Below are 57,228 nucleotides of genomic sequence, written 5' to 3'. Positions count from 1 at the left end.
TGTAACCCTGCTGCACGAACGTGTCGAAACTCGCCCCGATGTTCACCGCCGGATCCACCGTCACCGGGAACACCGTCTTCGGATCCGCCAGAAACGCCGCGTCCGGCGTCAACGTCAGGTCCACCTTGGACCCCCGCTGCGACACCTTCAGCCCGACGTCCGCCCGCCGCAGGTGCTCACCCGACTTCGGATCGACGGACGCGTCCCACATCACCGGGGCCGGCAGCAGACCGACCTCCTTGCCCGACTTCCGGTCGAGGAACGTCACGGACCGGTCCGCGTTCGCCCGCGCCCTGATGCCCTTCGCGTCCAGCGTCAGCGTCACCGAACCGTTCGCCGCCACGGCGGAACGATTCTTCAGCTCCAGGAACTGCTCGAAACCCGTACGCGTCGACTCCACGACCAGATCCGTCGCCGTCAACGCGTCCACATACCGCGCCGTCGTCCCCGACACCACCGGCTCCGGCAGCACCCCACGCCACGACAGACCCAGCTCACGGCCCTCACCCGCCGCCAGCGTCACCAACGGCACCTCCGCCGTGGCCGCACCACCCGCCACACCCGACGCCCGGACCTCCGCCGCCCGCGCCGACGGCGTCCGCCCACCCAGCCGCAACCCCAGAGGATGCGACCGCGCCGCCACCACACCGTCCCGCTTCGTCAACTCGACGTCGACATCACGCCACTCACCGGACACCGCGTCACGGAAACGCACCGGCCCCGAAGAAGCGTCCGTCGTCACCGTCCCGTCCGGATTCGCCCACGTCGTCGACGACTCCGTACGCTCCGACCTCGCCTCCACCCGCCTGCCCGACAGACGCGCCGCGACCCGCGCCGACGCCAGATCCACCGCCTCCGTCACGGCCACGGGCCGCTCGGCGGCCGTCCCCCGCGAGGCCAGCGCCACCGCCTGCCCCGTCACCCCCACCACGACAGCCGCCTCGAAGGCCATCAAACCGGCCACGGACAGGGCGATCCCGGGCAGCGCGCTCCGGCGCGACCACCTCGGTCCCCTGCCCCGTCTGTCGGACAGATTCATACGATCACTCACTACGTGAGCCCTCCCTGGCAAAACGTGTTCAGGTTCCGTGCCGGGAAGGACGCGGCGGAGGGCGGACGGTCGGCGGCGGTCGCGCCCAGCCGGCACGCCCCTCCACCCCTCCGTCCGCAACCACCGCGTCATCGCGTCACCGTCCCGGCACCAAACGTGACGCTAGACCTCCGTGGATCTTCGGCACAGGTCCCGGCGCGCCACACACCGGACACCTCGCGCCACGCGGAGGAGACGGATCGCCGACCCCAGGAAAAACCGGCCACCCCGCTGGCATACAGTCGCCGCTCGTGTCATCGCTTACGCATCCCGGTACCACCTCCGCCGCCTTCACCCGCATCAACGCCAAGGCGGCCGGTCTTCTCGGCGTGTCCGAAGACGGCTACGCCCATCTGCTGGGCATGGATCCCGCGCATCTGACGGGCGACCGGTACCGGCCCCCCGCCGCCACGAACATCCGCATCTGGGAGCTGATGGTCGCCAAGGCCCCCTGGACCGAGGTCGCTCAGCTGATGATCGAGCAGACGGCGTTCGGGCAGCTCGGGGTCTGGGACTACCTGCTGACCTCCGCTCCGACGCCGGTCGAGGGGTTCCGCGACGCCATGGACTTCATCGCGGGCGTCGCGGACGCCGGCAGCGACACCATGTTCCTGACCGAGGACGACAGGGAGATCACCCTCAGCCACGTGAACGCCGCCGACCTCAGCTACACCGCCGCGTCGGCCATCCGGGCGTACGCGCTGGCTCTCCTCCGCCAACGGCTCAGCACGGCCCTGGGGAAGGAACTCGTTCCGGTCCGGGTCGCCCTCGCCACCCAGGCGCCCCGCCGTCACGACGCCCTGTACACCCTGTACGGCACCCGGAACATCGACTTCGAGCGCCCGGTCAGCTCCCTCACCTTCCGCGCCGACGACCTGCGGTGCCCGATGCCGAACTTCCAGCCGGGCCTGTCCACCGTGCTGCGCAGACACGCCGAACTGACCATCGCCGCCTCGATACCCCTGCACGACTGGCTCGACCTGTTCCGCGACGCGGTCAGGGACGCGGAGGAGGGCGACGACGACGGCGCGACGCTGACCGCGACGGCGGCCCGTCTGGCCGTCAGCCCGCGCACGCTCCAGCGCCGACTCGACGAGCACGGCACGACCTGGACGGCCGAGATCCAGGACCTGCGCCGCGAGCGGGTCACCCGGCTGCTCGGCGCGACGGACCTGCCCGTCGACGCGATCGCCGCGCGCAGCGGCTACGCCGACGCCCGCACCCTGCGCCGGGCGGTGCTCCGCTGGACCGGACACACGCCGGGGGCCCTGCGCGGGCGGACCGGACCCGGTTCGTAGGGGCACGAGGGAGCGAGCCCCCGTCGGGTACGCCCCCTCGTGCTCCTCCGCGCCGCTCCACGCCCCTCGTGTGCGGGCGGTCGCGGACGGCCGCGCCCCCTGTCCGCACGCGCCCTGGCGCCGATCTCCTGGCTGATCGCGTCAACTTGCGGCTGATTCCAGTCGGAAACCCGGGTTGTTCACCTGGTGTTACGCAGGGGACATCACCTGCCCGTATTACTGTTCGTTGACCCAGGCATGAACTTGCTTTGGTGAATCGTGTTGACGACGAGGACGACGAGGACAGAGGGAGGGAAGTGCGTACGACGTCCACCGGACGCGCCGGGACGGCGCCCGCGCTCCTGCCCGCGCTCGTACTCGCGCTCCTCCTCGTCGTGAGCTGCGGCGGCTGGAGCCCCGCGTCGGCGGCGGCCGGGCCACGCCCGGGCGAACCGCAGCCGCGGGTCCTCGCGGCCGCCCCCGCCCCGTACGAGACCGTGCCCGCGCAGCACTGCGAGAACAGCGCCACCCACGGCCGCACCACGGCCCGCCATCCAGGGCGCCGCTGCGCCCTGCCGCACCGCGCGGCCCCGTGTCCGGCGGACCACGCCGAACTCCGGCCCGTACCGCTCGCCCTGGAACCGCCGGCGACCGCCGACGACTCCGGGCGCACGAGACGGCACCGCCCCCACGGCCCCGACGTCGCACCCGCGCAGTCCCCCGCACCCTCCGCACTCCAGGTTTTCCGCTGCTGACAGGCAGGACCGCACACGAAGCCGTCCTGTCAGCCCGACGCGCCCCCACGCGCGCCAGGAGGAATACACATGCAGCCCCTCATCGACCACGCCCGCCGGTTCGGACAGCGCCCTGAGGAGTTCGCCCCGTTCGCCCAGGGCCAGTCCCCCGCCGCCCTCTTCATCACCTGCTCCGACTCCCGGGTCGTCCCGGCGCTCATCACCGGCGCGCGCCCCGGCGAACTGTTCGAACTGCGCACGGCGGGCAGCATCGTCCCCCCGTACGCGGGCGCCGCCCCCACGGGTGAGACCGCCACCATCGAGTACGCCGTCGAGGTCCTCGGCGTGCGCGACGTCGTGGTCTGCGGCCACTCCCACTGCGGCGCCGTCGGCGCCCTCGTCCGCGGCGACGACCTCAGTGCCGTGCCCGCCGTCCGGGACTGGCTCGCGCACGCCGTGCCCGACGGCACACCCGGGTGCCCCGACGACCCGGCCGTCGCCGACGCGGTGCGCGGCCACGTCCTCGCCCAGCTGCTCCGACTGCGCTCCTATCCGTGCGTGGAGCGGCGCCTGACGGCCGGTCAGCTTCGCCTGCACGGCTGGTTCTACGAGGTGCACACCGGTGCCGTCAGCGCGTACCGGCCCGAGTCCGACTCCTTCGAGTCCCTGTGAAGGGGGAGCTCCACATGCTGTCTTCCCTCTCCCGTCTCCCCCATCTGCGGCAGGACTTCGCCGCCTCCCTCGTCGTCTTCCTCGTCGCGCTCCCGCTGTGCGTGGGCGTGGCCGTCGCGTCCGGTGTGCCCGCCGAACTCGGCCTGATCACCGGCATCGTCGGCGGCATCGTCACCGGTCTGATGCGCGGCAGCAGCCTCCAGGTCTCCGGGCCGGCCGCCGGTCTGACCGTGCTCGTCTTCGAGGCGGTCCGCGCCTTCGGCCTGCCCGCGCTCGGCGTCATCGTGCTCCTGGCCGGGCTCCTTCAGGTCGTCATGGGCGTCCTGAAGTGGGGCCGCTGGTTCCGGGCCATCTCCCTGTCCGTGGTGGAGGGGATGCTGGCCGGCATCGGGCTCGTCATCATCGCGGGGCAGCTGTACGCCGCGGCCGGCCTCGCCGCCCCCGCCTCCGGGCTCGCCAAGCTGGCCGGGCTGCCGGCCGCCCTGGTCGAGGCCCTGGGCAGCGCGACCGCCCTGGCGTCCCTGGCCGTCGCCGCCGGCACCGTGCTGGTCATGGTGGCCTGGCGGCGGCTGCCCCGCGCCGGGCGCGCCGTCCCCGGCGCGCTGGTGGCCGTCGCGCTGGCGTCGGGCGTGACCTGGCTGTTCGACCTGCCGATCGCCACCGTGCGGGTCGGCGACGTCTTCGACGCCGTACGCCTGCCCGGTGCGGACGCGCTCTCCGGGCTCGCCGACCCGGCGCTCCTCGGCACCGTCCTGGCGTTCGCGCTGATCGCCTCGGCCGAGTCGCTGTTCAGCGCCGCGGCCGTCGACCGGCTGCACGCGGGCCCGCGCACCCAGTACGACCGGGAGCTCGTCGCGCAGGGCGTCGGCAACACGCTCTGCGGCCTGCTCGGCGCGCTGCCCATGACCGCGGTCATCGTGCGCAGCTCGGCCAACGTCCAGGCCGGGGCCCGCACCAAGGCGTCGCGGGTGCTGCACGGGGTGTGGCTGCTGCTGTTCGCGGCCCTGCTGCCCGCGACGCTCGCGTACGTGCCGCTCGCCGCGCTCGCCGGCATCCTGGTCCACGCGGGGTGGAAGCTGATCCCGTTCCGGGCGGTCGCCTCCCTGTGGCGCGCCCAGCGCGGCGAGGCGCTGATCCTGGTGGTGACGGCGGTGTCGATCGTGGCGGTCAACATGTTCGAGGGCGTGCTGATCGGCCTGGTCCTGTCCGTGGCCAAGGCCGCCTGGGACGCCTCCCAGCTGCGCATCGACCGCAAGGACGGGGCCGCGGGTGGACCGGTCAGGGTCCGTCTCTCGGGCACCATCACGTTCCTGCGCCTGCCGAAGATACTCGACGCCCTGGAGGCGCTGCCCCACGACCGTCCCGTCGAACTGGACCTCTCCCAGGTCCACCACCTGGACCACGCCTGCCGCACCGCCCTGGAGGCCTGGGCTGCCCGCCACAGCCCCCAGCACCCGGACGCCGTCCGCCTCCACGCCCTGCCCGCCCGCGGCCGGCCCGCCGAGACGGCCGACTCGCCCCGCTGAGGTGCGCGTCCGCCGGAAGGTGAACAAGGACTTGTGGGACCGCGACAAGGAACACCGCGCCCGCATGACAGCATTGGAGGCGCAGCAGAAGACCCAGGGACATCCGTAGGACGGCCGACCCGTGCTGATCGACATCCCAGCCGACCAGGTGCTCGCGACGTTCGGGGCGACCGGGGTCGCCTACTTCCCCCGGTACGCGGGCAGCCGTCTGCACGCCCCCACCCCCGCCTTCCTCGCGACGGTGGGCCTCAGCACCCGGCCAGCCGCGCCAGGTTCCCCGCCGACTCCGTGACGATCCTGCTCACGTTGCCGATCGCCGTCCGCCGGTCCACCGGGCTCTTCCCCTCCGCCTGCGACGGTGCGCTGACCGTGACCGTGACGTACGGCGCCGTCGAGCCCATCCGGGCCGCGCAGCCCGGCGGGAGCTGGGCTTCGCCGGCGTCGGGGAGGGCCCAGCCGGTGGTGCCGGCGGGGAGGGGGGTGGCGCCCGCGCGGGTGGTCACCGGGGTCCTGGTGTCCTGGACGATCAGGGAGTAGACCTGTCTCGGCGTGCCGTCGCTCGCCGCGGTGGCGCGCTGGAGCAGGCACATCCTGAAGACGGCGTGGTCGCCCTCGCCCTTCTTCTCCCGTTCCGCCGCGCTCACCGCGCCGCCCTGGCCGTCGTCGATCAGTGCCGCCGTCGCCGGGGACAGGGAGCCGAAGCAGAGGGCCTGCCCCGGCTGCTCCGGGGAGGGGGCCGGCCAGAGGAGGTAGGCCGCCAGGGCCGCCGCTGCCGCCGTGGCCGTGGCGGCGGGGATGACGAAGCGTTTCGGCGGCATCAGTAGCGCTCCCCCATGTGCAGGTCCGCCGCCTTGATGCCCATCTGGTACCACTCCTGCGCGGTCCGCTGGAGGCCGTGCTCGAACTCCTTCGGGCCGTCGTCGAACAGCGCGGGGTCGAGGCCCCGTTGCGTCGCCGTCTCCCGGAGCATGGTGAGCATCTGCCGCTGGCCGTTGTCGTAGTGGTTGATCATGTTGTTGCGGGTGTCGGCGTCCACCTTCGCGTTGAGGCCGTTCATGTAGTCGGCCGTCGACACGTCGATCGAGCGCTGGATCGCGTCACCGGCCCAGGGGATGCCCGTGAAGGGGGCCCCGATGATGTGGTAGTTCATCATCTTGTTCCAGGCGTTGGCGTCCTTCTTCGCCTGCCCGATGTCGAAGATGACGTCCCCGCGTACGCCGTCGAGGGTGCCGAGGACCGACGAGGACTGGGTGACCCAGGCCCGCATCGCCGGGTCCTCCGTGCGGTACGACTCGACCGGGAAGCGGTCCAGGCCCTGCGCGATCACCGCGGTCTGCGAGGCGTGGATCGCGCCGAAGGCCTGGGGGTCCTCGGCGGCCGAGCGGATGATCCGGGTCAGGTCGCCGCGCGAGACGGTCAGGCCGTTGAAGGCGGTGGGGTTGTCCATGTTCTTGCCGAGGATCTCGTTCACGTCCGAGCCGTAGGAGCCGATCATCTCGCCCATGGCCATGCGCAGGGAGACGGGAACGGCGCTCTGGTTCTTCCTGGTCTCCTCGGCGTACTCGGCGAGCATCCGCTCGAAGATCGCCTTCTCGGCGCCGTCGTGACGGGTGCCCACGGGGCTCATGTCCGTACCCGGCGCCCGGCCCGTGGCCGCGGCGTCGACGGCGGCGGCGAACTCGGCGCGGGCCGAGCTCCGCTGGGTGTCCTCGGGCATCCTGTCCTGGACCTCGGCGCCCGGCCACTTCCGGTCCTCCAGGAAGTACTTCAGGTTGTCCGTGGCGTTCGGGTCGAAGTAGTGCGTGGCGGCGCCCGGGTTGCGGCTCATCGCGTTCAGCAGGCCCTTCATCGGGTCCTGCTGGGTGCCCTGCCAGTGCTCCATGACGCCGTCGTAGGCGTTCTCGTGGTTCGTCTCCCACTCGCGGATGCCGTTGCCGACCTGCGTCAGGAACGCCTCGCTGTAGACCGGGTCGTCCTTGTCCTTGCGGAACTGGCTGTCCTTGGGGTCCTTCGGGTCGTACGGGGGGTCACCGGCGTCCGCGGCCATGAGGCCGGTGAGCTCGTTCCAGCCCGTCGCGCCGCCCGGCAGCGCCCCGGGATGCCGGTCGGGCAGGCCGTTGCCGTTCCGGGCCATGGCGAGGAGCCGCTCGGTCCAGTTCGCGGGGACGCCGCCGGGGGTGCCGAGCGGGGAGTCCGGTCCGGTGGCGGTGGCCAGGCTGGCGGACAGCGCCTTGTACAGGCGGGCGTCGGTGGCGGACACCTGCCCGTCGCGGCCGCCGTTCTCCAGGCTGCCGGCGAGCAGCAGCAGCGCCTCCTGGTCCTCGCGGCCGAAGTAGCTGAGGTTCGTCATCAGTTCGGTCGTGAACGCCGGGACGTCCTTGCCGCCCTCGACGAGCTCCAGGAGCCGGGCGCGCTCCTTGTCGTCCAGGTAGTCCCAGCGGGCGTAGAGCCCCGCCGCCTCGCGGCCGTTCTCGCCCTGCCGCTTCTCGTCCTCGCGCTGCCGCTTGGCCCCGGCGATGTCGTGGGGGCCCTTCTCGGCGAAGTCGTTCGGGTGGTTCCTGACGAGTGCGCGCAGGCCCCACGCGCACAGCTCGTCGGCTTCGGTGGCGCGCTGGAGAATGCCTTCGATCTTGCCGCGCAGCGCGTCGAACTGTGCCTGGGTGGCCAGGGGTTCGGTGCTTCCGGCGGGCCGCCGGTCGGGGTGGACGCGGTGGCTGAGGACCCCGTTCGGGTAGATGGTGATGCCGGGCGGCGGGTTCTCGTAGGTGGCCTTGAGGTCGTCCTGGGCGGTCTTCAGGAGCGTGTGGGCGTCCTTGAGGAGGTCGCGTACGGACTCGGCCTCGGCGACGGCGTCGCCGAACTCCTTCGCGGTCTTGCCGACTAAGGCCTTGGTGACGGTGGCGTTCTCGCCCCGCCAGGTGGACGCGTCGGCCTTGGACTTCATCGCCCCCGCGTCGGTCCGGAGCGCCGTGAGCTTGGCGATCATCTCGGTCCACTGGGTGGCGGCGGCGTCCATCGGGCCGAGCCGCGCGTTCAGGAGCTGCTCGAAGGTGGGCATGGCGGGATCGGCTCCTTACCGGAAGTACCTGTCGATCTGGGAGGCGGGCACCGAGCCGTCCGCGCCCTCGGCGGGCGGGCCGACGCTGCGCAGCTGCGCCGCGATCCAGACGTCCTCGGCCTTGTTCGAGCGCTTGGTGTGGGCGAGGTGGTTGGAGATGTGGGCGCAGGCCTGGAGGAGGGTCTTCACCTGGGTGTCCCAGGTCGTGGTCAGCTCCGTGAGCGCGGCGCCGGAGGCGAGGCCGTCGCCCGTGAGGCTGCTCCCCGCGCTCTCGCTGGCGGCGGTGGCGTGCTTGCCGGCCGGTTCGAGTCCGCTGAAGAGGCCGTACGCGGCGTGCCCGACGTCGCCGAGGTCCTCGTCCTCGACCACGTAGTCGGCGGAGCCCTTGGCCGGCGTCCCGCCGCCGGTGTTGTCGACCTGGTTCAGCCGCATCGCCACGGTCGCCTTCTCCGTGGCCCATTCCCTGTCGAACGACATCGTCGACACCCCCGTGTCCCTGATGGTCTTTTGGCCCTGGTGGCACTGACGCACCATCGGTGACGCTAGCCGGGTGACCTTCGTCCCGCCAGGGGTGATCGTCCCGCTGGCGAATTCCTGACGGGTCAAGGGGAGTTCCGGCTTCTTTCCTGACCCTCGAAACTGGGTGCGTATGTCCAGTTTTAAGGACTTTAGTCCTCGTTAGGGCCCTAGGTCCTTAAGTTGATGAAGATCAAGTAACGCCCCTTCCAGTCGTAATAAGCATCTTGTGAGTATTTGGTGCCCCATAGGGGCACCTCCTGCCCGCGATACGAACGAATGGATGGACAGGCCTCATGACCTTGGGTCACCCGCTGGATCGCGCGACCGAGCGCCACAGACCATGGACGGGGCGGAGCCTCAAGCACCTCGCGGGCACGCTCGCGCTGCTGATGACCGCCGGCCTGATGGAGGGCGGCGCCGCCTTCGCCGCCGAGCGCGACCCCTCGGCCACCGCCGTCACCGAGGCGGCCGACCTCGCCTCCGCGCGGACCGCCGCCAAGCTGTCCGGCAAGAAGGTCGAGGCGCTGTCCGAGCGCTCGGAGACGTCCACCACCTGGGCGAACCCCGACGGCAGCCTCACCTCCGAACTCTTCGGCGGCCCCGTCCGGTTCGAGCGCGACGGCGCCTGGACCGACGTGGACGTACGGCTGCGCAAGGCGCCCGACGGCGACATCGAGCCCGTCGCCCACCCCCACGGCCTGGAACTCTCGGCCGGCGGCACAGGCGCCAAGCCCCGCTCGCTGAGCGCCGCCCAGCAGGCCCCCGCGCACGACCTGGTCACCCTCGGCGAGGGCGACCAGCAGATCACCCTCCAGTGGAAGGGCGCCCTGCCCGCCCCTCGGCTCAACGGCACCCGCGCCCGCTACCCCGAGGCCGTCCCCGGCGCCGACGTCATCGTCGACGCCACCCGCACCGGCTTCGAGCAGTTCGTCGAGATCAAGCGGCGGCCGGACACGGACGCCTACACGTACACCCTGCCGCTGCGCACCCAGGGCCTCGACGTCCAGGAACAGCCCGACGGCAGCCTCCTCTTCGTCGACGGCGAGAAGAAGCGCCAGGCGGTGATGCCGGCCCCGCTGATGTGGGACGCCTCCACCGACCCGGTCTCCGGCGAGCACACCCGCCGCGCCCCCGTCGCCATGAAGGTCGTCAGGACCGACGACGGCGTGGACCTCGTCCTCACCCCCGACGCGGCGTTCCTGGCCGACCCGGCCACCACGTACCCGGTCACCGTGGACCCCTCCACCGGCAGCCTCGGCAACGTCTTCGACACGTACGTGCAGCAGGGCGAGACCCGCGACTGGTCCACCGACACCGAGCTCGACCTCGGCAACCCGGGCACCAAGAACGCCAACGGCACGCCGCGCACCGCGCGTTCCTTCATCACCTGGAACACCGCGCCGATCGCCGACTCCCTCATCTCCTCGGCCACACTGTCCCTGTGGAACTTCCACTCGGCCAACACCGACTGCAAGGCCCACCCGTGGGAGGTCTGGGCGACCGGCAAGGCGTCCACCGCCTCCCGCTGGACCGCCCAGCCGGCCTGGACGGCCAAGCGGGCCACCTCCACCCAGACCACCGGCAACCCCGGCTGCTCCACCCAGCCCGACGGCTGGATCACCGCCGACGTGAAGACGCTGGTGCAGGAGTGGGCCTCGGCCAGGGAGGCCACCTCCGGGATGGGCCTGCGGGCCACGTCGGAGACCGAGGTCGCGCAGTGGAAGCGGGTCAACTCCGCGAACGCCGCGCAGAACCCGCCGAAGCTCTCCGTCACGTACAACTACCGGCCCGGCATCGGCACCAAGCAGGAAGCCGGTCCGCCGTACTTCTCGTACGGCGGCGCCTACATGGTCAACACGGTGCGGCCGGTGCTGCGCGACACCATCACCGACAAGAACGGTGACAAGGTCAACGCCACCTTCCAGATCTTCGACTCCGTCACCGACCAGCAGGTCGGCGGCCTGCTGGTCTCCCCGTACGTGGCCTCCGGGCAGCCCGCCGCGGTGACCGTCCCGGCGGGCGTGCTCACCGACGGGCGCACGTACAAGTTCCGCAGCAACTCCTACGACGGCACGCACTACAACACGTCGTGGTCCGCGTGGAAGACCTTCACCGTCGACACCCGGGCCCCCTCCGCGCCCGTCTCGATCACGTCCAAGGACTACCCGGCGGACCGCTGGGCCGGCGGCGCGGGCAAGGCCGGCACCTTCGCCGTGACCCCCGCCTCGGCCGACGTCAACTGGCTGGAATGGTCCCTCGACGGCACCACCTGGACCAAGGTCTCGCACACGAGCGCCTCGGCGGCGAACCTCTCCGTCACCCCCGCCACCGACGGCACCCTCACCCTGCGCGTCCGGGCCGTCGACAAGGCCGACAACCGCTCCGAGGCCGCCGAGTACACCTTCGACGCGGGCCCCGGCGGCGTCGCCCAGCCCTCCGAGGGCACCCGGATCGTCCGCCGCGTGCCGCTCGTCGCCCACGCCGACGGCCGCGTCTTCGACCAGGTCTCGTTCTCCTGGCGCCGCTCCGAGGCCGACCCCTGGCAGCCGATACCCCCGGCCCACGTCAGCGGTGCCGAGTCCGGCGGCGTGACCTGGCCCGTGCCGCTGACCGGCGGCAAGAACAGGCAGCTCTCCTGGGAGGCCACCCGGACCGTCGACCCCGACGGCACCATCCAGCTCAAGGCCGACCTCACCGGACCCGGCGGCGCCAAGGGCAGCACCGCGCCCCGTACGGTCGTCGTCGACCGCAACGCCAGCGGCGCCGCCACCACCGACGTCGGCCCCGGCAGCGTCAACCTGCTCACCGGCGACTACGCGCTCTCCGCGAGCGACGTCTCCGCGTTCGACCTGTCCGTCAACCGCTCCGCCTCCTCCCGGCGCCCCGACGCGGGCGCCAAGCAGGCGGGCCAGGCGCCCATCTTCGGCAAGGAATGGGTGGCCGGCACCGCGGCCGAGACGACCGACTCCGACTACGCCTACCTGCGCCGCCTGTCCGACACCGCCGTGGACGTCGTGGACGCCGAGGGCGACCCGATCCACTTCACCGCCAACGCGGCCCGCGACGGCTGGGTCGCCGAACCGGGTGCCGAGGACCTCGTCCTGCGGGGCGCGGTGACCGGCACCTTCACGCTCTCCGACCCGGAGGGCACCGTCACCACCTTCACCCGGGCCGACGCCACCGCGCCGACCTGGCAGGTGTCGTCCACGCTGCTCAACGGGCTCGCCGCCTCCGCGACCACCGTGGTCTCCGAGACCGTGACCGTCGACGGCGTCAAGCTCGCCCGCCCCAGGCGGGTCGTCGCGCCCAGCTCCGCCACCACCGCCGCCGCCTGCACCTCGACGCCGGGCACCCGGGGCTGCCGCGCCCTGGAGTACGTGTACGCGACGGGCACCACCGCCGCCGGCGACACCCTCGGCGACGTCAAGGACCAGGTCAAGGAGATCAGGCTCTGGTCGACCGAGCCCGGCGCCGCCGCGGCGACCGCGAAGACGGTCCAGACCTACCGCTACGACACCCGCGGCCGGCTCCGCGAGACCTGGAACCCGCTGGTCTCGCCCGCCCTCAAGACCGCGTACGACTACGACGACGCGGGCCGGGTCACCGGTCTCACCCCGCCCGGTGAGCAGCCCTGGACCTTCGCCTACGGCAGCGGCGGCCAGGACGCCACCGCCGGCGACGGCAAGCTGCTCCGCGCCTCCCGCCCGGCCCTCGCGCCCGGCAGCGCCGACCGGGTCGACGGCACCGCCGCGACCAGCGTCGTCTACGGCGTGCCGCTGACCGGGGACCGCGCCCCGTACCCGATGGGCGCACGGGACGTCGCCGCCTGGGGGCAGCTGTCCGCGCCCACCGACGCGACCGCCGTGCTGCCCGCCGACGCCGTGCCGTCCGCGCACGCCGGCGGCGAGCTCGCCAAGGCCGCCTACCACCGCGCCACCGTCCGCTACCTGGACGTGTCGGGCCGCGAGGTGAACACCGCCGAGCCGGGCGGCCACATCAGCGCCGCCGACCACGACGAGAACGGCAACGCCGTCCGCGAGCTGTCCGCGGCCAACCGGGCACTCGCGCTCGGCGCCGACGCGGCGGACCGGGAGCAGCTGGCGGACCTCGGCATCGCCGGGCTGCCCGGCCCGGAGCGCGCCGAGCTGCTCGCCACCCGCTCCGTCTACGACCGGGCGGGCACCCGGGAGCTGGAGGAGCTCGGGCCGCTGCACCGGGTGGACCTGACGACGGACCTGAAGTCCGGCGGCACCGTCCACACCGCGGCCGGCGAGTCGGTCACGGCACGGAGCTGGACGGTCAAGGAGTACGACGCGGGCCGTCCGACCGACGGGTCCGCGAGCATCCGCGACCAGGTCACCCGCAGCACCAGCGGCGCGCAGGTCCGCGCGCACCCGGAGGTCCTCGCGGACACGAGGGTCACGGAGACCGCGTACGACTGGACGAAGGGCCTGCCCACGCGGTCGGTCCAGGACCCGGGCGGCCTCGCGCTGGCCACCGGTACCGAGTACGACGAGCAGGGCCGCAAGACCAAGGAGGTCCCGCCGGGTTCGTCGGGCTCCGACGCGGCGGCGCGGGTCACCTCGTACTGGTCCGCCGCCGGCTCGGGCGCCTGCGCGGGCCGGCCGGAGTGGGCCGACCAGCTCTGCTCGGTCGGACCGGCGGGCACGGCGGGCACCAGCCATCCGGCGGAGCTGCCGACGACCACCACCGAGTACAACTGGTGGGGCCAGCCGGCGAAGGTCACCGAGACGGCGAACGGCGTCACCCGCACCACGACGACCACGTTCGACGCGGCGGGCCGCCCGGTGACCAGCAAGGTCACCGGCGGCGTGGGCCAGGCGGTGCCGGAGTCGACCACCGTCTACGACCCGGCGTCCGGCCGGGAGGTCAAGACGGTGTCGCCGACCGGCGGCACGATCACCAAGGCGTACGACACGCTCGGCCGCCTCGTCTCGTACACCGACGCCGACGGCGGCGCGACGACGACCTCGTACGACCGGCTCGGCCGGCCCGTGGAGGTCCGCGACTCGGTCCCGTCGACGGTCACGTACGCCTACGACACCTCCGTCGAGCCGCGCGGCCTGGCCACGTCCACGACGGACTCGGTGGCGGGCACCTTCTCCGCGCGCTACGACGCCGACGGCGGGGTCACCAGCGAGCGGCTGCCCGGCGGCTACACCCTCACCCAGAAGGAGGATCCCACCGGGACGGCGAGCAGCCGGGTCTACACCCGGGACCGGGACGGCCTGGAGCTCGTCTCCGACACCGTCAGCGAGTCGATCCACGGCCAGGTCACCCAGCACTCCGGCTGGTCGCAGCAGAGCTACGGCTATGACACGACGGGCCGGCTGACCCGGGTCGAGGACACGGTCGAGTCGGTGTGCACCACGCGCGCCTACGGCTTCGACAAGCGCACCCACCGGACCTCGCTGACCTCCGCCGCCGCGGCCAAGGGCGCGGACTGCACCACGGCGGGCGGCACGACGACCCGGACGGGCTACGACGGCGCCAGCCGGATCACCGAGCCCGGGTACGTCTACGACGCCTTCGGGCGCACCACGTCGGTGCCGGGTCACGGCACGGTCGGCTACTACGCGAACGACCTGGCGTACCAGCAGACCTCGGGCGGCAGGCGGCAGACCTGGCTGCTCGACGCGGCGCACCGGTTCCGCTCCTTCACGGTGGACCGGGACGCGGCGGGCACCTGGCTGCGCGAGAAGTCCAAGCGGAACCACTACGACTCGGACGGCGACAACCCGCGCTGGATCGTCGAGGACACCGCGTCCGGCGCCCTGACCAGGAACGTCGACTCGGCGTCGGGCGACCTCGCCGCGACCACCGGCAAGTCCGGCGACACGGTGCTCCAGCTGACGGACATCCACGGCGACGTGGCGCTCCAGCTCCCGCTGGACGGTTCGGTGGCGCCGGTGGCGCTGGACACCGACGAGTACGGCGTGCCGCGCGCCGGGCAGGAGCAGCGGCCGAGGTACGGCTGGCTCGGCGGGAAGCAGCGCTCGGGCGAGACCCTGACGGGTCTGAGCCTGATGGGCGTCCGCCTGTACGACCCGTCCACCGGACGCTTCCTGTCCACGGACCCGGTCTACGGCGGCAACGCGAACCCCTACGACTACGTCAACGCCGACCCGGTCAACATGTTCGACCTGGACGGCAAGTGGGGGATGCCGAAGTGGGCCAAGAAGGCCGGCGGCTTCGTCAAGCGGAACATCGGTACCATCGCGACGGTGGCCTCCGTCGCGTCGATGTTCGTCCCCGGTCTCGGGATGGTCGCGCTCGGGCTGAACGCGTACAGCGCGTACCGCTCGATCCGTTCCCGTGACTACGTGGGAGCCGCGATGACGCTGCCCGGCATCGGCATCGCGGGCAAGTCGCTGCGGATGGCGTCGAAGGCGAAGAAGGCGAAGCGGGCGTACGGCGCGGCCAAGAAGGCGCGCGTCCGCACGACCAGCTCGACGAAGCGCGCGGTCGCCAAGGCCGGCAACCGCTACCGCTCGGCGGCGGGCAAGGCGACCCGCTGGGGCCGCTACGACGCCCGGTACACCGCGTTCGGCACGTACTACGCCGCGGGCCAGACCCTGTGGAACAACCGGCGCCGCCGCTAGGCGCCACCCGGGGCGGGCCGCCGCGCACCCGCGGCGGCCGCCCCACCCCCTCCCCCCGACCCTCGTCACGAAAGCCCGGTCCGTGGATCCCAACTGGTACGTCGTGGGCAGGCTGCTCCCCCTGGGGCGCCTGATCGGCCACAACCCCCCGCCCGAGGAGTGCGCGGAGGAGCGCGAGCTGTGCCGTCGCCTGGCCCGGCACGAGCGCCTGGAGAAGACCGAGCTCGACGTCTGCCTGCCGGCCGCGAACTGGGCCTGGATCGGCGCGGGCATGACCTCGATCGCCCTGGTGGCCGGCGCGGGCCTGGCCGAGGACGCGACGGGCTGGCCGGCGCTCACCGTCGCCCGCGTGGCGGCGACCGCCCTCCTCGGCCTGTCCTGGGCGCTGGCCTTCCTGGGCCTGTTCCGCAACGCGATGCTCGACCGCTCCTTCGAGGAGACCGGCTCCCCCGCCTGGCTCCGTCGCCTGGCCCAGCGGCTCTACCGTCCCCGCCGCTACGACTTCTGGCTCGCGGCGGCGGTCTCGGTCCCGCCGACCCTGTGGGCGAGCGGGGTGCTGGGCTGAGGAGGCGGCCTCCGGGTGGCCCCACCGGCCCTGTGCGAGGATGCCGCGGTGGACGGATTACGCGCGGACGACCCGGAGTTCATAGGCCCCTACCGGCTCGTGGGGCGGCTCGGGGCGGGGGGTATGGGGGTGGTCTACCGGGCCGAGGGCCCCGACGCGCGGCCCCTGGCCGTGAAGCTCGTGCGGCCCGAGGCGGCGGCGGACGAGCGGTTCCGCCGCCGTTTCGCGCGTGAGGTCCGGGCGGCGCGGCTCGTCGGCGACGAGTGGACCGCGCGGGTCCTCGACGCCGACACCGACGCCGACGTGCCCTGGGTCGCCACCGAGTACGTACCCGGCCCCTCGCTGCGGGCGGCCGTCGAGGGCAGCCTCGGGCCGCTGCCCGCCGCCTCGGTCCTCGTGCTCGCCCATCGCCTGGGGCTCGCGCTCCGCGCCATCCACGCCGCCGGGCTGATCCACCGCGACCTCAAGCCCTCCAACATCCTCCTCACCGTCGACGGCCCCCGGGTCATCGACTTCGGCATCGCCCGCCGCTCGGCCCTGTCGTCCGAGAGCGACCTCACCCGGACCGGGATGCTGATCGGCTCGCCCGAGTTCATGTCGCCCGAGCAGGCGCGCGGCGGGGCGGTCACCACCGCGAGCGACGTGTTCGCCCTCGGCTCCGTCCTCGCGTACGCGTCCACCGGCCGCGCCCCCTTCAGCACCGGCGACCCCGGCGTCCACGGGCTGCTGTTCCGCGTGGCGTACGAGGACCCGGACATCGACGGCGTCCCGGAATCGGTCGCGGAGCTGGTCCACGAGTGCCTGGCGAAGGATCCGGACGAGCGTCCATCGGTGGACGCCGTGCTCGCCAGGACCAGAAAGGCGCTGGGCGGCGCCTGGCTGCCCCGGGAGCTGCTGGCGCGCCTGGACGAGGACGCGGCGACGATCCTGCGGGCGAGCCCGGGCACCGGCTCGGCCGACCGCTTCCGCCCCCTGCCCGTGCACGTCGTCCGGCGGCGCGGGCCCGCCCCGGACGTGCTGCCGCGCCGGGGACGCCGGGTGCTCCGGGCCGCCCTCGCGTTCGCGTGCGTGGTCGGCTACGCGGCGGTCGGGACCGGCCCTTCGTATCTGCGGGGGCCGTCGGACGGGACGACGGATCCGCATCCCTTCGCCGGGGTGTGGACCTCTCGGACGGCGCCCCTCATGCTGCACCTGGAGATCGGGAACGCGACGGAGGTCGGGGACCGGGCCGGCACGTTCGTGTCATCGACCCTCACCGCGATCTGCACGGGCGAGGCCGCGCTGGCCGGCCGCACCCGGGACGAGCTGGGCATGGGACGGTTCACCGTGACCCGCAGCACGCCGACCGGGCTGACCCCCGAGGAGTGCGGTCTGCCGGACTACCTCCTGCTCTCCCGGGAGACGGAACGGGTCCTCGGCTGGTGGCAGGGTGACGGCAACCCCCTGCTGTTCGACCGGAGCACGGACGCGTCCCAGGAGGTGCCCCCGCGTCTTTCGAACGTCTGGAGTTCGGGGGACGGGCTCGTCGTCGTCATCCGGCGGGGACGGCCGGGTGACGCCGTCGTCCGGGTCATCGACTCCACGCGCGGCCGGCACTGCGAGACCACCGCCACCCTTCTCTCGGTCCAGGACGGGCGCCTGGTCACCGCCCCCTCCCGGCTCGACGAGAAGGCGTCCCACGAGGCGTGCGGGTCCGACTTCGTCGCCTGGCGCTACGGCACGACCGGCGGTGCCTCCCCCGACCTCGTGCGTGAGTCCCAGTACACCCCGAAACGGCGTCTGCGCCCCGTCCGCTGAGCGGTCCGACCTCACCCGTTCGGCCACGGCGGGCGGCCAGGGATCGGCCGGGCGCGCGGTTAGGCTCGGGCCGTGGAGAGTTCACCGCGTGACAACGTCCTGCTGCTGACGTTCCAGGACCCGGAGCGCTGCGCCGACGCGTTCCGGGAGGCGCAGCATCTGCCGGGGTACCGGCAGGAGGTGAGTGTCGCCCGGCAGGCCGACGGGGAGCTGGAGGTGCTCGACGCGCATGTGCGCGGGACGGGGGCCGCCACGGTCGGCGGGGGTGCGGCCGGGCTCGCGCTCGGGCTGCTCGGCGGGCCGGTCGGGGCGCTGCTGGGGTTCACCGCCGGGGCGCTGCTGGGCAACGCGGCCGAGCAGCACAATCTGGAGGCCGGCGGCGAGGCGGTGATCGCTCTCAACGCCCGTGTCCCCGACAGCGGTGCCGTCCTGATCCTCTCTCTGCACGAGAGGCACCCGGAGCCCGCCGACGAGTTCGCGGCCCGTCACGGCGCCTCCGTCGAGCGGCTGAGCGCCGAGGAACTGGACGCCGAGATCGAGGACTTGAAGCGCCGGTCGGACGCCGACGGGCCCGGGGACGAGTAGCGCGGCGCGGCCGACGCCCGGGGGGGGTGGGCGTCGGCCGCTGGGGGGGGTGGCCGGGTGGCCGGGCGGGGCTACTGCCAGGCGCAGTGCACGTGGTTGCCCTCGTCCAGGGCCTCGGTCGCGCCGTACGCGCGGCAGGCGCTGACGAAGGTGGCGTTGCTGACGGACATGTTGTCCGCGTCGAACGCGATGCCCTTGTAGTGGTTGGAGTTCGAGGAGTGGTCGCCGCCCGCGATCTCGGTGACGAGGAAGGTGTAGCCCCGCTCCGTGGCCAGCTTCAGCATCCCGTTGAGCATGGCCGTGGAGAGCCAGACCTCGCGCTCGCCGACGTCGCTGTAGTTGCTGGTCTCGGCGGTGGTGCCGTTCTTCGTGTCGGTGATGTTCGCCTGGGCCGTGGAGTCGGCGTCGACGACCCCGCTCACGTGGTAGGTGAGCAGCGAGATACGGGAGTTGCTGTCGATCGACGCAGCCAGCTGGGCGCGGTTGGTGCCGCCCCCGCCGCTGCCGGAGCCGCCGACCAGGGCGTTCCAGGTGTTCGGGCCGACGATGCCGTCCGCCGTCAGGCCGTGCTTGGACTGGAAGTCCTTGGCGGCGTTGGTCGACGCGGTGCCGAAGTCGCCGTCGACGGCGAGCCCGTACCCGTAGCGGTTCAGCTGGGTCTGGGCGGCCTTGGCGGCGTTGCCGGTGCTGCCGCTCTGCACCGTGGCGACGAGCTTGGGCCAGGTCAGCGGGCCCACCGAGCCGTCGGCGGTGAGGCCGTTGGCGCTCTGGAAGGCCGAGACCTTCGTCTCGGTGGCGGGGCCGAACTGGCCGTCGGCCGTGGTCGTGTACCCGCGGTGGTTGAGCAGGTGCTGGACCGTCGTCACCTGCGCCCCGCTGTCGCCGTTGGCGATGACGGGCCAGGTGGCGGCCGACGCGGTGGTCGGCCCGAGCAGGACGGCGACCATCGCGGCGACGACCGCGGCGATCAGCGCCGGGAGGCGTCTGCGCATGTCTCTCCTTCGCGTGCTGTGCCGGTCCGCGTCAGCGGTAGCGGACGTGCAGGTGGTTGTCGTGGTTCGGGTACTGCGTGGTCAGGCCCTCGGAGATCAGCGTCGGGTCGTTGAAGTAGACGACCTCGATGTGGCCCGGGGCCGCCGCGCGGATGGCCTGCACGAGCTGGCGGGTGGCCGACCGGTCGTAGGTCCCTGACTGCCAGGTGATCCGGCCCGCCGAGCACTGCGCCGAGTCGGTGCGGATCGGCCAGATGTCGATGTCCAGGCCGACCTCGTGGCTCGCGTGGCCCGGGATGTCGCCGCCGTGCTCGAAGCCCGCGTCGCCCATCGGCACCTTGCCCTGGCCCGTCGCGGCGAACGACGCCGCCGCGGCCTCCAGTTGGCCGACGGCGGCGGCGGTGGCCCAGTTCGCGGTGGCGTTGCCGTCCGGGTTCTGGTCGCAGATGTGGGTGAAGTTGACGAGTTCGTAGTGCCAGACCAGGTTCCGCCAGGTGTCGGGGCCGACGACGCCGTCGGCGGACAGCCCGGCGTGGCTCTGGAAGGTCTTCACCGCCGTGGCGGTCGCCGGGCCGAAGGCGCCGTCGACCGTCAGGCCCGCCGAACGCTTGGCGTTGAGCAGGTACTGCACGGCCTTCACGGCCGAGCCGTTGTCGCCCTCGCGCACCGTGGAGACGAGCTTGCCCCAGGTGTTCGGGCCGACGACGCCGTCCGCCGTCAGGCCCTGGGAGCTCTGGAAGGACTTGACGGCGGTCGCCGTTCCGGAGCCGAAGACCCCGTCGGCGGTCACGGACTGGCCGTGCGCCCCCAGCAGGTACTGGAGGGCGACGACGTCGCTGCCTCGGTTGCCCGAGCTCTGCAGGTGGTACGCCGCCCCCGCGAACGCCTGCGCCGGCGTGCCCGTCTGGACGAACAGGGCCATGGTCAGGGCGAGGAACAGGGCGATCCGGGCGCTCTGCTCGCGCAGACCGGACGATCGGAGCATGGTGCGATCCCTCTCGTTTCGAGTCGTTTCTGGTGTGTTGCGGGTGGTGCGGGCGGTGCGTTCTCCTCGCGCCTCACGGGACCGGGTACCCGAAGGTCAGGCCGTGCCGCCGCTCCAGCTCCCGGATGCGCGGCACCAACCGGCCTTCCAGCGATCCGAGTTCCTCCCGGTGCGCCGCCGCGAAGGCGGTGCGGCGTGCGGCGCGCAGGGGTTCGCGGACCGCTTCCACCGGGGCCATGCAGCGGGCGTACGCCGCCCCGAGGCCCCGGTCGGCGCGGGCCGCCTCCGCCCCGTCCTCGATGCCCTGGACGGTGCGGTCGACGAGGGCGAAGAAGCCGTCCTCGTCCTCGACCTCGACCCCGTAGCGCGCGAGGCAGCCGGGCAGCGTCCGCAGGGCCCCGCGGGCGCGCGGGTCGTCGCGGACGGCCGAGACCTCGGGCCACCACAGCGACTGGAGCGGCGAGTAGATCTCCTTGAACTCCCTCGTCGCGGCGCGGCCCTCCGCCTCGCAGCGCTGCTGCGCCGCCCGGTCCGTCCGGCCCGTCGCCGCCCGCTCGGACGGACCCGGCTCCGGCAGGGCGGGGACGCTCATGGTGAGGCCGTGCCGTCCGATGAAGCCCAGGTCGGGAAGGTCGGACCAGCCGATGTACGCCGGGGGCGGCACCTCCGGGGGCCGCACGCCCGCCTGCCGCGCGCACTCCTGGAGCCGCGCTTCGCCCACCAGTTGGGCGAAGCCGTCGAGTCCCTGGGCCAGCCTGCTGTCCGGGCCGGTGGCGGGCAGCAGCATGGCCGTGACGTCCCTCGGCAGCCCCTCCTCCACCGTCGGCGGCCGTACGGGCCCCGCCGGTGTGGGAAGGGACGCCGAGGCGAGGCCCGGCGAGCCGCCCCCGCAGCCCGTCAGGGCGCCCGCCGCGAGGACGGCGCCCAGGATCGCCGACGTGACCGGCCTCTTCTTCACGGCGTCTCGTGTCCTCTTCTCGGTGGTCCGGTCGCCGCGGGGCCGTCCTGCCGGCGGCCCCGCGGCGTACTGCCGATCCGCTGGGGAGCGGGTCAGTGGATCAGTGGGTGATCCGCACCGTGTCGCCGCCGTCGAGCAGGCTGGAGACGCTGAACTGGGTGCCGGCGGAGAGGCCGGTGATCAGCCAGTAGGTGGAGTCGTTGACGCTGTGGTTGCCGTCGTAGGCCTGGACGTACCGCTTCGAGCCGGTGACCCAGCCGGAGGACTTCTTGTAGCGGCCCGCGTAGTGGTCGTAGGTGCGGCTGCCAGAGTTGTACGAGTAGGTCAGGTTCAGGTCACCGCAGCCGCTGGAGGCCTTCGTGACGATGGTGCCCTGCGCCTCGTACTCACCGGTCGTGAGGGTGGAGACGGTGCACGCCTGGGCCGAGGCGGACGCGGCCGGGGCCAGCGCCACACAGGTGGCGGCGACACCGGCGAGGGCGAGGGCGCCCGCGGTGAGGGTGGTGCTGCGGATGCGACGCATGTCGTGACTCCCTTGGTCGGGTGGCTGGTTCTGATGGGTGGCACCGCCGGCTGGCTCTGCCGGGTGGCTCTTCCGGATGGCTCTGCCGGGTGGTGCGAACGGTGGAACGGGTGGAGCTCGGTGGGCTCGTTCGGCCGCCGCCGTTTTCGGCCCAGCGGAATCCTGACCATGCCGCCTGGCGAATGCGTAGGTCCCAGCGCCCACTCGGGACACTTCCGGGACGCGTACCCAGGGACGGGACGGGTTCAGGCCAGCAGCCGGCTCCAGGTGCGGGCGTCCGCCACTCCGTCGGCCGTCAGGCTCGCCGAGGTCTGGAACGCCCGCACCGCCGTCTCGGTCCCCGCACCGAAACCGCCGTCGACGACGAGCGACTGGCCGCGCGCGTTGAGCTGGCCCTGGAGTGCCTTCACCGGGTCGCCCTGCGCGCCGCGCGCGAGCGGGGTGGCGAGTTGGTGCCAGGTCTGGTTGCCGGCCACGCCGTCGACTCCGGCCCGGTTGGTCGTCTGGAAGGCCCGTACCGCGCTCTCCGTCGCCGGCCCGAAGGAGCCGTCGGCCACGATCGCGGCGCCCCGCGAGTTCAGCAGGTGCTGGAGCGACTTCACCCGCTCCCCGGTGTCGCCGAGCCGCGCCACCGGCCAGCCGGGCCACGCCGGGCTGCCGCCGATCCGGGCGGCGACGTCGGCCCTGAGCTGCGGCAGCAGCGCGTACAGCCGGTCGCCGGGGCACTCGGTGTTGTTGAAGTCCCGGTGCCCGAAGATCTGGTAGGCGCGCAGCCCGTACTGCTCGCAGATGTGCGCGCAGAGGTCGACCAGCTTCGCGTACTGGGCCGACCGGGGGTCCACCGTCGTGTAGGTGCCCTCGTTCTCGATGCCGACGGCGACGGTGTTCTGGCCGGTGCAGTGCGCCGACTCGACCTGCTGGGTCCCGGCGGCCAGCGCGGCGGCGCTGGAGTGCCGCCCCTCGGTGATCCAGCCGCCCCGGCTGATCGTGAAGTGCTGGCCGGAGTCGATCCAGCCGCGCGCGTCCATGTGGTCGGCCTGGATCGACCGGGACAGCTCGAAGGCGTGCGCCTGGGAGTAGTCGGTGCTGTTCGGGCTCGCGGTGTGATGGACGATGATCTTCTGCGGGCCGGTGGCCAGCAGCTTGACGGGGGTGCTCGGCTCCCTGGCCCCCCAGGCCACGCACCCGGAGATCACCGGCCCGGCGAGCGCCGCCCTCTCGGCGGCCCGCGCGGTCCCCGGCAGGGCGGTCCCCAGAACCGCTCCCGCACCGAGCGCGAAGGCTCCGGACAGCAGTGCGCGCCGCCGCGGACGCGGCATCGGAAGGTCGCTCATCGTCTTCTCCCCATCGGTTCGGCCGCCGCTCCGCACGGCGCGGAGCGGCGGCCGAATGCTATGAGCAACCCCCCGTCCCCTCTGCGGATCCCGCACCTCAGGCTTGGGCGCGCCGCCGTCTCGGGACGCCGGGGGCCCGGGCCGGGACGCCGCCGCGCCGGGGCCGTGCCGGGGCCGGGTCAGGGCCGCGTCAGGGCTGCGGGGCGTCCTGGGAGGGGTCGCACTCCTGCTCCTTGACCTTCGGGATGGTCCCGCAGATGGAGATGCTCGACAGGGGGTACTCGGCCACCGAGAGCATCCGCGTATAGGTGTCGCGGTCCACCCGGATGGTGGACTCCTCCGTCCGGCTTCCCTTGTCGGTGATGATCACACCGTCGCCGATCGCCCCGTTCTCCAGCCTCCCCCAGACCGCCTGGCAGGCGGCGCTGTGCCGGAGCTGGATCCGCAGCCCGCGCAGATAGAGGAGGCGGACGGTCGTCGCGTCCCACTGGCAGTTCATGGTCTGCGGCTCGCGGCCCAGGCACGATTCGCCGGAGCAGCCCGGGAGGGGGTGATCGGACTCGGCGCCGGGGGTCCGCTCGGCCGCGCCCTGCGCCGCCACCCCCGCCTTCTCGCCGCTCGCGGTCGGCTTGCCCGCGTCCGACCGCGAGCCCTCGGGGCTGGACTTCACCCCGAGGACGGCGATCACGACCAGGGCGCCGACGACCGCGCCGATCGCCATGTGGACGAGCGGGCGGGCCCGTCCGGTGGGGCGGGTCGCGGAGCGGTCGGGTCCGATGGGCTCCTGGGGCGACGTCATCGCCATGGCCGTCGCCGCTGCCGGCGCCGCCGCCGGCGCGGCGCTGGGCAGGGGCGGGGCGTCGCGGGCGGGGTTTCCGTCCCGGTCAGCGCCGTCCCGCCCCTGAGCCTCTCCGCGACCTTCCGCCCTCCCCTGCTCCCCCTGTTCCCTCCGCTCCCCCTGCTCCTCCTGGCCCTTCTGCTCCCCCAGTCCCTCCCGGCCCCCCTGTTCCTCCTGCTCTCCGCCTTCCCCTTGCCTTCCCGACTCCCCCGTCCCCTTCTGCTCCCCCGTCCCCTTCTGCCCCTCCGGCTCCCCCGGCTCCTCCGGCCCTCCCTGCTCTTCCGGCCCCTCCGGCTCCCCCCGCCCCTCGACCCCCACGCCCTCGCGTCTGCTCCTGCGGGCCAGTTCCTCGGCGCGCTCCCAGAGGGCGATCAGGGGTCTGGGGTCCTCCCCGACCACGTCCGCGAGTTGCTGGATCGCCGCGCGGCTCGGCCACTGCTTCCCGTTGAGGAAGCGCTCCCAGGACGAGCGGCTGTAGTGCGTCTTCTCCGCGAGCCGTCCGTAGCTCAGGCCGAACTCCTCCTTGATCCGGCGCATCCCGGCCAGGACCCGCTCGCGGACGGCCCTGAGCTCGGCGTCCCGCCGACGCCGCTCGTCCCGGGCCTGCTTCTCGACAGCAGTCATTCGAAGCCTCTCCCCGTGTTGAACCCCCTTTGCATGCAAGGGAGTTCATGAACAACTTGCCGCTACCTGCGGCAGGACTTTGTCACACCGGCACACCGGCGACACAGCGGACTCACGGACCCCCAGGCCCCACGGAAGTGATCTGCGCCACAAACGGCCGCGTGACACGAGTCGTCTCGCCCCGTCCCGTCCCGGGCGCCCCCGACGCCCCTCCCGTCCCGGCGTCGTCCCGGCCCCGTCCCGTATCGCGCGCGAGACGCTCCGAACCACCCGGCCCGGCAGCACCATGACGTGGGCCGCCCCCCGCCCCCCGTCGAACCCCGAAGACAAGGACACCGCGTGATACCCACCCGAACGCCGGCCCTCCGGCGCCGCCTGCCGCTCGCCCAGGTGGCGCTCGTGCTCGCCGCCGCGCTGCTGGCCGTGCTGGCGCCCTCCGTGCCCGCGCACGCCCTGGACTCCACCACCTGGATCCAGCGCAACCTCGCGGGCATCGGCTATCTGCCCGCCGGCGGGATCGACGGCGTCTACGGCGCGCAGACCAGCGCCGCCGTCCGCTCGTTCCAGCAGGACAACGGGCTCGCCGAGGACGGCGACTACGGCAGCCGTACCGAACTCGCCCTGCACAACAAGGTGAAGGAGGTCCAGCGCAAGGCGGGCGCCACCGCCGACGGCGCCTACGGCGACGGCACCAAGTCCAAGGTGACCTCCTGGCAGCAGGCGAACGGCCTGTCCGCCGACGGCGTCTCCGGCCCGGCGACCATGAACGCGATGCGGGTCGCCCGCACCGTGAGGATCACCGCACAGTGGAAGATCACCGAGCACGGCTGGTCCGTGAGCGGCCAGTTCGGCTGCCTGGACAACCTCTGGATCCGCGAGAGCACGTGGAAGGTGTACGCGACGAACCCCTCGTCCGGCGCCTACGGCATCCCGCAGTCCCTCCCCGGCGACAAGATGGCCGCGGCCGGCGCCGACTGGCAGACCAATCCGGCCACCCAGATCGAATGGGGCCTCGACTACATCAAGTCGCGGTACAGCACCCCGTGCGGGGCATGGTCCTTCTGGCAGTCCCACAACTGGTACTAGGAAACCCGGGAAACCCAAGAAACAAGGAGTCCACCATGGCATCCGACCTCTCCCGCCGCTCGCTGTTGCGCTTCGGCGCCGGAGCGGCTGCGGCCACCGGTCTGGCCGTCGGCGGCGGTCTGGTCCTCGCCACCCCGGCAGCCGCGTACGGCTGGCCCTCCCAGCTCGCCCAGGGCGCGAGCGGCGCGGCCGTCACCGAGCTCCAGATCCGGATCGCGGGCTGGGCGGCGAGCTCGGCCCAGCAGACGTACGTCGGCGTCGACGGCCAGTTCGGCCCCGGCACCGGCGCGGCGCTGCGCCGCTTCCAGGCGGCGTACGGGCTCACCGCCGACGGGGTGGCCGGGCCGCAGACCTTCAGCCAGCTCAACGCGCTGGAGAGCGCCGACGGTTCGACGGCGCACTTCGAGTTCTCCGAGTTCCAGAGCAAGGACGGCTCCGGCTTCTCGGGCGGCAAGGTGGGCGCGGCGACCGTGAAGGAGAACGTGCGCCGCAACATGTACAAGCTGGAGGCGCTGCGCAAGAAGTGCGGGGACCGGGCCGTCACGATCAACTCCGGTTTCCGCAGCATCTCCCACAACTCCTCGGTGGGCGGCGCCTCGAACTCCATGCACCTGTACGGCGTCGCCGCGGACGTCGCCATCTCGGGGCTGTCCACGAAGAGCATCTACCAGAAGGCCGAGACCTGCGGATACTCGGGCCTGGAGACCTACTCGGTGTCGTGGCAGCACGTGGACTCCCGGGTCGAGTACGCCTACGGCTCGCAGTCGTGGTGGTGGGAGGACGGCGTGGCCTGAGGCCGGGCCCGGCAGGGCGGGCGGAACCGTCGAATGTGAGGTGGATCACATCGACGAGCGGTGCGGGAGGGAACCGGTTACGCACGCTTCCCCTCTCTATGTCCGGTAATGCCGCGCGGGCTCTCCCCGGGCCCGCGCGGCTCCTCCGCCCCGCCCCTCGCGCCACCTGGAGTACCCGTGAAACGCCGGTCGACGCCCCTGCTCGCGTGCGCCGCCGTCGGCGCCGCCCTGTTCGTCACGTCCTGCTCCCAGGGCGACGAGCACGTCCGCTTCGGCGACAAGCCGGGCACCACCTCGGCGCGGCCGAGCTCGGCGCCGACGACGGTCCGTCCGAGCAACGTGCAGTTCCCGACGAATCCACGGGACTGGACCACGCAGCGCACCCTGGACAACGGCACCAAGGTCGTGTGGACCGAGCTCAAGGGGCCCAAGTCGGGCTTCACCGGCCGGGTGTGGGCATGGGTGCCGAAGCAGTACGAGGACGAGAAGTACCGCGACAGCGCGTTCCCCGTGCTGATCGCGCTGCCGGGCAGCAACGGCTACCCGACGAACTACTGGTTCGGCGCCGACCTGGGGCTCCAGGAGTCCGTCCAGCAGATGGCGGACGACGGCCGGGGCCTCCCCTTCATCCTCGTGATGCCGGTCCTCAACGCCTCCGACAACGCGTACTGGGACGGCTCGGACATCCCCGGGCAGCCCAAGATGGGCACCTGGATGTCGGACGACGTCCCGAACCTGGCCCGGGAGAACTTCCGCACCTACAAGGACCCGCGCGGCTGGGGCTTCTTCGGCTCGTCCTCGGGCGGCTACGTGGGGATGAAGATGGTCCTCCAGTACCCGGACCGCTTCGGCTCCGCGATCGCGGGCGGCCCGGACACCGCGCCCACCTCCCCCTTCTGGGCGGGGCACGACAAGGAGAAGCGGGCGAACGACCCGAACTACCTGGCCACCCGCCTGATCGAGAAGGGCGGGCCCAAGGTGAACATCTCGATCATGCTGGGCACCAAGGAGAGCGGGCAGGCCGCCACGAAGGCATTCGTCAAGAAGTACGACAAGGGCCCGATCTCGATGTGGCTGCACGTGATCCAGAACGGGCGGCACAGCGGGCGGCAGTACGCCAAGTCCCTCGGCGACGGCCCGCTGGAGTGGATCAGCGAGCGGATGCTGGGACCCGTGGCCGCGAACTGACCCCGGGGCCGGCGCGACCCGCGACGAGGGGCCGGACGCCCGGTCGGACGTCCGGCCCCTCACGCGCTCCCCCGGCGCGTCAGAAGCGGTCGGTGCCGCCGATCGGAAGGCGCTGCGGGATCCCCGGGAGCGTCCGGCCGTCGGAGCGCTGGGCCTGGCCGGCCGGGGTGCGGCAGGTCAGGTCCTTCGCGGGCAGCCGACCGGTGACCAGGTAGGAGGTCGCGGTCGCGTCGGCGCAGGAGCCGAACCCGTACACGCCGTGGCCCTGGCCGCCGAGGACGGTGAGCATCGTGGCGCCCTTGAGGGCCCGGCGCAGGCCCTGGCCGCTGGCCAGCGGGGTCTGGGAGTCCCACTCGTTCTGGAGGACCAGGGCGCGGACCGAGTTGTTGACGACGGTGGCCGGCTCGGCGCCGGGGCTCCAGAACGCGCAGGGCTTGATGTTCGACGCGAAGTCCCCGTACAGCGGGTAGCGGGCCTTGTCGCGGACCGCGTCGCGGCGGTACCGCTCCGGGTCCTTCGGCCAGGCGCGGGTGTCGGAGCAGACCACGGACCAGAAGACCGCGTCCATGTTGTCGGCGGGCACCTCGGGCGGCGTGGCCGGGGCCGACGGGGCCGCGCGGCGGGCCGGGGCCGGGGTGCGGCCCTCGGCGGCCGCCTTGAGCCGGGCGGTCTCCTGGGAGGCGTACTCCACGTCGAAGACGAGGCCCCGGGCGGCGAGCCGGATGTCGTCACCCGTCATCGGGATGCCGTCGAGCTCGATCGGCTTCCGGTCCGCCTGGGCGACCAGGCCCCAGAAGGTGGCGCCGACCTGGGCGGGGGTGGCGCCGAGCCCGTAGGCGGCGTTCCGCTCGGCGGCCCAGGCGGTCCAGCGGGTGAACGCGGGCTCCGCGCCCTCGGCCCATATCTGGATCATGCCGCGCCAGATCCGCTGCGGGTCCACGGCGCTGTCGAGGACGAAGCGGTCGGCGCGCTTCGGGAAGAGCTGGGTGTAGACGGCGCCCAGGTAGGTGCCGTAGGAGTAGCCGAGGTACGAGATCTTCCGCTCGCCGAGCACGGCGCGGATGACGTCCATGTCGCGGGCCGTGTTGCGGGTGTCCATGTGCGCCAGGGCCGAGCCGTTGCGCGCCCGGCACTTCTCCGCGACGGTACGCGCCCACTGGACGTCCTTCGCGAACTCCGCCGCCTTGTACGGGCGCTGCCAGTTGCTCTCCTGCTGGTTGAGGCCGCAGGTCAGCGGGGTGCTGCGGCCGACGCCGCGCGGGTCGAAGCCGATCAGGTCGTACCGCTTCCTCACGTCGTCCGCGAGCATCGGGCCCATCCAGACGGGCATGTCGAGGCCCGGTCCTCCGGGTCCGCCCGGGTTGAGGAGCAGCACCCCGCGCCGCTCCTTGGCGCTGGTCGCCTTGACCCGGGAGACGGCGAGGTCGAGGGTGCGGCCGCCGGGGCGGGCGTAGTCGAGGGGCACCTTGATCGTGGCGCACTCGTACGTGGCCGGCCCCTCGGCCTCGCAGCGGGTCCAGCGCGGCTTCTGGCGCTCGTAGCGGGTGAGCGGGGCGGCGGCGGTCGCGGCCGCGGCCGCCGCTAAGGGGGTGGCGGGCGCCGGCCCGGCCGCCGCCGAGGCGACGGCCGGGGTGAGCGCGGGCAGGAGCGTCGCGATGGCGCCGAGGGCCACGGCGGACGCGGTGCGTCGGTTTCGCATGATGAGGGAGATCCTTGTGGGAGGTGGACATCCGGTCCCAAGAACCCTGACGCACAGGCGACTTGCCCGAATCCCCCCGAAGGAGGGCGTCTTCTCCACCTGAAGGAGGATTCGCCGCGTCGGGGGTGTCGGGGTCGGCCGATGCCGTGCTCACACGACCGGCCCCTCGGAGCCCCCCGGACCGGGTGGATCTCCTTAGCCGCCGTCGTGGTGGAGCCGGCTGCCGGGCCGACGACACGTACGCTGCTGCACCGCACCCCCTCCGCCTCGGAAGGAGCGTCCACCGATGCGCGCACTGCTGGCTGACGTCGCCCGCACGCTGGTGCCGCCGAAGGGCGACCCACACGGGCCGCTGCCGCCGCTGATACTGGCCCTCACGGTCGTGACGGGCCTGGTGGACGCGGTCAGCTTTCTGGGCCTCGGTCATGTCTTCGTCGCCAACATGACGGGCAACGTGGTGTTCCTCGGCTTCGCGCTCGCGGGTGCCGAGGGGCTGTCCGCGCTCGCGTCGACGGTGTCGCTGGCGTCCTTCCTCGTCGGCGCGCTGGCGGGGGGCCGCTTCGGCGTCCGGTTCGCCGCGCACCGGGGACGGCTGCTCGCCTCGGCGATGGGCGTCCAGGTGGTGCTGTTGGCCGGAGCGTTCGGCGCGGCCCTCGCGGGCGGCGCCGAGCCGGGCGCCGCCGTCCGGTACACCCTGATCGTGCTCCTCGGCCTCGCGATGGGGGTGCAGAACGCGGCCGTGCGGCGGCTCGGGGTGCCGGACCTGACGACGACCGTGCTCACCCGGACGCTGACCGGGCTCGCCGCCGACTCCGGCGCGGCGGGCGGCGCCGCGCCGCGTCCGGGGCGGCGGATCGTGTCCGTGCTCGCGATGTTCCTCGGCGCCCTGATCGGGGCCGCGCTCCTGAAGACCGGGCCCGCCCTGGTCCTCGGGGTGGCGCTGGTGCTGCTGGCGGCGGGCGCGGTGCTGCTCCGGCGGCTCTCCGTGCCGGAGGCGGGCTGGGCGACGGCGGCATCCTAGATGAGTGCCTCCAAGGGGTTCGGTGGTCGTAGGCGGTCAGGGCACGCGTGACGGGCTGGCCGGTCTGGTCGTTGTGCCGGCTCGCGCCGGCCGGCGCGAGGATGCGCTGCGGGGTGCGGCCGCTGGCGGCGGCGGGCGGCCGTCAGGTGACGGTCAGTTCGTTCAGGGCGATGTTGCCCCACTGGCGGTTGGCCGCCTTGACGACGATCCTCAGCAGCGCGGTGTCCACCGGCGCGGGCAGCGTGAGGGTGCGCCGCTCCACGGTGGAGGTGTTGCTGTTCCACGTGACGGCGGCGTCGGTGAGCCGGGTGCTCCATGTCGAGCCGTCCCAGGTCTGGACGTCGACCCGGGTGAAGCCCTGCCCCTGCCCGAAGTGGGTGGCCAGGGTCACCGCGCCGATCCGGCGGACGGAACGGAGGTCGAGCGTGATGCTGCCCGGGAGGGTCACGCCGACCGGACTCGCCCAGCTCGTCGCCTCGTTCCCGTCGACCAGGGCGGCGACGGTCCCCTGGCCGGTGCCCAGGGTGGTCGAGGCGAGGGGCGCCCCGTAGCTGCCCGGCGCGCCCTGGACGGCTCCGACGGCGACGGTGGCGGGGAGCGGGGCGCCGAGGATGTCCCGGCCGCCGTTGCCCGCGACGGCCAGGCCCGCGTCGATGGCGGCGGATCCGGCGAGCGGCCGGTAGCCGGTCAGGTCGGTGCGGGAGGTGGCGGTGCCGGGCGCGGTGAGCTTGGGGTCGCCGGTGATCGCGGCGGTGTCCGGCGGGACGGGTCCGCCGCGGTAGAGGTTGTTCCGGTAGGTGATGCCGGCGGTGTCGTACGGCAGGTTGGCCTGGTTGACGAAGAGGTTGTTCCGGAAGGTGACGTTCTTCGGGTTGTGGTAGACCTGCGCGATCTTGTACAGGGGCCGGCTCGGCGAGGACGAGACGTAGACGGTGTTGTTGTAGATGTCGACGCCGTCGGTGTTGGTGGAGAAGGTGAAGATCTCGTTGCCGTCGTTCTGGCTGATGTTGTAGCGGACGACGGCGCTGGCGGGGGCGGAGCCCAGGGACACGGAGATGAAGAAGCCGCCGCCGTTGTCGTGGCTGTAGTTGTACTGGACCAGGCTGTCGTGGGTGGAGGCGTCCGCGTCGAAGGCGGTGCAGTCGAGTCCCCGGCCGCCGAAGCGGGCGCCGTACACCTCGTTGTACTGCACGGTGGTGCGGTCCGCGCCGGACCACCAGATGCCGACGTTGGTGGTGGTGGAGGTGGGCCGGGCCACGGTGTTGTACTCGATGAGGGTGTCGGCGACCTGGTTGGGGTTGATGCCGCCGGAGCCGACGTCGTGGACGTGGTTGCCGCGGATCACCAGGCCGGTGCTGGGGGTGAACGGGCCGTACTCGGTGGAGGGGATGTTCAGTTCCCCCCACAGCGAGGTCCAGCCCTCGCGCCGCATCCAGGTGGACCAGGTGGTGATGCCGTAGGCGCGGGTGTCGGCGATCTCGTTGTTCTCGATCAGCATGCCGGTGTAGTACGTCGGGACGGTGTTGCCCCGGACGTCGACGAGGATGCCGGCCGAACCGATGTTGCCCTTGCCGACCTGGGCGACGCCGTCGATGCCGTGGACGTACAGGTTGCGCAGCGTGATGCCGGGGACGGCGCCGATGTCCTTGGCCCGGACCTCGACGCCCACCCGCCAGGTGGTGGAGCCCGTCCCGTTGGTGATCTCCAGGCCGTCGAGCGTCCAGTGCCTCAGGTTCTCCAGGAGGACGGCCGACGGCACGGTGTTGGCCCCGGCGATGACCGGTTTGGCGCCGGTGCCGTAGGAGGTGGCGGTGACCGGGGCGCCCGCGGAGCCCGACCCCTTGGGGGCGAACTGGCCGGTCCAGGTGCGTCCGGCGAGGAAGCGGACGGTGTCGCCCGGCTGGAAGACCTGCTGGTTCACCCGGGCCAGGGTCCGCCAGGGGGTGCCGGTGGAGGTGCCGTCCGCGGAGTCGTCACCGCCCGTGGAGTCCACGTGGTACGTGGTGCCCGCCGCCGCCCGGGCGGCGGCGGGCGGTACGGCGACGGCCGCGGCCGCGCCGAGCACCGCCGAGAGAAGGGTGCGCCTGCTGTGCATGAAGCCTCCTGGAGAAGTGCCTGCATCACAAAGGGACTTTCACTGCTCGGCATCGCCCCCTACTTGCCGATCCCCGCGGTCATGCCCTCGACGATGCGCCGTCCGCACCACAGGTAGAGGACGATCATCGGGAAGACGAGGATGGCGATCCCGGCGAACATGCCGCCCCAGTCGGACGAGTACTGCATCGTCCCGTAGAGGTGGAGCAGGGCGACCGGAAGCGTGCGCTCGTCCTCGCCGGGGGCGATCACCATGACGAGCAGGGTGGAGTTCCACAGTCCGATCACGTTGAGGACGAGCACGGTGACGATGCCGGGGCGGGCCAGCGGGACGATCACCTGGACGAAGGTCCGCAGCGGTCCCGCCCCGTCGAGCTCCGCCGCCTCCTCGACCTCCTGCGGGAGCGAGCGGAGGTAGCCGCTGAGCACGAACACGGCGAAGGGCAGCGAGAGGGCGACCTCGAAGATCAGCAGGGTGATCCGGTCGTCCCACCAGCCGGTCACCCAGTCCACCATGAAGGTGCTGAGCGACAGCTTGACGACCACGACGGGGATGATCAGGGTCTGCAGCGGAATGCTCATGCCCATCGCGAAGTAGCCGGTGAGAGCGCCCGCCGCGCGCCGTGCCGAACGGGCGAGGACGTAGGCCGCCGGGGCCGCGATGCCGACGATCAGGAACGAGCCGACCGCCGTCAGCAGGACGCTGTTCAGGGCGGCCCTGGAGAACTGCGCGGCCTGCCACGCCCTCGACCAGTTCTGCCACTCCGGCGCGGACGGCAGGGAGAAGGGGTGGAGCCACACGTCGCCCGGCGACTTGAGCGACTGGAGACCGACCCAGGCCACCAGCGCCAGGTTGAAGACGACCCACAGCCAGAGCACGGTCGACGTCAGCCTGGTGACGAGGACGTCGCCGGCGAACCGGACCGCCGGACGGATGCCACGGACGGACTTCACGAGAGCTCCACTCGGTCGCGGCGTGTGACGCGGCGGATCAGCACGATCAGGACCGCGGTGACCAGGACGACGAACACGCCCATGGCCGCGCCCTGGCCCAGGTCGGGCACCGTGTTGCCGCCGGAGACGGTGACGTACTGCTGGACGGCGACCGTGCGGGCCTCCAGCGGAGGACTGCCGGGCGTGCCGCCCGTCGTGAACGCGAGGACGATCTCGAACACCTTGAGGCTGTTGACGACCCACAGCACGGCGGCCACCGAGAAGACGTCCCAGGTCAGCGGCAGCGTGATGTGCCGGAACTGCTGCCAGGTGGTGGCCCCGCCCAGGTGGGCGTCCTCGTAGAGGTGCGGGGGGATCGCGTCCACGGCCGACATCATCAGGGCGATGTAGAAGCCGGTCGACGACCAGACGAGACCGGCGATGACACAGCGGAACACCAGGTCGGGGCCGAGCCAGGGCGGCCCCTCGACGCCCACCGCCCCGAGGAGGTCGTTGACCGCCCCGTCGGGGTTGAGCAGGAAGCCGACGGCCGCGCCGACGGCGATCGCCGAGATGATCATGGGCAGGAACACCACGGAACGGATGAACGCCCGGCCCTTCGCCTGCCGCAGCACGGTCATCGCCAGGAACGTGACCGCGAAGACGGCGGCGCCGCCGCCCACGGCGAGGACCAGGGTGTTCCGGAACGAGGAGAGGAACGCCTCGTTCCGGAGCAGGGAGGTGTAGTTCCGCAGCCCCCGCCAGGACATCTCGGAGCCGGGGCCCGCCCAGCGGTGCAGGCTGACCCAGGCACCGTAGAGCGCGGGCCCGACGAACAGCGCGGAGTAGAGGACGAGCGCCGGGAGCAGGAACGGCCAGAAGGCCCGTTCCCGCGCCGGCCGTCTGCCGCGCCGCCTGCGCCGCTCGCGCTCCCGCGCCGGGGCGTCGGGACGGGGTTCGCGCGAGATCCGGACCGCTGTCGCGCTCATGGTCACCTGCTTCGGGGACGTCGGGGCGGGAAGGTGGGTCAGCCATTGGAGGCGATGAAGGCGGCGCTCTTCTGCCGGCCCTGTGCCACGAACTCCTCGGCGGAGATCTTTCCGCCGATCAGCCGGTCGTCGAGGGGCAGGAAGACGTCGGTCCACCAGGCGTTCAGCCCGGGGGCGCCGTCGTACGGCTTGTGGACCGCCGTGGCCCCGGTGATGGCCTTCTGCAGGCCGATCAGGTTCGCGGGCGCGGGCACGTCGGAACGGGCGGGGATGTTGAGCGCCTCGGTGCCGATGCGCGAGGTGTACTTCTTCTGCTGGAAGAACGCGAGGAACCGCTTCGCGGCCTCCGGGTGCCTGCCCTTGGCGTTGACGCCCCAGCCGAGGGTCCCCGCCTCGACGGAGTCCTTCCCGTCGGCCGGGTACTGGAAGGACTCGATCCGTGCGCCGGCGGGCAGCTTGGGCTTGATCTCGCTGGTCAGCCAGGTGCCGTTGATGTTCAGGTCGTACCCGCCGCCGGCGAACCGGTCCTGCGCGGCGGGGAACTTGGTGGCCGTGAACGCCTTCTGGAAGTAGCCGCCCCCGGCGAGCTTCTCCACCTGCCGTGCGGCGGCGAGGACTTCCGGGCGGTCCCAGGCCGCGGGGTCGGTGCCGAGCGCGTACAGGCTGCCCGCGCCGTGGGCGCGGACCAGCGCCGAGTAGAACCAGTACGCGTTGTAGAAGGGGACGGTGCCGTCCTGGCCCAGCGGGGTGCGGCCCGCCTTCCTGGCCTTGTCCAGGTACGCGACGAACTCGGCCCAGGTGCGCGGGGGCCGGGTGGCCAGCTCGGGATGCCGGCTCGCGTCGAACCACACGCCGGTGGAGATGACGGTGTGCGGGATGAGGGCGAGGCCCTTCTCGTCGGAGGAGGCCTGCTCGGCGGCGGCCGACAGGGCGTCGCCGACGGTGCCGCCCTCCCCCGGGATCTTCGCCTTCAGAACGTCGTCGACGGGGGCCAGCAGGTTCTGGGCACGGAACTTGCCCATGTTGTCGGTGGCGGTGTCGAACAGGTCGGGTCCCCGGCCGGCCGCCATCTCGGTGGCGAGGCTGTCCGTGCCGTTGCGTCCCATCCACTTCACGTCGACGGCTATGCCGGTCTGTGCGGTGAAGTCGGCGAGGGCCGCCTGGAAGATCTTCGCCTGCGGCTCGTCCCTGCCCCAGGTAGAGGTGTAGGAGAAGGACTTCGCCGTCTCCCCCGCGGCGGAGTCGCCGCCGTTCCGCTTGCCGCAGGCCGTGGTGGCGAGGGCCAGTGCGCCGAGCAGGGCGAGCGCGGTCACCCGAGTGCTGCGCTGCTTCATCGCGTCTCCTCCGGGAGGGATGGGGCCTGGGGGGAAAGGGTGGTGACGGTGTGGGTGCGGCGGGCGGTCTCGGCGGCCCAGACCACGCGGTGGGTGGCCAGGCTCTCGCGCCCGGTGGACCGGATCTGGCCGGGATCCCCGCTGCGCACGGCCTCGACGAAGGCGTCGAGCAGTGCCTCGTCGCCGCCGCCGTGGCCCTCCGCCGCGGAGGCGTCGGCGCCCGTGTCGGTGACGATCGTGGTGTGGCTGTCGGTGACGAAGTCATGGACGTGGAGCCGTACGCCGTCACCCTCGACAGAGCCGTGGGTGCCGAAGATCCGGGTCTTGCGGTGTTCCAGGGCGGCGAAGGCCGTCATGGTGAAGCTGGCGGTCGTGCCGTCGGCGAACTCCATGTCCACGACCTGGCTGTCGACGACGTCGTTCCCGGCGCCGTACACGCAGCGGCCGTACGGTCCGTCCCGCAGGGCCGTCAGGACGCCCCGCTCGGTGTGGTCGTCGGTGACGGCGGACAGCGGCCACCACTCCTTGACCGGATCGCCGAGGCAGTCGAGGTAGCTCCGCTTGGCGGAGTACGGGCAGCCGGCCTCCACCGGGCAGTCCAGGCAGTTGGCGGTGGCGCCCTCGGGCCGGTTCTCCGGGCGGAAGTGCACGAGGTTCCCGAAGGAGGAGATCCGCTCCGGCAGGGCCCCCTTGACGTGGACCATCCAGTCCAGGTCGTGGCAGGCCTTGGCCAGGAGCATCGACGCCGACTCGGCCTCGTTGCTCCAGTTCCCCCGCACGAAGGAGTGCGCCTGGTGCCACCAGCCGACCTGCTCCAGGTGCTGGATGTTCATGATCTCGCCGATGGTCCCCTCGGCCAGGAGCTCCTTGAGGGCCTCGGTGTAGCGCGTGTACCGCATGACGTGGCAGACGGCGAGCAGGACGCCGTGGCGCTCGGCGGCCTCGGTGATCAGGACGGCCTCCGCCTCGGTCGGCGCCATCGGCTTCTCCAGGAGGAGGTGGTAGCCGCGTTCGGCCGCGAGGACCGCGGGTCCGACGTGCATGCGGTCCTGGGTCGAGATGATCGCGGCGTCGGCGAGCCGGTCCCGGTCGAGCAGCTCGCGCCAGTCGGCGAAGACGTTCTCGCCGGGGATGCCGTGCTCGGCGGCGAACCGCGTGCGGCGTTCCTCGTCGGGTTCGGCCACGGCCACCACCCGCGCCCGTCCCGTGGTCCGGGCGCGGCGGGCGTACCCCGTACCGCGTAATCCCGCCCCGATGACGGCAAGTCGTACTTCGGAACCCCGCATCGACGTCCTCCGTGGCTTGCGACTTATTAATGAAGGATGTTTTTATTTGTGGAGAGGGATCCTGTCAACACCTGCGGAGGAGTGCGTAGTTGAAGATCCGGGGAAGCGACGGCTCGCGCTTGAGAAGGATCAACCTGGTCGCCACCCTGCGCGCGCTGCGGGGAGAGTCACCCATCGGGCTCACCGGACTCGCCGCTCGGGCGGGGCTCTCACGCCCCACCGTCGAGGGGCTCGTCGAGGATCTGCTCGGCCTGGGGTGGCTGGGCGAGATGCCCCGGGAGAGCGGGCAGATGGGCCGGCCACGCAGGCTCTTCCGCTTCCGCGCCGAGGCCGGGCACGTCCTCGGCATCGACGTGGGCTCCTCCAGCGTCCGCGCCACGGTGTGCGACCTGGACGGCGCGACGGCGGGCCGGTTCGCCGTCCGCGCCGACGCGTCGTCCGGGCGCGCGGAGCGGCTGGCCGCCATGCGGTCCGCCGCCGCCGGGGCGCTCGCCGCCGCCGGGGTGTCCGCCGACGCGGTGATGGCGGTGTGTGTGGGCACGACGGGAGTGGTGACCGCAACGGGAACGGTGAAGCTCTCCGTCAGCCTGCCCGAGTGGACCGGCCTCGACCTCGCGGCCGAGGTGGGCCGGGACTTCGACGCCCCGGTCCTCGTGGAGAACGACTGCAACCTGGCCGCCCTCGCCGAGCGCTGGGCCGGGGTGGCCCAGCAGGTCGACGACGTGGTCTTCGTCCTGTCCGGCACGCGCACCGGCTGCGGCATGCTCATCCGGGGCGAGCTGCACCGCGGCCGCCGGGGCGCGGCCGGGGAGATCGGCGCGCTTCCGCTGGTCGGCTGGCACCGGGCCCCTTCGCACCTGGCATCCTTTCCGGGGCTTCCGCCGGGGACCCCGCCCGAGAAGACGGGCGGTCTGGTCTTCGCGGCGGCCAGGTCCGGTGATCCGGCGGCCTGTCGGGCGGTGGAGCAGTTCGCCCACGACCTCGCGGAGGGCATCGCCGCGCTGGTGCTCACCGTCGACCCCGACCTGGTCGTGCTCGGGGGCGGGGTGTCCCGCTCGGCGGACGTGCTGATGGAACCCCTGCGCCGCCACCTGGACCCGCTGTGCCTGGAGCCTCCCGCGCTCGCGATCTCCGGCCTCGGCGACCAGGCGGTGGTCCTCGGAGCCGTACGGCACGCCCTCGACCACGTCGACGCGCGCCTCTACGACGTCGACGCCCCGCTGCCCGCGCCGCGGCCTCCGGGCGCCTGAGATGGAGCTGATACCCCGGCCGGCATCGGTCCTGCGGCGCACCGGCGGCTTCCTCCTCACGCCCACGACCTCGCTGACGGCGGGCCCCGGCGCCCACCGGGCGGCGGCCCTGCTGCGCGACCTGCTCCGCCCGGCGACCGGGCTGCCGCTCGCCCCCGCCGGGGTCGCGCGCGGCAACGCGATCGCCCTTCGCGTCGACGAGCGCGCGTCGGACCTGGGCGCCGAGGGCTACCGCCTGGACGTCTCCCCCGAGCGGGCAGAGCTGACGGCGGCCGCGCCCACCGGGCTCCTGCGCGGTGTCCAGACCCTGCGCCAGCTGCTGCCGCCGGAGGCGTGGGGCGACCGCCCGGCCCGGGGCGTGCGCTGGGAGCTGCCCTGCGTGTCCGTGCGGGACGTGCCGCGCTTCCGCTGGCGGGGCGGACACCTGGACGTGGCGCGCTGGTGGATGCCGCTCTCCTTCCTGTTCCGTTACGTGGACCTGCTCGCCGCCCACAAGCTGAACGTCCTGCATCTCCACCTCACCGACGACCAGGGCTGGCGGATGGAGATCGAGCGTCACCCCCGGCTGACCGAGGTGGGCGCCTGGCGGTCCCGCAGCATGGCCGGGGCCCTCGCCGAGGAGCGGTACGACGACGTTCCGCACGGTGGTTCCTACACGCGGCGCGAGCTCGGCGACCTCGTGGCGTACGCGGAGCGGCGGGGTGTCACCGTCGTCCCCGAGATCGACCTGCCGGGGCACACGCAGGCGGCGATCGCGGCCTACCCCGAGCTGGGCGGCGAGTCCTCGGGACCGGACGAGCCTGTGGAGGTGTCCCCCCGCTGGGGCGTGCACGACCGGATCCTCGACCCCGGCCCGGCGTCCCTGGACTTCTGCCACGACGTGCTGGAGGAGGTGCTCGACGTCTTCCCCTCCCCGTTCGTCCACATCGGCGGCGACGAGGTGCCGACCACCCGTTGGCGTGCCTCCCCCTCCGTCCGGCGCAGGGCCCGTGAGCTGGGCCTCTCCGTCGACGGGCTGCACGGCTGGTTCACCGGGGAGCTGGACGCCTGGCTGCACGCGCGGGGCCGCAGGACGGTCGGCTGGGACGACGTGCTCGTCGCCGGCCGGGCGAGGCCGTTGTCCGAGGGCGCGACGGTCATGTCGTGGCTGGGTGCCGAGGGGGCGCTCGCCGCCGCGGCCGCCGGACACGAGGTGATCATGACGCCATACGACTGGACCTATCTGGACTACGGCCAGGCCGAGGGCCCGGGGGAACCGCTCTCCATGGGGCACGTCACCACCCTGGAGAAGGTGTACGCCTTCGAGCCGGTCCCCGCCCCGCTGACGGACTCCCAGGTCCTCGGCACCCAGGGCCAGTTGTGGACGGAGTACCTGCCGACGCCGGAGCGGGTCGAGTACGCGGCCTTCCCCCGGCTGTGCGCCCTCGCCGAGGTGGCCTGGTCGCCGCCCGCCGGCCGGTGCCACGGGGAGTTCCTGGGGCGGCTGCGGACGCACCTGACCCGGCTCGACCGGATGGGCGTCCGCTACCGGCCGCTCGACCCGCGGTCGTCCTAAGCCCCGTCCACGGACTGATCCGTCGCCCGGGCGTCCTCCGTGCCGCGGTCGCGCGGGGCCGGGACGAGGCCGGTGAGCAGCACGGCGGCCGGGCTGTGCGTCAGGGCGGTGAGCCGGGTTCCCCCGGCCGCGCATGACCGGCTGGCCGGTCTGGTCGTGGTGCCGGATCGCGCTGGTCAGCCCTGACCGCCCACGACCGCTGAACGCCCTGGAAGCAATCGTCCAGGGGCTGTCGTCAGGGCAGCGGGGTGCGGTGCAGGTGGACGAGCAGGCGCCAGACGCGGCCCGCGATCCGCTCGGGCGTGGCCTCGATGAGGCCGTGCAGCCAGTCGGCGAGCACGGCGGCGAAGGCGGCGGCGACGGCCGACGCGACGAGCTCCGGTTCGGGGGCCCCCGCCAGGGTGCGCTCCCGGCGGCTGCGGTCCCGGAGCTCCTGGTGGAGCACGAGGCCGAGCGGGCCGCCGCCGCCCGGGCGGAGGAGCTCGCGGTAGAGCGGCGCGTGCGGGGCGGTCCGCTCGAAGAAGTCCGTGAGGGCGGGCGGCGGGCTCGCCGGGTCGGGGGTGCCGCGCCAGGCGTGCAGGGCGTCGACGGCGTCGCGGACGATGTCGGCGCACGCGTCGACCGCCAGCGCCTCCAGGTCCGCGTAGTGGAGGTAGAAGGTGGCGCGGCCGACGCCGGCCCGGCGGACGACGGCGGCGACGCTCGCCTCCGCCAGCGGGCGCTCGGCGCACTCCTCCAGGAGGGCCCGGCCGAGCCTGACCCGGGTCCGGGCGGCGCGGGGGTCCGGGCGCTCGGCGGTCACCGGGCCACCAGGACGGCGGCGAGGGCCAGCGCGCCGGGGGCCGCCTGCGCGAGGAGGATGCGGCGGTTGGCGGTGAACCCGCCGTACAGGCCCGCGATGACGACGCACACCAGGAAGAAGACCCGGACGGGGAAGCCGACGGGCTCGTCGGCGGCCAGGCCCCACACCAGCCCGGCGGCGAGGAAGCCGTTGTAGAGGCCCTGGTTCGCGGCGAGCGGCGCGGTGGCCCTGGCCATCTCCGCGTCGAAGCCGGAGAGCGCGCGGCCGGGGCCGCGCTGCCACAGGAACATCTCCAGGACCAGGAAGTAGCCGTGCAGCGCGGCCACCAGCCCCACCAGCACGGTCGCGGTCGTTCCCATGGTCTCGCCCCTCACTCGGCTTTATGGACAGGCGTCCAGAATACATGGACACCTGTCCATAAAGCGCGGGCGGCGGGAGTCGGGCGGCGCTACTTCACCGATCCGGCCATGACGCCCTGGACGAAGTGCTTCTGGAAGGCGAAGAAGACCACGAGCGGGACGATGAGGGAGAGGAAGGCGCCGGGTGCGAGGACTCCGATGTTGCTGCCGAACTGGCGCATCTGCGACTGGAGCGCCACGGTGAGCGGCTGGGACTCGCCGTCGGCGAAGAGCAGCGCCACCAGCATGTCGTTCCACACCCAGAGGAACTGGAAGATCGCGAGGCTGGCGATGGCGGGCCGGCCGAGCGGCAGGACCAGCCGCAGGAAGATCCGCCATTCGCTGCCGCCGTCGAGGCGCGCCGCCTCCAGGAGCTCCTTGGGGATCTCGGCGAAGTAGTTGCGGAGCAGGAAGACGGCGAACGGCAGTCCGTAGGCCACGTGGAAGAGGATGACGCCCGCGGTGGTGCCGAACAGGCCGACGGCGCCGAAGAGTTTGGCCACCGGGAGCAGGCCGATCTGCACCGGGACGACGAGCAGCCCGACCACGACGAGGAAGACGGCGTCGCGCCCGGGGAAGCTGAGCCAGGCGAAGGCGTAGCCGGCGAGCGCGGCGATGCCGACGACGAGGGCCGTGGCCGGCACGGAGATCAGGACCGTGTTCCAGAACGCCTGGACGAGCCCGGAGTCCTCGAAGAGCGCCCGGTAGTTGTCGATCGAGAGCTGGGCCGGGTCGAGCAGCGAGGTCCACCAGCCGCGCGAGGCGTTGTCCTGTTCGGAGCGGAGCGAGGAGAGGAAGAGACCGGCGAGCGGGGTGATCCAGACCAGGGCGACGAGGGCGAGGAGGAGCTGGACGGCCGAGTTGCCCAGCCATCGGGTCCGGCGGGTGTGGCTGTTCATGCTCCGCCCTTCCGGAAGCGCCGGATGTTGAAGATCATCGCGGGGACGACGAGGGCGAGCAGCAGCACGCTGAGGGCGCTGCCGAGTCCCTGGTCGTTGCCGCCGCCGAAGGAGACCAGCCACATGCGGGTGGCCAGCACGTTCGCCTCCTCCTGCACGGGGCCCGGGGCGATGATCCAGACGAGGTCGAAGACCTTCATGACGTTGATGACGAGGGTGACGAAGACGACGGTGAGGACGGGCGCGAGCAGCGGGACGGTGATCTTGCGGAAGATCTGTCCCTCGCCGGCGCCGTCCACCCGGGCGGCTTCCAGGGCGTCGCGCGGGATGGCGGCGAGTCCGGCCCCGATGAGGACCATGGAGAAGCCGGTCCAGACCCACAGGTAGGCGCCGATGACGGCGGGGGTGATCAGGGCGGGGCCGAGCCAGTCGACACCCGCGTAGCCCGCGGCGAAGTTCGAGGCGGGGACTCGCAGGGTGTAGCCGCCCTCGCCGAGTCCGGCGAAGCGGAAGGAGCCGTCGGCGCCGGTCTCGGTGGTGCCGACGACGGCGCCGTCGCGCAGCGCCTCGACGGTGACGCCGGGCAGGCCCTTCTCCTTCGGGTCGATACGGCCCTGCCGGCCGCCCGCGCCCGGGGTGAAGTCCAGGTAGACGGCGCCGGTCAGGGTGTCGGCGGCGGGGGCGGGGGCCTTCGCGGGCGCCGCGTCGCCGGGCAGGGCGTCGGGGGCGACGCCGACGAAGGGCAGCACGGCCTCGGCGCCGGGGCGCAGCGCGCCGGTGGTGTAGCCGGAGCCGGGGCTGCCGTTCAGGGCGCCGCCGGGGCGGGCGCGGGCGGTGGGGTAGGGGGCGGGCGGGTCGACCGCGTCGTGGACGGCGACGACGGCCGCGTTGAGGACGCCTCGGTCGGGGTCCTGTTCGTAGGCGAGGCGGAAGATGATGCCGGCGGCGAGGAAGGACACGGCCATGGGCAGGAACAGCACCAGTTTGAAGGCGGTGGCCCAGCGGACCTTCTCGGTGAGCACGGCGAGGACGAGCCCGATCCCGGTGAGCAGGGCGGGGGCGACGACGACCCAGATGGCGCTGTTGCGGACGGCCTTGACGGTGGCGGGGTCGCGGAACATCTCCGCGTAGTTGCCCGCGCCGACGAAGCGGTCGCCGCTCGCGTCGAAGAGGCTGCGGCCGACGGAGAAGACGACGGGGTAGACGACGAGGGCGCCGAGGAGGAGCAGGGCGGGGAGGGCGAAGAGCACGCCGAGGAGGCGGCGTCTGCGCAGGGCGCGGCGCCTCGGGTCCACCGAGGCGCGCGCCTTCGGGGCGCGAGGGGCGACGGACACGGCGTCAGTTCCCGTACGCCTTGGCCGCCGCGTCCTCCAGGGCAGCCGCGGTGGCCTTCGGGTTCGACGGGTCGCGCAGGAAGTCCTGGAGAATCTTCCACTCGCCGGCGCCCTTGGTGCCGCCGAAGGCGGCGGGGGCCTGGTCGGACATGTCGAAGCGGACCGAGTCGCCGGCGTCGACGAGCGACTTGGCGGTGGCGCGGGCGGTGTCGTCGCCGTACGCCTCGGGCTTGACGTTCTTGTTCGGGGAGAGGAAGCCGCCGGCGCCGGCCCACACCTCGGCCGCCTCGGGGGTGGCGAGGAACTCCAGGAGCCTCATGCCGCCCGCGCTGTTCCTGGCGTCCTTGAGGACCACGGCGGCGTCGCCGCCGCTGACGACGGGCGGGGTGCCCGTGCCGACGGCGGGGAACGGGAAGAACTTGGCGTCGACGCCGGGCTTCCTGCCGAACTCGTCCTTGGCGACGCCGCCGACGAAGTCGCCCTCGTAGACCATGCCGGCCTCGGGCTTGGGGCCGAAGACCTTCTCGACGGAGCCGGGGAAGTCGGTCTGGAGGGCGCCCTGGGCGCCGCCCGCGACGAGCTGCTTGTCCTTGAAGACCTCCGCGAGGGTGGTGAGCGCGGTGACGACGCTCGAGTCGGTCCACTTGAGCTTGTGCTGGGCGAGCTGGTCGTACTTCTCGGGGCCCGCCTGGGAGAGGTAGACGTTCTCGAACCAGTCGGTGAGGGTCCAGCCGTCCTCGCCCGCGACGGCGAAGGCGGGGCGTCCGGAGTCGGCGAGGGCGCGGCCCGCGGCGAGGAGTTCGGCCCAGGTCCCGGGCTCGTCGACACCGGCCTGGCTCAGGGCGTCGGGGGCGTACCAGACGGTGGACTTGTGGGCGGCCTTGAAGTACAGCCCGTAGTAAGTGCCGTCGACGGTGCCGTAGTTCTTCCAGACGGGGGCGAGGCCGGCGGTGGCGGTGTCGGCGGCGGTCTTGGACAGCGGGCTGAGCCAGCCCGCCTTGGCGAACTGCTGGAGGACGCCGACCTGCGGGACGAGGACGACGTCGGGGGCGTTGCCGCCCTCGATCTTGCTTCCGACGAAGGTGGAGACGTTGTCACCGGAGGGCACGAAGACGGTCTTGGCGCCGGTCTTGGCGCTGAAGGCGTCGAGGACCTTCTTGAAGTTCTTCTGCTCGCCGCCGGTCCAGACCCCGGCGACGGTGACGGTCTTGCCGCTGAGCTCGCCGCCGCCGCCCGCGGGCGCGGGGTCGCCGCCGCAGGCGGTGGCGGTGAGCGCGAGGGCGAGCACGCCGGAGGCGGCGGCGGTGGTACGGAGGGCGGTCGCTGCGGTGCGTCGCATGACGGTGCTTCCTTCCTGGGGAGCGGGGCCGGGCGCGGCGGAGCGGGACGGGGCTGTGGGCCACCGGGCGGCGCGGGCCCTCGCGGGAGAGGTGCCAGGACGAGCGGATGCCGGACAGCCAGCGGATCCGCTATGCATGCATGTTAAGTAGCTGTGACGGCGCGGTGTCAACGGCGCCGCCGAACTCCGCCGCCTCCGCGGCCCGTTGGGAGGAACGGCTGTGCGAGGGCTCGGCCGGTGGGGTGCGAGGGGCGGCGGGTCCGAGGGCCGGTGGGGTGCGGGGAGGGCGGCGGGGTGCGGGGTGCGGCGGGGTCAGCGGCCGCCGGAGATCACGGCCAGTTCGCGGGCCAGCCGCCGCACGCCGTCCTCGGGGGTCTCGCGGCGGGCCAGCACGTCCTGCCCGACGGCCTGGACGGCGAGGCTCACCTGCTCGTACCGCGCGCTCTTGGGGCGCGGCACCGCCGCCAGCACGCTGCGGCGCAGGATCGGGAGGTAGGGGTGGGAGGCGACGAGCTCCGGGTCGTCGTACAGGGAGGCCCGCACCGGCGGCAGGGAGCCTCGGACGAGGACGTCCCGCTGGACCGGCTCGCTGGTGAGGTACGCGATGAAGTCGGCGGCGGTGGCGGCGTGCCGGGAGCGGGCGGACACGGCGAGGTTGGAGCCGCCGAGCACGCTCGTCCCGGGGCCGTTCAGCCCCGGCAGCGGCACGGCGCCGACGCGTCCGGCGACCCGGGAGCCGGGCCCGTTGGCGTCGGTGTACACGTACGGCCAGTTGCGCAGGAAGAGCAGCCGGCCCGCCTCGAACGCGGCCCGGGACGCCTCCTCGTCGTAGCGCAGCGCCGCCTCGGGGATCCAGCCCTCGCGCAGCCCGTCGGCGAGGAAGGCGAGGCCCGCGCGGGCGGCGTCGGAGTCGACGCCGACCCGGGCGCCGTCGTCGCGCAGCACGGTGCCGCCGGCGGACTGGACGGCCTCGGTGACGTTCACCGTCAGCCCCTCGTACGGGAGGAACTGGCCCGCGTACCCGTCCAGTCCGTACCGGGGAGCGAGGGTACGGGCCTGCCGGGCGAGCTCGGCCCAGGTCCGGGGCGGCCGTTCGCCGGCCGCCGCGAGCACGTCCGTGCGGTAGTAGAGCAGCCCGGCGTTGGTGACGTACGGGACGGCGTAGAGCCGCCCGTCGAAGGTGGCCGTGTCCACCACGGGCGGCAGCAGGGCGCCGAGTGCGAAGCGGGAGGGGTCCAGCGGCCGGATCAGGCCCGCGGCGGCGAACTCGGAGGTCCAGGCCACGTCGATGTTGAGGACGTCGAAGCGGCTGCTGCCGGAGCGCAGTTCGCTGAGCATCTGGGCCCGGGTCTCGTCCGCCGTGTCGGGCAGCTCGACCAGGGTGACCGGCTCGTCGCGGTGGGTCCGGTTCCACTCGGCCACCAGCGGGGCGAGGTAGCGGGTGAGGTCCCCGGCGGTGACGAAGGTGAGCGGGCCCCGCTCCCAGGCGGCCGGTCCGGGGCGCGGCGCGGCGCCGGAGCATCCGGCCAGCAGCACCGCCGCCGCGAGGATGCCCCGCGTCACGGCCCGTATCCACCCCATGGGCTCCTCCTGGACGTGGTCCCGGACGTGAACGGGGACCATCGTGGCATAGGTCGGCCGGGGGGGAATCGGTGATACTGGACCGCCGGATGACCCCGTGGTCAGCCGGTCCACCGGTCTCAGGTCCGGGCTTCCGGAACGACACAGAAGGGGGAGCGTGTGCGGCAGCAGTTGCTGGCACTCCTCACCCGGGGCCCCGCCCACGGCTACGAGCTCAAGCAGGGCCTTGAACAGATGCTGGGCGCGGCCTACCCTCAGCCGAACGTCGGCCAGGTCTACGTGACGCTCGGGCGGCTGGAGAAGAGCGGTCTGATCGAGGGCGAGGACGTCGAGCAGACCGGCCGCCCCAACAAGCGGACGTACCGGCTGACGGAGGCGGGACGGGCGGCCGTCACCGCCTGGTTCGAGGAGACCGCCGACGAGCCGAGGGTCCGCGACGAGTTCTTCATGAAGCTGGCGCTGGCCCCGCTGTCGGGGCTCGCCGATCCGATCGCCCTGATCCACCGGCAGCGGCGGCACCACCTGAACACGATGCGGACGCTGTCCCGGCTGGCCGCCGCCGAGGACCGCGACAACACGATCGCCCGACTCCTGATCGAGGGGGCCATGCTGCACCTGCAGGCCGATCTCGACTGGCTGGAGCGCTGCCAGGAGGAACTGGAATGACCGGAGCTCCGGACGCCGCCCCTCCCGAGGGGACGATCGTGCACGCCGAGGGCCTGACCAAGACCCACCGCGGGGACAGCGCCCCCGTCCAGGCCGTGCGCGGGGTCGATCTGACCGTGCGTCCGGGCGAGTTCGTCGCCGTCACCGGGCCCTCCGGCGCCGGGAAGTCGACCCTGCTGCACCTGGTGGGCGGGCTCGAACGGCCGGACGGCGGGCGGCTGTGGCTGGGCGGCGAGCGGGTGGACGGCTACTCCGAGGCCCGCTGGGCCGTGCTGCGCAGGCGCCGGGTCGGCGTGGTCTTCCAGTTCTTCAACCTGGTCTCCGACCTCACCGTCGCCGACAACGTCGAGCTGCCCGCCCTGCTCGCCGGGGCCTCGCCCCGCGCCGCCCGCCGCGCGCGGGCCGGACTCCTGGAGGAGCTGGGGCTCTCCGGGCGCCACCGGGCGATGCCGGGCGAGCTGTCCGGCGGCGAGCAGCAGCGGGTGGCGCTCGCCCGCGCGCTGGTCAACGAGCCGGCGCTGCTGCTGGCCGACGAGCCGGCCGGCAGCCTCGACGGCAAGGGCACCCGGGACGTGCTGCGGCTGCTGTCCCGCTTCCACGGGCGCGGCCAGAGCATCCTGATGGTGACCCACGACGCCCGGATGGCGAGCGCCGCCGACCGGGTCATCAGCTTCTTCGACGGGCAGGTCACCGACGACGCGCGGCTCGGCGCCGCCGGGCCCGCCGCCCGGCCCGGGGTGTCCGGCGTCCTCGAACTACGAGACTGAGGCGGTACGCCGTGCGGGCCATTCTGCGCTGGGCGCACTCCGGCCTGCGGGCCCGTCGGGGCGAGGCGCTGTTCGCGGTCCTCGCGAGCGCCGGGGTGATCGCCTCGCTGCTGCTGTCCGGGGCGCTCCTCGGCTACGCGGTGAATCCCTGGCAGCGGGTCTTCAACCAGTCCCAGGGTGCCCATGTCTGGCTGCACACCCGGGGCGGTCTGGACGCCTCGGCGCTGGCCTCGCTGGACGAGGTCGCGGCGCTCTCCGGGCCGTACCGCACCGCCGACGCGACCGTCGCGGCGGGCGGCGCACGGGCCCGGGTCGCGCTGCGCGGCGCCGGGGCCCGGCCGCCGGAGGTGGCCCGGCCGCTGCTCACCGGGGGCCGCTGGCTCGCGGCGGGCGGCGGGGAGGGCGGCCGAGGGGGTGACGGCGGCGGCAAGGGCGGCGCCGGCTCCGGCGGCGACGGCGAGGTCGTGCTGGAGAGCGGGCTCGCGCGGGCCCTGTGGGCCGGTCCCGGCGACCGGGTGACCGTCACCGGCGCGGACGGGACGCCGCTGACACTGCGGGTCGCGGGGGTCGCGGAGACCGCCGAGCCGCGCTACCGGGCCGGTCAGGACCCGGGCCTGGGCTGGGTGCTGCCGGGGACGCTGGACCGGCTGGGTCCGGCCGGGCAGAGCGTGGGGCTGCGGCTGAAGGACCCGGACGACACCGAGTACGTGGTGCAGCGGGCCGTGACGCTGCTGGGCGCCGCGCGGGTGGACCGGGTGGCGAACTGGCAGGAGGCCAGGGCCGCCGCCGGGGACGCGGACCGGCTGCTCGGGCAGATGTTCGCCGCGTTCGGGGTCGCGGCGCTCGGCGCGGCGGCGGTCGCCGTCTCGGGCGCGGTCGGCGCGCGGGTCCGGGGGCAGCTGCGGGACATCGCGGTGCTGAAGGCCGTCGGCTTCACACCGGGCCAGGTGGTCCGGGGCTTCCTCGTGCAGCACCTGGGCTTCGCGGTGCTGGGCGCCGGGCTCGGCACCGCGGCGACGCTGACGCTCGGCCGCCGGATCCCGGGCCGGATCGGGGAGGCGGTGGTCCTGTGGCCGCAACTGCCCGGCCACCGGGCGGTCGTCGTCGGCCTCCCCGTCGCCGCCGTGCTGCTGATCGGCGCCGCCACGGGGCTCGCCGCCTGGCGGGCCGGGCGGGTGCCGCCGGTGCCCGCGGCCCGGTCGGCGCTGCCCGCCGCGCACCCGCTGACGCGCCTGGGCCGCCGCGCCATCGGGCTGCGCCTCTCCCCCGCGCTGGTCCTCGGCTGGCGCTCGGCGTTCACCGGGCGGGGCCCCGGTCTGCTGTCGATCGCGCGGCTCGCGCTGCCGGTGGCGCTGATGACGGTGGCACTGGTCGCCTGGTCGACCCTCGACCGGTTCGGCGCCGACCCCGCCGCGATGGGCCGCGCCGCCGCCCTCACCGTACGGGCCGAGCGGCCGGGGCCGGGCGACGATCCGGCACTGGAGCGCGCGCTCGCGGCGGTGCCAGGGGTCCAGGACACGTACCCCGGGGCGGAGTTCGCGGCGCTGGCGCCGGGCCAGACCGGCACGATCACGCTGCGCGGACTGGGCGGCGCGACCCGCCCGTATCCGCACACCGTGGTGGCGGGGCGGGCCCCGAGCGGCCCGGACGAGGCGGTCGCCGGGCAGGGGCTGCTGGACCTGCTCGGGGTGCGGGTCGGGGAGTGGGTCCGGCTGACGGTCGAGGGCCGCCCGCAGATCCTGCACATCGTGGGGCGCAGCCTGGAGCCGGACCAGAACGGGCGGGTGATCTCCACGGGCCTGGACGTCCTGCGCGACGGCGATCCGGCACTGCGGGCGCGGTTCCACGCGCTGGTGCTGCGCCCCGGGGCCGATCCCGGGCGGGTCGCGGCGGCGGTGGCGCGGGCGGCGGGCGGGGCGCTGGAGGTGCGGCAGACGCCGACACCGGCGGACCGGCTCGACGCCCCGCGCGGGGTGGTGGCCGCGCTCATCGCGGTACTGGCCTTCATCGCCCTGGTCGAGCTGCTCACCCTGATCGGCGCGGGGGTGCGGGCCCGGGCGCGCGACCTGCTGGCGCTGCGGGCGATCGGGCTGACCCCGCGCCAGATCGGGGCGGTGATCGTCACGGCGGCGGCGCTCGGCGCCCTGCTCGCGGCGCTGCTCGGCACGGCGTCGGGGGCGCTGCTGGGGCGGTGGCTGGTGGACCGGGAGGGCCGGGCCGACGGCATCGGCGCGGGCATCGCGCAGGCGCCCTCGCCCGCGCTGCTGGCGGGGCTGGTGGCCGCGGTGACGGCGGTCGGCGCCGTGGCGGCGCTGGCCCCGGCGGCGCGCACGGCCCGCCGGCGGCTCATCGACTCGCCGCACGAGCTCCTGTAGGTCGGGGCCGGGGGATCCACCGGGGGCCCGGCGGTGTCCCGGCCGTCGTCCGCGCGGGCACCCGGGAGGAGTAGTTATCCGTTAGGTAGCGGAGCAGCGGAGACCGCCCGCGCGAGCGTCGGCCGTCAGTCCGCCGCCGCCGGCCCGGGGCGGCAGCGGGAAGCCGGTCAGGCCCGCCTCGGCCGCGCGCCGGAACGCCTCCCGGGGCAGCGCGGTCCCTTCGGCGTACCGTCGCGGCGCCTCCTTCCCGACGTCGTCGAGGAGCCCGCCCCAGCGTCGGCGCGCCTCCACCGCCGCGTCCTCGTACCCGCGTCCCTCACCCGTCACCAACGTCGCGGTCACCGCACTCCCGCCCCCACCTCACGCCTGTCCGAACGCCCCCGACCCTGCCCCGCGCGCGTCTCGCCATGCGGACGGGGGCGTCGCGTCACCACAACGGATGACGGGGGAACACCCTCTCTACGCGCGTCCGCCGCCGTGCCCGCATAGCGGAAAGCACCAGGTGGATCCGGCCTGCTTGGATCTATGACCACAACCCGCCGGTAGGGGGCGAAAAACCCTCTGGACACGGGAGAGAATCCCCGACGCACTGTCCAAGAGAGCAAGAGGAAATCCCGTGCGACCACGACTCCCCGGCCTCGCCGCCTCCCTGGCCGCGTTCGGACTGCTCGGCTCCCTCGTCACCGGCTGCGGTACGGCGGGGAGCCCGGGGACGACGGTCCGGCTGGTCGTCCCCGAGTACGGCGACGGCCCGGCGACCTCCTCCAAGGCGTACTGGGACAAGCTGGCCGCCGCCTTCACCGCCGCCCACCCGGGCAAGACCGTCGAGGTGACGCTGCTGCCCTGGGCGGACATCGACCGCGAGGTCACCCGCATGGTCGACGAGGACCGGGCCCCGGACGTGGCCCTGATGGGCGCCTACTCCGACTTCGCCGCGCAGGGGCGCCTGTACTCCGCCGACGAGGTGCTGTCGATCCGCGCCGAGGCCAACTTCCTGGCCCCGCTGAAGGAGGCGGGCACGGTCGACTACACCCTCTACGGCCTGCCCTTCGTGGCCAGCAGCCGGCTGCTCTTCTACAACAAGGACCTGTTCGACAAGGCCGGGGCCGAGCCGCCCCGCACCTGGTCGGAGCTGAAGACGGCCGCCAAGGCGCTGAAGCGGCAGGGTGTCGGCTACCCGTACGCCCTGCCGCTCGGCCCAGAGGAGGCGCACGCGGAGGCGCTGATCTGGGAGCTGAGCAACGGCGGCGGCTACACCGACACCACCGGCGCCTACAGCATCGCGTCCGCGCAGAACACCCAGACCTTCCGCTGGATCCGGGACAACCTCGTCGCCCCCGGCCTCACCGGCCCCGTCGCGCCCGCCCGGCTCGACCGGCAGGACGCCTTCGCCGCGTTCCTGCGCGGCGAGGTCGGCATGGTCAACGGCTACCCGTCCCTGCTCCACCAGGCCGAGGCCAAGGGGATGAAGGTCGGCACCCTGACCATGCCGGTCGCCGACGCGCTGCGCGGCAAGGAGGCCCCGCCCTCGGCGGGTGTCGCCGACTGGATGATGGCCTTCAAGCACGACGGCAACCGCGAACTGGTCGGCAGCTTCCTGGACTTCGTCTACGAGGACAAGAACCTCAACGAGTTCGCCGGGCGCTACCACCTGCTCCCCTCCACCGTCTCCGCGACCCAGTCCTCCCGCGACGCGGCGACGGACCCCGAGGCCGAACAGTTCCTCACCGCGCTGCGCACCGCGAGCCTCTACCCGGTCAACGACCCCTCGTGGCTGAGCGTCAGCGACACCATCAAGCGGAACATCGGCAAGGCCGTCGACCCCACCGCCGACCCGAAGCAGATCCTGGAGGGCATCGCCCAGAAGGTCCGGGACACCACCCAGGAGGAGTGACCGTGACCGGCCCTCCCCGGAGGGGCAAGGGGGCGGTCAGCGGGCCAGCGCGTACAGCCCCTCCACCCGACCCCGTGGTCCCGGAGCCGCCCGCATCCTGACCTCGACGCCCTTACTTCGAGCGGACGTTCACCGAATCTCGCCGGTCACGCGGGCCCCGGCCGGCGCGCGTACGTGAAGAGGTGCTGCTCCGGGGTCGCGAGGGGGCCGTCCGGGGTGAAGAGGGAGAGGGCGTGGTGGAGGACCTCCAGGCCGCACTCCTCGCGCTGGAGGCGCAGGTACTCCTCGGGCGCGAAGCTGGAGACGCGGACCGGGTGGCCCATCCAGACGATGCCGGCATCCGCCACGTCCGCGGGCACGGTCGCCGTCACCAGGTGACCGCCCGGCGCGAGCCAGCCCGCCATGCGCTTCAGGACGTCCGCGGCCTCGGTCCGGGTCATCATCAGCAGCGGGAAGAACGCGCAGACCGCGTCGTAGCCGCCCTCCGGCGCCTCGAAGGTCCGCGCGTCGGCCTGGACGAAGCGGGCTCCGGGGACCTGGGTGCGCGCCAGGGCGACCATCTCTCCGGAGACGTCGATGCCGGTCACCTCGCAGCCCGCGCGGACCAGCAGTTCGGCCACCGGGCGGCCGGTGCCGCTGCCCACGTCGAGGACGCGGGCGCCGGGGCGCAGGCGGGCGGTGAGCCACTCGACCGCCGCCCGCTGGGCCGGCAGCCGGCCGAAGGCGTGCTCGTAGGCGATCCCCAGCCCGTCGAACAGCTCGGCCGCCGTCACCGGCGGCCCCTGCGTACCGTTCTCGTCCGCCATGCCGTGTGCCCTTCGGTAGTCGTGCGGGTGAAGTGGAGGGGGTGTGGTGTGGAGTTCGGCGGGATGGGCGGGTCGCGTGAGTGGGGTGGAGTGGATGCGGATGCGTACGCCGATGCGCACGTACACCGCTCTACCCCGTCCCGGCCGTCCGGCAACGCCCGGGAATCCCGGCGGTCCGGGACGCCCGGCCCATGCGGGCGGGACACCGGGCGCGCGACCGTGGACCGGGCGGGGGAAGGTCCCCCGCGCGGTGGCGAGGGGGACGGCATGGCCGGTACGGGGGAAGAAGGGCGCGCGTGGGGGTGGGGCGGGATCGTGACCGCCCTCGCGGGGATCGGGGTGTTCGTCGCGTCGGGGCCGCTGTGGCCCTTCCAGGAGGCCGATCTCGCGGACAACGCGGCGATGGTGGCCCGGTTCGACGGCTCGACCATGTGGTGGGCGTTCGTGACGCAGCTGTCGTTCACGGTCGCGGCGTTCGGGTCGGTGGTGTTCGGGGCGGGGCTCAAGCGGCGGCTGGAGCGGCAGTGCCCGGTGGGGAGCCTGGTGCCGAGGGTGGCGTTCCTGGGGATGGTGCTGACCGGGGCGATGAGCCTGGCGGGGTGCGGGATGGGCACCGAGGCGTTCCATCTGATCCGCAAGCGGGCGGCGAGTGATCCGGACACGGTGATGGCCGCCGTCGGGCAGCTCGGCACGTACGGCTGGCTGTGGTCGGGGCTGTTGCTGACGGCGGCGGCGCTGGTGGTGGCGGCGTTCCGGCAGGGGGCGGTGGCGCGCTGGATCGGGGTGCTGAGCGCGGGCTTCGGGCTGCTGCTGGCGGTGACGCAGCTGACACCGTTCCAGTACATGGCGCTGGCGGTCGGGGTGCCGTATCTGCTCGTCCTCGGTGCCGCCTTCGCCGCGGGACGGCGCGTCCCGGCCTGACCCTGTGACAGCGGCCGGGCGCCTTGGGATCCTTCCCCCAAGGGGGACGGGGAGGGGTGGGGGACGTGGGCGTGGGGGACGTGGGCGCGGACGGGGTCGGCGGGGGCGGGGAGCGCGTGCCGGAGAGGCGGGGCGGCGGCCATCGGGGGGTGGCCGCCGCCGTCCTCCTGACGTCCTGGGGGCTCGCGCTCGCCGGGATCGTCCTCGCGGTGGCGGCGGGCGCGCCCTGGGACAGCGACCAGGGCTTCTTCCTCGTCGACACCGCCGACGCGCTGGTGTACGGGCTGGTGGCCGCCGTGGTGCTGAGCCGGCGGCTGCATCCGGTGGGCTGGCTCGTCGCGCTGACGGCGCTCGGCACGGGCGTCTCGGCCGTCGTCGCCCAGCTCGGCGCGCTGGCCATGGGCGGGGCGCCGGACGGGCCGCCGCCCTGGCTCGTCCTCCAGGGGACGGCGTGGGTGCCGGGCACCCTGGCGCTGATGCTCGTGGTGCCGTATCTGCTGGCCGGGGAGCGTCCGTCGCGGGGCGGCCGTGCCGCCGTCGGGGCGGGGGGCGCGGTGATCGCCGCCTCCCTCGCCGTACGGCTGCTGGATCCGTGGCCGTGGCCGGAGGCCGACCTGTCCTTCTCGCCGCTCGGGGTGCGCGGCGAGGCGTGGGCGCGGCTCGCGGAGCCGCTGGCGTGGTGGCTCCAACTGGTGGTCGTGGTGCTGGGGTTCGGTGCGGCGGGCTACGCGGGGTGGACGCGGTACCGGGACCGGGAGGCCCGGGGGCTCGGCTGGCTGGCGATCGGCGTGGCGCTGATCTCAGCGACGTTCGTGCCGCTGCTGGCCTGGCCGGAGGGCGAACCGGGGCGGGCCGTCGCGCTGTTCACGCCGCTCGCGCACTTCGCCTCGCAGGCGTTCTTCCCGGCGGCGATCCTGGTGACGGTGTTGCGCAGGCGCCTGTTCGGCATCGATCTGGCGGTCAGCCGGACCCTGGTGTGGACGCTGCTGACGGGGCTGCTGGTGGCCGGGCACCTCGCCTCGGTGGCGCTGCTGGGCCTGCTGCTGCCCGGCGAGGGCACGGCGGCGCGGGTGCTGGCGACGGCGGGCACGGCGGCGGCGATCCAGCCGGTGCGCGGCTGGTTGCAGCGGCGGGTGGACCGGCTGGTGTACGGGGAGGCGCCGGCCCCCGCGCTGACCCGGGTGGGACGGCAACTGGGCAGCGCCGGGCCGCCGGAGGAGGCGCTGGCCGGGGTGGCGGAGTCGATCGCGGGCTCCTTCCGGCTGGGCGCGGTGCGCATCCTCGGTCCGGGTGACCCTGCCCCGGGGAGAGGTCGGCTTCCCGGCGAGCGCGCGACCGGGCGGTCGCCGGACGACGTGGCGGTGCCGCTGTCGGTGCGGGGCGAGCCGGCGGGGGTGCTGCTGGTGACGCCCCGGCCCGGGGAGCGGCTGGACCGGCGGGCGCGGGCGGCGCTCGACGAGGTGGCTCCGGTGGTCGCGACGGCCGTGCGGCTGGCGGCGGTGACGCGGGCGCTGCGGGAGTCGCGCGGCCGGCTCGCGGCGGCCCGGGACGACGAACGCCGGCTGTTGCGGCGGGAGTTGCACGACGAGATCGGGCCGGCGCTGGCGGGTGTGGGGCTGGGTCTCGCGGCGGTGCGCAATCTGCTGCCGCCGGGGGCGGAGCGGGCGGACGAGCTGCTGGCGCGGCTGCGGGAGGAGGTGGACGCGCGGGTGGAGGAGGTCCGGGTGCTCGCGCGCGGTCTGGTGCCGCCGGTGCTGGCCGAGCTGGGCCTGGTGGCGGCGCTGCGGGAGCTGGTGATGCGCTACGAGGCGGACGGTCTCACGGTGCTGGTCCGGGCGGCGGACGGGGCGGCGGACCGTACGCCGCCGGAGGTGGCGGGGGCGGTGTACGCGATCGTCGCGGAGGCGATCCGCAATGTGGCCCGGCACGCGCGGGCGGGGCTGTGTGTGATCGAACTCGGTTCGGACGAGGACGTGTTGACGGTGGCGGTGCGGGACGACGGGGCGGGGATGCCGGCGGGGGCCCGGCAGGGGGTGGGGACGGTGTCGATCCGGGAGCGGGCCGAGGGCGTCGGGGGCACCGCCGTCTGGTGCCCGGGCGAGGACGGGCGGGGCACCCGCCTGGAGCTGAGGCTGCCGTGCTGAGGGTGCTGGTGGTGGACGACCATCCGGTGTTCCGGCTGGGGATGTCGGCGCTGCTGGGCTCGCTGGCGGGGATCGAGGTGGTGGGCGAGGCGGCCTCGGTCGCGGCGGCGGTGGCGGCCGCCGCCGCGCTCGTCCCGGACGTGGTGGTGATGGACCTGCACCTGGGCGAGACGGCCGCGTCGGGGGTGGACGCGACGCGGGAGATCCTGCGGATCCTGCCGGGGGCGGGGGTGCTGGTGGTGACGATGCTGGACGACGACGACTCGGTGTTCGCCTCGATGCGGGCCGGGGCGCGCGGCTATCTGCTGAAGGGCGCCGCGGCGGCGGAGATCGAGCGGGCGGTGCGGGCGGTCGCCAACGGGGAGGTGATCCTGGGGCCTGCCGTGGCCGGGCGGGCGGTGGCGTATCTGACGGGCCGCGCGGAGGCGGCGGCCGGGCCGGTGCCGCTGCCCGAGCTGACCTCGCGGGAGCGGGAGGTGCTGGACCTGGTGGCGCGCGGGCTGGACAACCTGGCCGTGTCGCGGCGGCTGACGCTGAGCCCGAAGACGGTCCGCAACCACCTGTCCAACATCCTGGCGAAGCTCCAGGCGGCGACCCGCGCGGAGGCCATCGTCCGGGCCCGCCGCTCGGGCCTGGGCGGCGGGCCGTGACCGGCGCGCACCGGCTCCGCGTACGCGAAGGGGCGCCGCCCGGAACCCTCCCGGACGGCGCCCCCGGCACCGCTCACATCTCCGCTGACTACTTCTTGGCGAAGCCGTAGTCGAGCAGCTTCTTCACGTCGGCCGCCCGGTTGGTCTCGTTGGGTGCGCCGAGCACCGCGCCGATGACCGTCTTGTTGCCCCGGGTGGCGGCGAAGACCAGGCAGTACTTGGCCTGCGGGCCGGAGCCGGTCTTCACGCCGATCGCGCCGCTGTAGGTGCTCAGCAGCTTGTTCGTGTTCGTCCACGCCATGTTCCGGTAGCCACCGTTCTTGGTGGTCACCCGCTGGGTCGTGGACTTCGTCTTGACGACGGTGCGGAAGGTGGCGTCCTTCATCGCGCTGCTCGCCAGCTTCGTCAGGTCGCGCGGGGTCGAGTAGTTCGACCCGTTGCTGATCCCGTCGAAGGAGTCGAAGCGGGTGTTCTTCATGCCCAGCTTGCGCGCCTCGTCGTTCATCTTGCCGATGAAGGACTTCACGCGCGCGGCACGGGTGGTGCCGGTGCCGAACTTGTCCGCCAGCGCGTACGCGGCGTCGCACCCCGACGGCAGCATCAGGCCGTAGAGGAGCTGCCGGACGGTCACCTTGTCACCGACGATGAGCCGGGCCGAGGAGGCGCCCTTGGCGACGATGTAGTCGCTGTACGCCTTGTCGATCGTGACCTTCGCGTCGAGGT

The 57,228-nt window shown here is 73.5% G+C and carries 46 protein-coding genes and 1 pseudogene (2 of these 47 only partly in view); 21 read left to right on the top strand and 26 right to left on the bottom strand.

The window, feature by feature from the left end:
- On the bottom strand, nt 1-952 hold the 5' end (the start) of the coding sequence (locus ACZ6J5_RS18010; protein ID WP_469392857.1) for a DNRLRE domain-containing protein. It extends 5,147 nt beyond the left edge of the window; 952 of the gene's 6,099 nt are visible here — the first part of the coding sequence; the start codon lies at nt 950-952; its stop codon lies beyond the left edge, outside the window.
- 389 nt (nt 953-1,341) lie between these two features.
- Here ACZ6J5_RS18010 and ACZ6J5_RS18005 point away from each other — a divergent pair, with 389 nt between their 5' ends.
- The 4 genes from ACZ6J5_RS18005 (at nt 1,342) to ACZ6J5_RS17990 (ending at nt 5,299) form a co-directional block, all read left to right on the top strand.
- The gene (locus ACZ6J5_RS18005; protein WP_469392532.1) at nt 1,342-2,388 is read left to right on the top strand and encodes an AraC family transcriptional regulator; all 1,047 of its coding nucleotides are present in this window, start codon (nt 1,342-1,344) and stop codon (nt 2,386-2,388) included.
- Nucleotides 2,389-2,684: 296 nt separating this feature from the next.
- Entirely contained in the window at nt 2,685-3,122 is a 438-nt protein-coding gene (locus tag ACZ6J5_RS18000; protein WP_469392530.1) for a hypothetical protein, read from the top strand.
- Between the two features lie 69 nt (nt 3,123-3,191).
- On the top strand, nt 3,192-3,773 hold the full coding sequence (locus ACZ6J5_RS17995) for a carbonic anhydrase (protein ID WP_469392528.1): 582 nt from the start codon (nt 3,192-3,194) through the stop codon (nt 3,771-3,773).
- A 14-nt stretch (nt 3,774-3,787) separates the two neighbouring features.
- Complete coding sequence (locus ACZ6J5_RS17990; protein ID WP_469392526.1) at nt 3,788-5,299, top strand: SulP family inorganic anion transporter; 1,512 nt, start codon at nt 3,788-3,790, stop codon at nt 5,297-5,299.
- A 248-nt stretch (nt 5,300-5,547) separates the two neighbouring features.
- Here ACZ6J5_RS17990 and ACZ6J5_RS17985 read toward each other — a convergent pair whose 3' ends face one another.
- Genes ACZ6J5_RS17985 through ACZ6J5_RS17975 form a run of 3 tightly spaced genes read right to left on the bottom strand, consistent with a single transcriptional unit; the run spans nt 5,548 to nt 8,834 of the window.
- Nucleotides 5,548-6,117 (bottom strand): hypothetical protein, encoded by a 570-nt coding sequence (locus ACZ6J5_RS17985; RefSeq protein ID WP_469392524.1) that lies wholly within the window; start codon nt 6,115-6,117, stop codon nt 5,548-5,550.
- Nucleotides 6,117-8,357: a DUF6571 family protein gene (locus ACZ6J5_RS17980; RefSeq protein WP_469392522.1), complete on the bottom strand. Its 2,241-nt coding sequence runs from the start codon at nt 8,355-8,357 to the stop codon at nt 6,117-6,119. The genes ACZ6J5_RS17985 and ACZ6J5_RS17980 overlap by 1 nt, the downstream gene beginning before the upstream one ends.
- A gap of 15 nt (nt 8,358-8,372) precedes the next feature.
- The gene (locus tag ACZ6J5_RS17975; protein WP_469392520.1) at nt 8,373-8,834 is read right to left on the bottom strand and encodes a hypothetical protein; all 462 of its coding nucleotides are present in this window, start codon (nt 8,832-8,834) and stop codon (nt 8,373-8,375) included.
- Between the two features lie 431 nt (nt 8,835-9,265).
- Here ACZ6J5_RS17975 and ACZ6J5_RS17970 point away from each other — a divergent pair, with 431 nt between their 5' ends.
- The 4 genes from ACZ6J5_RS17970 (at nt 9,266) to ACZ6J5_RS17955 (ending at nt 18,446) form a co-directional block, all read left to right on the top strand.
- A complete protein-coding gene (locus tag ACZ6J5_RS17970) occupies nt 9,266-15,499 on the top strand; it encodes a DNRLRE domain-containing protein (protein WP_469392855.1) in 6,234 nt (2,077 codons plus the stop codon).
- Between the two features lie 82 nt (nt 15,500-15,581).
- Nucleotides 15,582-16,064, top strand: coding sequence for a hypothetical protein (locus ACZ6J5_RS17965; protein ID WP_469392518.1), 483 nt, complete (start codon nt 15,582-15,584; stop codon nt 16,062-16,064).
- Between the two features lie 48 nt (nt 16,065-16,112).
- A complete protein-coding gene (locus ACZ6J5_RS17960) occupies nt 16,113-17,861 on the top strand; it encodes a serine/threonine-protein kinase (RefSeq protein WP_469392516.1) in 1,749 nt (582 codons plus the stop codon).
- 72 nt (nt 17,862-17,933) lie between these two features.
- Nucleotides 17,934-18,446 carry a hypothetical protein gene (locus ACZ6J5_RS17955; protein WP_469392514.1) on the top strand — a complete coding sequence of 171 codons (513 nt, stop codon included), beginning with the start codon at nt 17,934-17,936 and terminating at the stop codon, nt 18,444-18,446.
- Between the two features lie 71 nt (nt 18,447-18,517).
- Here ACZ6J5_RS17955 and ACZ6J5_RS17950 read toward each other — a convergent pair whose 3' ends face one another.
- From ACZ6J5_RS17950 to ACZ6J5_RS17925, 6 genes are all read right to left on the bottom strand, one after another.
- The gene (locus tag ACZ6J5_RS17950; protein WP_469392512.1) at nt 18,518-19,438 is read right to left on the bottom strand and encodes a peptidoglycan-binding domain-containing protein; all 921 of its coding nucleotides are present in this window, start codon (nt 19,436-19,438) and stop codon (nt 18,518-18,520) included.
- Nucleotides 19,439-19,469: 31 nt separating this feature from the next.
- The gene (locus ACZ6J5_RS17945; RefSeq protein ID WP_469392510.1) at nt 19,470-20,423 is read right to left on the bottom strand and encodes a peptidoglycan-binding domain-containing protein; all 954 of its coding nucleotides are present in this window, start codon (nt 20,421-20,423) and stop codon (nt 19,470-19,472) included.
- A gap of 73 nt (nt 20,424-20,496) precedes the next feature.
- Complete coding sequence (locus ACZ6J5_RS17940; protein WP_469392508.1) at nt 20,497-21,381, bottom strand: hypothetical protein; 885 nt, start codon at nt 21,379-21,381, stop codon at nt 20,497-20,499.
- 100 nt (nt 21,382-21,481) lie between these two features.
- Entirely contained in the window at nt 21,482-21,904 is a 423-nt protein-coding gene (locus tag ACZ6J5_RS17935; RefSeq protein WP_469392506.1) for a hypothetical protein, read from the bottom strand.
- 245 nt (nt 21,905-22,149) lie between these two features.
- Nucleotides 22,150-23,238, bottom strand: a complete 1,089-nt coding sequence (locus ACZ6J5_RS17930) for a peptidoglycan recognition protein family protein (protein ID WP_469392504.1) — start codon at nt 23,236-23,238, stop codon at nt 22,150-22,152.
- 190 nt (nt 23,239-23,428) lie between these two features.
- Nucleotides 23,429-24,700, bottom strand: coding sequence for a helix-turn-helix domain-containing protein (locus tag ACZ6J5_RS17925; protein WP_469392502.1), 1,272 nt, complete (start codon nt 24,698-24,700; stop codon nt 23,429-23,431).
- Between the two features lie 339 nt (nt 24,701-25,039).
- Between ACZ6J5_RS17925 and ACZ6J5_RS17920 the strand changes: the two genes are divergently transcribed.
- The 3 genes from ACZ6J5_RS17920 (at nt 25,040) to ACZ6J5_RS17910 (ending at nt 27,768) form a co-directional block, all read left to right on the top strand.
- Nucleotides 25,040-25,786 carry a peptidoglycan-binding domain-containing protein gene (locus ACZ6J5_RS17920; protein ID WP_469392500.1) on the top strand — a complete coding sequence of 249 codons (747 nt, stop codon included), beginning with the start codon at nt 25,040-25,042 and terminating at the stop codon, nt 25,784-25,786.
- Nucleotides 25,787-25,821: 35 nt separating this feature from the next.
- On the top strand, nt 25,822-26,580 hold the full coding sequence (locus ACZ6J5_RS17915; protein WP_469392498.1) for a D-Ala-D-Ala carboxypeptidase family metallohydrolase: 759 nt from the start codon (nt 25,822-25,824) through the stop codon (nt 26,578-26,580).
- Between the two features lie 177 nt (nt 26,581-26,757).
- A complete protein-coding gene (locus ACZ6J5_RS17910; RefSeq protein ID WP_469392496.1) occupies nt 26,758-27,768 on the top strand; it encodes an alpha/beta hydrolase in 1,011 nt (336 codons plus the stop codon).
- A 79-nt stretch (nt 27,769-27,847) separates the two neighbouring features.
- Here the strand turns inward: ACZ6J5_RS17910 and ACZ6J5_RS17905 are convergent, their stop codons facing one another.
- Nucleotides 27,848-29,467: an alpha/beta hydrolase gene (locus ACZ6J5_RS17905; protein WP_469392494.1), complete on the bottom strand. Its 1,620-nt coding sequence runs from the start codon at nt 29,465-29,467 to the stop codon at nt 27,848-27,850.
- Nucleotides 29,468-29,753: 286 nt separating this feature from the next.
- On the opposite strand from ACZ6J5_RS17905, the gene ACZ6J5_RS17900 reads away from it, so the two are divergent.
- The gene (locus ACZ6J5_RS17900; protein WP_469392493.1) at nt 29,754-30,488 is read left to right on the top strand and encodes a YoaK family protein; all 735 of its coding nucleotides are present in this window, start codon (nt 29,754-29,756) and stop codon (nt 30,486-30,488) included.
- 22 nt (nt 30,489-30,510) lie between these two features.
- Here ACZ6J5_RS17900 and ACZ6J5_RS17895 read toward each other — a convergent pair.
- The 6 genes and pseudogenes from ACZ6J5_RS17895 to ACZ6J5_RS17870 all read right to left on the bottom strand — a co-directional run.
- A pseudogene (locus ACZ6J5_RS17895) lies at nt 30,511-30,606 on the bottom strand (IS982 family transposase); the annotation flags it as partial.
- A gap of 24 nt (nt 30,607-30,630) precedes the next feature.
- The gene (locus ACZ6J5_RS17890) at nt 30,631-32,583 is read right to left on the bottom strand and encodes a discoidin domain-containing protein (RefSeq protein WP_469392491.1); all 1,953 of its coding nucleotides are present in this window, start codon (nt 32,581-32,583) and stop codon (nt 30,631-30,633) included.
- A gap of 59 nt (nt 32,584-32,642) precedes the next feature.
- Nucleotides 32,643-33,536 carry a carbohydrate ABC transporter permease gene (locus ACZ6J5_RS17885; protein WP_469392489.1) on the bottom strand — a complete coding sequence of 298 codons (894 nt, stop codon included), beginning with the start codon at nt 33,534-33,536 and terminating at the stop codon, nt 32,643-32,645.
- Nucleotides 33,533-34,504, bottom strand: a complete 972-nt coding sequence (locus ACZ6J5_RS17880) for a carbohydrate ABC transporter permease (RefSeq protein WP_469392487.1) — start codon at nt 34,502-34,504, stop codon at nt 33,533-33,535. The genes ACZ6J5_RS17885 and ACZ6J5_RS17880 overlap by 4 nt, the downstream gene beginning before the upstream one ends.
- Before the next feature lie 38 nt (nt 34,505-34,542).
- Nucleotides 34,543-35,838, bottom strand: a complete 1,296-nt coding sequence (locus ACZ6J5_RS17875) for an ABC transporter substrate-binding protein (protein WP_469392485.1) — start codon at nt 35,836-35,838, stop codon at nt 34,543-34,545.
- Nucleotides 35,835-37,124, bottom strand: coding sequence for a Gfo/Idh/MocA family protein (locus ACZ6J5_RS17870; RefSeq protein ID WP_469392483.1), 1,290 nt, complete (start codon nt 37,122-37,124; stop codon nt 35,835-35,837). The genes ACZ6J5_RS17875 and ACZ6J5_RS17870 overlap by 4 nt, the downstream gene beginning before the upstream one ends.
- 119 nt (nt 37,125-37,243) lie before the next feature.
- Between ACZ6J5_RS17870 and ACZ6J5_RS17865 the strand changes: the two genes are divergently transcribed.
- A complete protein-coding gene (locus tag ACZ6J5_RS17865; RefSeq protein ID WP_469392481.1) occupies nt 37,244-38,374 on the top strand; it encodes an ROK family protein in 1,131 nt (376 codons plus the stop codon).
- 1 nt (nt 38,375) lies between these two features.
- Nucleotides 38,376-39,929, top strand: coding sequence for a beta-N-acetylhexosaminidase (locus ACZ6J5_RS17860; RefSeq protein WP_469392479.1), 1,554 nt, complete (start codon nt 38,376-38,378; stop codon nt 39,927-39,929).
- 235 nt (nt 39,930-40,164) lie between these two features.
- On the opposite strand, the gene ACZ6J5_RS17855 is transcribed toward ACZ6J5_RS17860, so the two are convergent.
- The 6 genes from ACZ6J5_RS17855 to ACZ6J5_RS17830 all read right to left on the bottom strand — a co-directional run bounded on the left by ACZ6J5_RS17855 (nt 40,165) and on the right by ACZ6J5_RS17830 (nt 46,282).
- On the bottom strand, nt 40,165-40,731 hold the full coding sequence (locus ACZ6J5_RS17855; RefSeq protein WP_469392477.1) for a TetR/AcrR family transcriptional regulator: 567 nt from the start codon (nt 40,729-40,731) through the stop codon (nt 40,165-40,167).
- Entirely contained in the window at nt 40,728-41,090 is a 363-nt protein-coding gene (locus ACZ6J5_RS17850; RefSeq protein WP_469392475.1) for a DUF1304 domain-containing protein, read from the bottom strand. The genes ACZ6J5_RS17855 and ACZ6J5_RS17850 overlap by 4 nt, the downstream gene beginning before the upstream one ends.
- Before the next feature lie 89 nt (nt 41,091-41,179).
- Nucleotides 41,180-42,028 (bottom strand): carbohydrate ABC transporter permease, encoded by an 849-nt coding sequence (locus tag ACZ6J5_RS17845; RefSeq protein ID WP_469392473.1) that lies wholly within the window; start codon nt 42,026-42,028, stop codon nt 41,180-41,182.
- Nucleotides 42,025-43,362 (bottom strand): ABC transporter permease, encoded by a 1,338-nt coding sequence (locus tag ACZ6J5_RS17840; protein WP_469392471.1) that lies wholly within the window; start codon nt 43,360-43,362, stop codon nt 42,025-42,027. The genes ACZ6J5_RS17845 and ACZ6J5_RS17840 overlap by 4 nt, the downstream gene beginning before the upstream one ends.
- 4 nt (nt 43,363-43,366) lie before the next feature.
- Entirely contained in the window at nt 43,367-44,701 is a 1,335-nt protein-coding gene (locus tag ACZ6J5_RS17835; protein WP_469392469.1) for an ABC transporter substrate-binding protein, read from the bottom strand.
- 312 nt (nt 44,702-45,013) lie between these two features.
- A complete protein-coding gene (locus tag ACZ6J5_RS17830) occupies nt 45,014-46,282 on the bottom strand; it encodes an ABC transporter substrate-binding protein (protein ID WP_469392467.1) in 1,269 nt (422 codons plus the stop codon).
- Nucleotides 46,283-46,441: 159 nt separating this feature from the next.
- Here ACZ6J5_RS17830 and ACZ6J5_RS17825 point away from each other — a divergent pair, with 159 nt between their 5' ends.
- The 3 genes from ACZ6J5_RS17825 to ACZ6J5_RS17815 are packed head-to-tail and all read left to right on the top strand — an operon-like array spanning nt 46,442 to nt 50,090.
- Nucleotides 46,442-46,948 carry a PadR family transcriptional regulator gene (locus tag ACZ6J5_RS17825; RefSeq protein WP_469392465.1) on the top strand — a complete coding sequence of 169 codons (507 nt, stop codon included), beginning with the start codon at nt 46,442-46,444 and terminating at the stop codon, nt 46,946-46,948.
- Entirely contained in the window at nt 46,945-47,715 is a 771-nt protein-coding gene (locus ACZ6J5_RS17820) for an ABC transporter ATP-binding protein (RefSeq protein WP_469392463.1), read from the top strand. The genes ACZ6J5_RS17825 and ACZ6J5_RS17820 overlap by 4 nt, the downstream gene beginning before the upstream one ends.
- A gap of 11 nt (nt 47,716-47,726) precedes the next feature.
- Nucleotides 47,727-50,090: an ABC transporter permease gene (locus ACZ6J5_RS17815; RefSeq protein ID WP_469392462.1), complete on the top strand. Its 2,364-nt coding sequence runs from the start codon at nt 47,727-47,729 to the stop codon at nt 50,088-50,090.
- An 81-nt stretch (nt 50,091-50,171) separates the two neighbouring features.
- Here ACZ6J5_RS17815 and ACZ6J5_RS17810 read toward each other — a convergent pair whose 3' ends face one another.
- Nucleotides 50,172-50,432, bottom strand: a complete 261-nt coding sequence (locus ACZ6J5_RS17810; protein WP_469392460.1) for an acyl-CoA dehydrogenase family protein — start codon at nt 50,430-50,432, stop codon at nt 50,172-50,174.
- A 274-nt stretch (nt 50,433-50,706) separates the two neighbouring features.
- Between ACZ6J5_RS17810 and ACZ6J5_RS17805 the strand changes: the two genes are divergently transcribed.
- Nucleotides 50,707-51,984, top strand: a complete 1,278-nt coding sequence (locus ACZ6J5_RS17805) for an extracellular solute-binding protein (protein WP_469392458.1) — start codon at nt 50,707-50,709, stop codon at nt 51,982-51,984.
- Nucleotides 51,985-52,130: 146 nt separating this feature from the next.
- On the opposite strand, the gene ACZ6J5_RS17800 is transcribed toward ACZ6J5_RS17805, so the two are convergent.
- Nucleotides 52,131-52,790, bottom strand: coding sequence for a class I SAM-dependent methyltransferase (locus ACZ6J5_RS17800; RefSeq protein ID WP_469392456.1), 660 nt, complete (start codon nt 52,788-52,790; stop codon nt 52,131-52,133).
- A gap of 315 nt (nt 52,791-53,105) precedes the next feature.
- Here ACZ6J5_RS17800 and ACZ6J5_RS17795 point away from each other — a divergent pair, with 315 nt between their 5' ends.
- The 3 genes from ACZ6J5_RS17795 to ACZ6J5_RS17785 all read left to right on the top strand — a co-directional run bounded on the left by ACZ6J5_RS17795 (nt 53,106) and on the right by ACZ6J5_RS17785 (nt 56,505).
- Nucleotides 53,106-53,711 (top strand): hypothetical protein, encoded by a 606-nt coding sequence (locus tag ACZ6J5_RS17795; protein ID WP_469392454.1) that lies wholly within the window; start codon nt 53,106-53,108, stop codon nt 53,709-53,711.
- A gap of 149 nt (nt 53,712-53,860) precedes the next feature.
- Nucleotides 53,861-55,855: a histidine kinase gene (locus tag ACZ6J5_RS17790; protein ID WP_469392452.1), complete on the top strand. Its 1,995-nt coding sequence runs from the start codon at nt 53,861-53,863 to the stop codon at nt 55,853-55,855.
- Nucleotides 55,849-56,505, top strand: coding sequence for a response regulator (locus tag ACZ6J5_RS17785; RefSeq protein WP_469392450.1), 657 nt, complete (start codon nt 55,849-55,851; stop codon nt 56,503-56,505). The genes ACZ6J5_RS17790 and ACZ6J5_RS17785 overlap by 7 nt, the downstream gene beginning before the upstream one ends.
- Before the next feature lie 88 nt (nt 56,506-56,593).
- Here the strand turns inward: ACZ6J5_RS17785 and ACZ6J5_RS17780 are convergent, their stop codons facing one another.
- Nucleotides 56,594-57,228, bottom strand: partial view of a D-alanyl-D-alanine carboxypeptidase family protein gene (locus tag ACZ6J5_RS17780; RefSeq protein WP_469392853.1) — the 3' portion only. The gene runs 226 nt beyond the window's last position; only the last 635 of its 861 coding nucleotides appear in the window; the start codon falls outside the window, past its right edge — the gene reads right to left on this strand; the stop codon is at nt 56,594-56,596.

The organism is Streptomyces sp. NPDC042100, assembly GCF_055582325.1.
The sequence above is the reverse complement of the archived record's forward strand: the minus strand, read 5'-3'. Positions and strand labels throughout refer to the sequence as shown.

What these genes read in the sequence shown, in the direction of transcription:
- ACZ6J5_RS17985 (WP_469392524.1), bottom strand. Translation starts at nt 6,117, where the DNA reads ATGCCGCCGAAACGCTTCGTCATCCCCGCCGCCACGGCCACGGCGGCA.
- ACZ6J5_RS17990 (WP_469392526.1), top strand. Translation starts at nt 3,788, where the DNA reads ATGCTGTCTTCCCTCTCCCGTCTCCCCCATCTGCGGCAGGACTTCGCC.
- ACZ6J5_RS17850 (WP_469392475.1), bottom strand. Translation starts at nt 41,090, where the DNA reads ATGGGAACGACCGCGACCGTGCTGGTGGGGCTGGTGGCCGCGCTGCAC.
- ACZ6J5_RS17935 (WP_469392506.1), bottom strand. Translation starts at nt 21,904, where the DNA reads ATGCGTCGCATCCGCAGCACCACCCTCACCGCGGGCGCCCTCGCCCTC.
- ACZ6J5_RS17925 (WP_469392502.1), bottom strand. Translation starts at nt 24,700, where the DNA reads ATGACTGCTGTCGAGAAGCAGGCCCGGGACGAGCGGCGTCGGCGGGAC.
- ACZ6J5_RS17950 (WP_469392512.1), bottom strand. Translation starts at nt 19,438, where the DNA reads ATGCGCAGACGCCTCCCGGCGCTGATCGCCGCGGTCGTCGCCGCGATG.
- ACZ6J5_RS17845 (WP_469392473.1), bottom strand. Translation starts at nt 42,028, where the DNA reads ATGAACAGCCACACCCGCCGGACCCGATGGCTGGGCAACTCGGCCGTC.
- ACZ6J5_RS17870 (WP_469392483.1), bottom strand. Translation starts at nt 37,124, where the DNA reads ATGCGGGGTTCCGAAGTACGACTTGCCGTCATCGGGGCGGGATTACGC.
- ACZ6J5_RS17980 (WP_469392522.1), bottom strand. Translation starts at nt 8,357, where the DNA reads ATGCCCACCTTCGAGCAGCTCCTGAACGCGCGGCTCGGCCCGATGGAC.
- ACZ6J5_RS17820 (WP_469392463.1), top strand. Translation starts at nt 46,945, where the DNA reads ATGACCGGAGCTCCGGACGCCGCCCCTCCCGAGGGGACGATCGTGCAC.
- ACZ6J5_RS17900 (WP_469392493.1), top strand. Translation starts at nt 29,754, where the DNA reads ATGCGCGCACTGCTGGCTGACGTCGCCCGCACGCTGGTGCCGCCGAAG.
- ACZ6J5_RS17975 (WP_469392520.1), bottom strand. Translation starts at nt 8,834, where the DNA reads ATGTCGTTCGACAGGGAATGGGCCACGGAGAAGGCGACCGTGGCGATG.
- ACZ6J5_RS17995 (WP_469392528.1), top strand. Translation starts at nt 3,192, where the DNA reads ATGCAGCCCCTCATCGACCACGCCCGCCGGTTCGGACAGCGCCCTGAG.
- ACZ6J5_RS17905 (WP_469392494.1), bottom strand. Translation starts at nt 29,467, where the DNA reads ATGCGAAACCGACGCACCGCGTCCGCCGTGGCCCTCGGCGCCATCGCG.
- ACZ6J5_RS17945 (WP_469392510.1), bottom strand. Translation starts at nt 20,423, where the DNA reads ATGCTCCGATCGTCCGGTCTGCGCGAGCAGAGCGCCCGGATCGCCCTG.
- ACZ6J5_RS17830 (WP_469392467.1), bottom strand. Translation starts at nt 46,282, where the DNA reads ATGGGGTGGATACGGGCCGTGACGCGGGGCATCCTCGCGGCGGCGGTG.
- ACZ6J5_RS17875 (WP_469392485.1), bottom strand. Translation starts at nt 35,838, where the DNA reads ATGAAGCAGCGCAGCACTCGGGTGACCGCGCTCGCCCTGCTCGGCGCA.
- ACZ6J5_RS17970 (WP_469392855.1), top strand. Translation starts at nt 9,266, where the DNA reads ATGACCGCCGGCCTGATGGAGGGCGGCGCCGCCTTCGCCGCCGAGCGC.
- ACZ6J5_RS17915 (WP_469392498.1), top strand. Translation starts at nt 25,822, where the DNA reads ATGGCATCCGACCTCTCCCGCCGCTCGCTGTTGCGCTTCGGCGCCGGA.
- ACZ6J5_RS17800 (WP_469392456.1), bottom strand. Translation starts at nt 52,790, where the DNA reads ATGGCGGACGAGAACGGTACGCAGGGGCCGCCGGTGACGGCGGCCGAG.
- ACZ6J5_RS17930 (WP_469392504.1), bottom strand. Translation starts at nt 23,238, where the DNA reads ATGAGCGACCTTCCGATGCCGCGTCCGCGGCGGCGCGCACTGCTGTCC.
- ACZ6J5_RS17880 (WP_469392487.1), bottom strand. Translation starts at nt 34,504, where the DNA reads ATGAGCGCGACAGCGGTCCGGATCTCGCGCGAACCCCGTCCCGACGCC.
- ACZ6J5_RS17835 (WP_469392469.1), bottom strand. Translation starts at nt 44,701, where the DNA reads ATGCGACGCACCGCAGCGACCGCCCTCCGTACCACCGCCGCCGCCTCC.
- ACZ6J5_RS17860 (WP_469392479.1), top strand. Translation starts at nt 38,376, where the DNA reads ATGGAGCTGATACCCCGGCCGGCATCGGTCCTGCGGCGCACCGGCGGC.
- ACZ6J5_RS17890 (WP_469392491.1), bottom strand. Translation starts at nt 32,583, where the DNA reads ATGCACAGCAGGCGCACCCTTCTCTCGGCGGTGCTCGGCGCGGCCGCG.